This is a genomic window from Olsenella uli, from assembly GCF_901212655.1.
Taxonomy (GTDB): domain Bacteria; phylum Actinomycetota; class Coriobacteriia; order Coriobacteriales; family Atopobiaceae; genus Parolsenella; species Parolsenella uli_A.
This window is the reverse complement of record NZ_CAAKON010000023.1, coordinates 57,672-114,307: the sequence shown is the minus strand read 5'-3', so window position 1 is coordinate 114,307 and position 56,636 is coordinate 57,672. Positions and strand designations below refer to the sequence as shown.

At 65.5% G+C, this 56,636-nt stretch carries 52 protein-coding genes and 1 tRNA gene; 10 read left to right on the top strand and 43 right to left on the bottom strand.

Features of this window, described 5'->3' with window-relative positions; all coding sequences use genetic code 11:
• Nucleotides 1-144 precede the first annotated feature (144 nt).
• Nucleotides 145-2,283: a heavy metal translocating P-type ATPase gene (locus tag EFAMC2_RS05375; protein ID WP_154027825.1), complete on the bottom strand. Its 2,139-nt coding sequence runs from the start codon at nt 2,281-2,283 to the stop codon at nt 145-147.
• Nucleotides 2,284-2,292: 9 nt separating this feature from the next.
• Complete coding sequence (locus tag EFAMC2_RS05370) at nt 2,293-2,535, bottom strand: DUF6110 family protein (RefSeq protein WP_154027824.1); 243 nt, start codon at nt 2,533-2,535, stop codon at nt 2,293-2,295.
• Between the two features lie 534 nt (nt 2,536-3,069).
• Here EFAMC2_RS05370 and EFAMC2_RS05365 point away from each other — a divergent pair.
• The 3 genes from EFAMC2_RS05365 to EFAMC2_RS10540 all read left to right on the top strand — a co-directional run bounded on the left by EFAMC2_RS05365 (nt 3,070) and on the right by EFAMC2_RS10540 (nt 7,065).
• Nucleotides 3,070-5,265: a YgiQ family radical SAM protein gene (locus EFAMC2_RS05365; protein WP_154027823.1), complete on the top strand. Its 2,196-nt coding sequence runs from the start codon at nt 3,070-3,072 to the stop codon at nt 5,263-5,265.
• 325 nt (nt 5,266-5,590) lie between these two features.
• Nucleotides 5,591-6,754 (top strand): lactaldehyde reductase, encoded by a 1,164-nt coding sequence (gene fucO / locus EFAMC2_RS05360; RefSeq protein WP_154027822.1) that lies wholly within the window; start codon nt 5,591-5,593, stop codon nt 6,752-6,754.
• 8 nt (nt 6,755-6,762) lie between these two features.
• Nucleotides 6,763-7,065 carry a DUF4160 domain-containing protein gene (locus EFAMC2_RS10540; RefSeq protein WP_410054797.1) on the top strand — a complete coding sequence of 101 codons (303 nt, stop codon included), beginning with the start codon at nt 6,763-6,765 and terminating at the stop codon, nt 7,063-7,065.
• 268 nt (nt 7,066-7,333) lie between these two features.
• Here EFAMC2_RS10540 and EFAMC2_RS05350 read toward each other — a convergent pair whose 3' ends face one another.
• From EFAMC2_RS05350 to EFAMC2_RS05300, 11 genes are all read right to left on the bottom strand, one after another.
• Nucleotides 7,334-8,482 carry an iron-containing alcohol dehydrogenase gene (locus tag EFAMC2_RS05350; protein ID WP_154027821.1) on the bottom strand — a complete coding sequence of 383 codons (1,149 nt, stop codon included), beginning with the start codon at nt 8,480-8,482 and terminating at the stop codon, nt 7,334-7,336.
• A 95-nt stretch (nt 8,483-8,577) separates the two neighbouring features.
• Entirely contained in the window at nt 8,578-9,534 is a 957-nt protein-coding gene (locus EFAMC2_RS05345) for an aldo/keto reductase (RefSeq protein WP_154027820.1), read from the bottom strand.
• Nucleotides 9,521-10,090: a hypothetical protein gene (locus EFAMC2_RS05340; protein WP_154027819.1), complete on the bottom strand. Its 570-nt coding sequence runs from the start codon at nt 10,088-10,090 to the stop codon at nt 9,521-9,523. Before EFAMC2_RS05340 ends, EFAMC2_RS05345 begins: the two co-directional genes overlap by 14 nt.
• Before the next feature lie 106 nt (nt 10,091-10,196).
• Complete coding sequence (gene iolC / locus EFAMC2_RS05335; RefSeq protein WP_154027818.1) at nt 10,197-11,231, bottom strand: 5-dehydro-2-deoxygluconokinase; 1,035 nt, start codon at nt 11,229-11,231, stop codon at nt 10,197-10,199.
• 69 nt (nt 11,232-11,300) lie between these two features.
• Nucleotides 11,301-11,498, bottom strand: coding sequence for a hypothetical protein (locus EFAMC2_RS05330; protein ID WP_154027817.1), 198 nt, complete (start codon nt 11,496-11,498; stop codon nt 11,301-11,303).
• 186 nt (nt 11,499-11,684) lie between these two features.
• Nucleotides 11,685-12,353, bottom strand: coding sequence for an RpiB/LacA/LacB family sugar-phosphate isomerase (locus EFAMC2_RS05325; RefSeq protein ID WP_154027816.1), 669 nt, complete (start codon nt 12,351-12,353; stop codon nt 11,685-11,687).
• A gap of 177 nt (nt 12,354-12,530) precedes the next feature.
• A complete protein-coding gene (locus EFAMC2_RS05320) occupies nt 12,531-13,415 on the bottom strand; it encodes a ketose-bisphosphate aldolase (RefSeq protein WP_154027815.1) in 885 nt (294 codons plus the stop codon).
• A 169-nt stretch (nt 13,416-13,584) separates the two neighbouring features.
• Nucleotides 13,585-14,703 carry a PTS fructose transporter subunit IIC gene (locus EFAMC2_RS05315; protein ID WP_154027814.1) on the bottom strand — a complete coding sequence of 373 codons (1,119 nt, stop codon included), beginning with the start codon at nt 14,701-14,703 and terminating at the stop codon, nt 13,585-13,587.
• 213 nt (nt 14,704-14,916) lie between these two features.
• Nucleotides 14,917-15,225 (bottom strand): PTS fructose transporter subunit IIB, encoded by a 309-nt coding sequence (locus EFAMC2_RS05310; protein ID WP_154027813.1) that lies wholly within the window; start codon nt 15,223-15,225, stop codon nt 14,917-14,919.
• Nucleotides 15,226-15,288: 63 nt separating this feature from the next.
• Complete coding sequence (locus EFAMC2_RS05305) at nt 15,289-15,741, bottom strand: PTS sugar transporter subunit IIA (protein ID WP_154027812.1); 453 nt, start codon at nt 15,739-15,741, stop codon at nt 15,289-15,291.
• 534 nt (nt 15,742-16,275) lie between these two features.
• Entirely contained in the window at nt 16,276-17,184 is a 909-nt protein-coding gene (locus EFAMC2_RS05300; protein WP_154027811.1) for a DeoR/GlpR family DNA-binding transcription regulator, read from the bottom strand.
• Nucleotides 17,185-17,443: 259 nt separating this feature from the next.
• Between EFAMC2_RS05300 and EFAMC2_RS05295 the strand changes: the two genes are divergently transcribed.
• The gene (locus tag EFAMC2_RS05295) at nt 17,444-18,178 is read left to right on the top strand and encodes a GntR family transcriptional regulator (RefSeq protein ID WP_154027810.1); all 735 of its coding nucleotides are present in this window, start codon (nt 17,444-17,446) and stop codon (nt 18,176-18,178) included.
• Nucleotides 18,179-18,404: 226 nt separating this feature from the next.
• Here EFAMC2_RS05295 and EFAMC2_RS05290 read toward each other — a convergent pair whose 3' ends face one another.
• The 5 genes from EFAMC2_RS05290 to EFAMC2_RS05270 all read right to left on the bottom strand — a co-directional run bounded on the left by EFAMC2_RS05290 (nt 18,405) and on the right by EFAMC2_RS05270 (nt 21,084).
• Nucleotides 18,405-18,848: an HIT family protein gene (locus EFAMC2_RS05290; RefSeq protein WP_154027809.1), complete on the bottom strand. Its 444-nt coding sequence runs from the start codon at nt 18,846-18,848 to the stop codon at nt 18,405-18,407.
• Nucleotides 18,849-18,931: 83 nt separating this feature from the next.
• Nucleotides 18,932-19,192 carry a hypothetical protein gene (locus EFAMC2_RS05285; RefSeq protein WP_154027808.1) on the bottom strand — a complete coding sequence of 87 codons (261 nt, stop codon included), beginning with the start codon at nt 19,190-19,192 and terminating at the stop codon, nt 18,932-18,934.
• Nucleotides 19,193-19,210: 18 nt separating this feature from the next.
• Nucleotides 19,211-19,477, bottom strand: a complete 267-nt coding sequence (locus EFAMC2_RS05280; RefSeq protein ID WP_154027807.1) for an MFS transporter — start codon at nt 19,475-19,477, stop codon at nt 19,211-19,213.
• Complete coding sequence (locus EFAMC2_RS05275) at nt 19,420-20,118, bottom strand: MFS transporter (RefSeq protein WP_154027806.1); 699 nt, start codon at nt 20,116-20,118, stop codon at nt 19,420-19,422. The genes EFAMC2_RS05280 and EFAMC2_RS05275 overlap by 58 nt, the downstream gene beginning before the upstream one ends.
• A 201-nt stretch (nt 20,119-20,319) precedes the next feature.
• A complete protein-coding gene (locus tag EFAMC2_RS05270; protein WP_154027805.1) occupies nt 20,320-21,084 on the bottom strand; it encodes an SDR family NAD(P)-dependent oxidoreductase in 765 nt (254 codons plus the stop codon).
• Nucleotides 21,085-21,474: 390 nt separating this feature from the next.
• On the opposite strand from EFAMC2_RS05270, the gene EFAMC2_RS05265 reads away from it, so the two are divergent.
• The 3 genes from EFAMC2_RS05265 (at nt 21,475) to EFAMC2_RS10535 (ending at nt 24,717) form a co-directional block, all read left to right on the top strand.
• Entirely contained in the window at nt 21,475-22,554 is a 1,080-nt protein-coding gene (locus tag EFAMC2_RS05265) for an iron-containing alcohol dehydrogenase family protein (RefSeq protein ID WP_154027804.1), read from the top strand.
• A gap of 526 nt (nt 22,555-23,080) precedes the next feature.
• Complete coding sequence (locus EFAMC2_RS05260) at nt 23,081-23,830, top strand: IS110 family transposase (protein WP_187325163.1); 750 nt, start codon at nt 23,081-23,083, stop codon at nt 23,828-23,830.
• Complete coding sequence (locus EFAMC2_RS10535; RefSeq protein ID WP_154027802.1) at nt 23,764-24,717, top strand: transposase; 954 nt, start codon at nt 23,764-23,766, stop codon at nt 24,715-24,717. The genes EFAMC2_RS05260 and EFAMC2_RS10535 overlap by 67 nt, the downstream gene beginning before the upstream one ends.
• A 7-nt stretch (nt 24,718-24,724) precedes the next feature.
• Here the strand turns inward: EFAMC2_RS10535 and EFAMC2_RS05250 are convergent, their stop codons facing one another.
• From EFAMC2_RS05250 to EFAMC2_RS05135, 24 genes are all read right to left on the bottom strand, one after another.
• On the bottom strand, nt 24,725-25,819 hold the full coding sequence (locus tag EFAMC2_RS05250) for a glycerol dehydrogenase (RefSeq protein WP_154027801.1): 1,095 nt from the start codon (nt 25,817-25,819) through the stop codon (nt 24,725-24,727).
• Nucleotides 25,820-27,102: 1,283 nt separating this feature from the next.
• Nucleotides 27,103-27,178: transfer RNA gene (locus EFAMC2_RS05245), tRNA-Phe, on the bottom strand.
• 288 nt (nt 27,179-27,466) lie between these two features.
• A complete protein-coding gene (locus EFAMC2_RS05240; RefSeq protein WP_154027800.1) occupies nt 27,467-27,676 on the bottom strand; it encodes a hypothetical protein in 210 nt (69 codons plus the stop codon).
• Between the two features lie 279 nt (nt 27,677-27,955).
• Nucleotides 27,956-28,381, bottom strand: coding sequence for a hypothetical protein (locus EFAMC2_RS05235; protein ID WP_154027798.1), 426 nt, complete (start codon nt 28,379-28,381; stop codon nt 27,956-27,958).
• On the bottom strand, nt 28,378-28,854 hold the full coding sequence (locus EFAMC2_RS05230; RefSeq protein ID WP_154027797.1) for a hypothetical protein: 477 nt from the start codon (nt 28,852-28,854) through the stop codon (nt 28,378-28,380). The genes EFAMC2_RS05235 and EFAMC2_RS05230 overlap by 4 nt, the downstream gene beginning before the upstream one ends.
• Nucleotides 28,851-30,881 (bottom strand): hypothetical protein, encoded by a 2,031-nt coding sequence (locus tag EFAMC2_RS05225; RefSeq protein ID WP_154027796.1) that lies wholly within the window; start codon nt 30,879-30,881, stop codon nt 28,851-28,853. Before EFAMC2_RS05225 ends, EFAMC2_RS05230 begins: the two co-directional genes overlap by 4 nt.
• Before the next feature lie 4 nt (nt 30,882-30,885).
• Nucleotides 30,886-31,383 carry a TadE/TadG family type IV pilus assembly protein gene (locus tag EFAMC2_RS05220; RefSeq protein ID WP_154027795.1) on the bottom strand — a complete coding sequence of 166 codons (498 nt, stop codon included), beginning with the start codon at nt 31,381-31,383 and terminating at the stop codon, nt 30,886-30,888.
• Nucleotides 31,355-31,546 carry a hypothetical protein gene (locus EFAMC2_RS05215; protein ID WP_154027794.1) on the bottom strand — a complete coding sequence of 64 codons (192 nt, stop codon included), beginning with the start codon at nt 31,544-31,546 and terminating at the stop codon, nt 31,355-31,357. Before EFAMC2_RS05215 ends, EFAMC2_RS05220 begins: the two co-directional genes overlap by 29 nt.
• Entirely contained in the window at nt 31,533-32,087 is a 555-nt protein-coding gene (locus EFAMC2_RS05210) for a hypothetical protein (RefSeq protein WP_154027793.1), read from the bottom strand. Before EFAMC2_RS05210 ends, EFAMC2_RS05215 begins: the two co-directional genes overlap by 14 nt.
• Complete coding sequence (locus EFAMC2_RS05205; RefSeq protein ID WP_410054798.1) at nt 32,068-32,226, bottom strand: Flp family type IVb pilin; 159 nt, start codon at nt 32,224-32,226, stop codon at nt 32,068-32,070. Before EFAMC2_RS05205 ends, EFAMC2_RS05210 begins: the two co-directional genes overlap by 20 nt.
• A 200-nt stretch (nt 32,227-32,426) precedes the next feature.
• Complete coding sequence (locus EFAMC2_RS05200) at nt 32,427-33,098, bottom strand: type II secretion system F family protein (RefSeq protein ID WP_154027791.1); 672 nt, start codon at nt 33,096-33,098, stop codon at nt 32,427-32,429.
• Nucleotides 33,098-34,033 (bottom strand): type II secretion system F family protein, encoded by a 936-nt coding sequence (locus EFAMC2_RS05195; protein WP_154027790.1) that lies wholly within the window; start codon nt 34,031-34,033, stop codon nt 33,098-33,100. The genes EFAMC2_RS05200 and EFAMC2_RS05195 overlap by 1 nt, the downstream gene beginning before the upstream one ends.
• A complete protein-coding gene (locus tag EFAMC2_RS05190; protein WP_154027788.1) occupies nt 34,012-35,334 on the bottom strand; it encodes a CpaF family protein in 1,323 nt (440 codons plus the stop codon). The genes EFAMC2_RS05195 and EFAMC2_RS05190 overlap by 22 nt, the downstream gene beginning before the upstream one ends.
• Nucleotides 35,335-36,687, bottom strand: a complete 1,353-nt coding sequence (locus EFAMC2_RS05185) for a hypothetical protein (protein WP_154027786.1) — start codon at nt 36,685-36,687, stop codon at nt 35,335-35,337.
• Nucleotides 36,688-36,689: 2 nt separating this feature from the next.
• Nucleotides 36,690-37,478, bottom strand: coding sequence for an SAF domain-containing protein (locus tag EFAMC2_RS05180; protein WP_187325162.1), 789 nt, complete (start codon nt 37,476-37,478; stop codon nt 36,690-36,692).
• A gap of 474 nt (nt 37,479-37,952) precedes the next feature.
• Nucleotides 37,953-39,155, bottom strand: a complete 1,203-nt coding sequence (gene rsgA / locus EFAMC2_RS05175; RefSeq protein ID WP_154027782.1) for a ribosome small subunit-dependent GTPase A — start codon at nt 39,153-39,155, stop codon at nt 37,953-37,955.
• Nucleotides 39,156-39,271: 116 nt separating this feature from the next.
• A complete protein-coding gene (locus tag EFAMC2_RS05170) occupies nt 39,272-41,998 on the bottom strand; it encodes a cation-translocating P-type ATPase (protein ID WP_154027780.1) in 2,727 nt (908 codons plus the stop codon).
• Between the two features lie 493 nt (nt 41,999-42,491).
• Nucleotides 42,492-42,962, bottom strand: coding sequence for a YhcH/YjgK/YiaL family protein (locus EFAMC2_RS05165; protein ID WP_154027778.1), 471 nt, complete (start codon nt 42,960-42,962; stop codon nt 42,492-42,494).
• 117 nt (nt 42,963-43,079) lie between these two features.
• A complete protein-coding gene (locus EFAMC2_RS05160) occupies nt 43,080-44,240 on the bottom strand; it encodes a sialidase family protein (protein ID WP_154027776.1) in 1,161 nt (386 codons plus the stop codon).
• Nucleotides 44,241-44,332: 92 nt separating this feature from the next.
• Nucleotides 44,333-45,652: an SLC13 family permease gene (locus EFAMC2_RS05155; protein WP_154027775.1), complete on the bottom strand. Its 1,320-nt coding sequence runs from the start codon at nt 45,650-45,652 to the stop codon at nt 44,333-44,335.
• Between the two features lie 182 nt (nt 45,653-45,834).
• The gene (gene pdxA / locus EFAMC2_RS05150; protein WP_154027773.1) at nt 45,835-46,899 is read right to left on the bottom strand and encodes a 4-hydroxythreonine-4-phosphate dehydrogenase PdxA; all 1,065 of its coding nucleotides are present in this window, start codon (nt 46,897-46,899) and stop codon (nt 45,835-45,837) included.
• On the bottom strand, nt 46,900-47,802 hold the full coding sequence (gene dapA, locus EFAMC2_RS05145) for a 4-hydroxy-tetrahydrodipicolinate synthase (RefSeq protein ID WP_154027771.1): 903 nt from the start codon (nt 47,800-47,802) through the stop codon (nt 46,900-46,902).
• 126 nt (nt 47,803-47,928) lie between these two features.
• On the bottom strand, nt 47,929-49,083 hold the full coding sequence (locus EFAMC2_RS05140; protein ID WP_154027769.1) for an iron-containing alcohol dehydrogenase: 1,155 nt from the start codon (nt 49,081-49,083) through the stop codon (nt 47,929-47,931).
• 75 nt (nt 49,084-49,158) lie between these two features.
• Complete coding sequence (locus EFAMC2_RS05135) at nt 49,159-50,394, bottom strand: four-carbon acid sugar kinase family protein (protein WP_154027767.1); 1,236 nt, start codon at nt 50,392-50,394, stop codon at nt 49,159-49,161.
• Nucleotides 50,395-50,591: 197 nt separating this feature from the next.
• On the opposite strand from EFAMC2_RS05135, the gene EFAMC2_RS05130 reads away from it, so the two are divergent.
• From EFAMC2_RS05130 to pyk, 3 genes are all read left to right on the top strand, one after another.
• The gene (locus EFAMC2_RS05130) at nt 50,592-52,361 is read left to right on the top strand and encodes a sigma-54-dependent transcriptional regulator (protein ID WP_187325161.1); all 1,770 of its coding nucleotides are present in this window, start codon (nt 50,592-50,594) and stop codon (nt 52,359-52,361) included.
• A 444-nt stretch (nt 52,362-52,805) separates the two neighbouring features.
• A complete protein-coding gene (locus tag EFAMC2_RS05125; protein WP_154027763.1) occupies nt 52,806-53,810 on the top strand; it encodes a 2-hydroxyacid dehydrogenase in 1,005 nt (334 codons plus the stop codon).
• Between the two features lie 170 nt (nt 53,811-53,980).
• Nucleotides 53,981-55,420, top strand: coding sequence for a pyruvate kinase (gene pyk / locus EFAMC2_RS05120; protein ID WP_154027761.1), 1,440 nt, complete (start codon nt 53,981-53,983; stop codon nt 55,418-55,420).
• Nucleotides 55,421-55,494: 74 nt separating this feature from the next.
• Here pyk and EFAMC2_RS05115 read toward each other — a convergent pair whose 3' ends face one another.
• Nucleotides 55,495-56,229 (bottom strand): GntR family transcriptional regulator, encoded by a 735-nt coding sequence (locus tag EFAMC2_RS05115; protein WP_154027759.1) that lies wholly within the window; start codon nt 56,227-56,229, stop codon nt 55,495-55,497.
• Between the last annotated feature and the right edge of the window lie 407 nt (nt 56,230-56,636).

The following is a 56,636-nucleotide window of genomic DNA, read 5'->3' as shown; positions in this document are numbered from 1 at the left end:
CGTGACGCGGCCCCTCACGTCTGCCCCGGCCCGAGCCCCACCCGAAGCCAACGTCACACTTCCAACGCAAGGCACCCCAAGCCAAAGCTCGGGGCGCCTTCTCGTGAGGTGCCATCAGGCGCCCCTCTGTTGCGGCAACTACCGCTACATGTCGTACTGTCGCGAGTCGCGCACGGAGAACACCACGGTGCTCGTGTTGTGCAGCAGGCTCGAGAGCTGCGGCGTGATGACGCCGGCGATGCCCAGGGCAAGCAGCGACGAGTTGAACACCATGACCTTGCGGAAGGTGCCGTTCATGCGGTCCATGAGCTCGCAGGAGATGCGGCGCAGGCCCACAAGTGCCGCCATGTCGCTCTGCGTGAGGGTGACGTCAGCGACCTCCTTGGCGATGGCCGTGCCGTTGCCCATGGCAACGCCCACGTTCGCGGCGGAGAGGGACGGCGAGTCGTTCACGCCGTCGCCCACCATGACCACACGATGGCCCTCGGCACGCATCTGCTCGATGTAGGCGTGCTTGTTCTCGGGCAGCAGGTTTGCCTTGAACTCGGTGATGCCTGCGGCCTTGGCCACGCGGGCGGCGGCAACCTCGTTGTCGCCCGTGAGCATGACAAGGTGCTTGACGCCCAGGCGACGGAGCTCCGCCATGGCCTCGGGAACGCCCGGCTTGATGGGGTCGGCGATGGCCAGCACGCCCACAAGCTCGCCGTTCACGGCGAGGTAGAGCGAGGACAGGCCCTCGGTCTCCTTGGCAATCATCGCCTGCTGCTCGGCCGTGACCTCAACGTGCTCGTCCTCCACCACGAAGTGGCGGGAGCCGATCACGACGCGCTCGCCATCGAGCGAGGAGGCGACGCCGTGCGCGACGACGTACTCGACCTCGGCATGACGCTCGCGGTGCTTGAGGTTCCTCTCCTCCGCGGCACGCACGACGGCGCGCGCCACGGGATGCGGGAAGTGCTCCTCGAGGCAGGCGGCGAAGCGCAGCACCTGGTCGCGGCGCCAGCCGTTGAACGCCATGACGGACGACAGGCTCGGCGTGGCCTCGGTAAGGGTGCCGGTCTTGTCGAAGACGATGGTGTCCGCGGCCGCGATTTCCTCGAAGTGCCTGGAGCCCTTGACCGTGAAGCCGGCCTTGGCGCTCTGGCTCATCGCGGAGAGCACGGCAATGGAGCTCGTGAGCTTGAGGGCGCACGAGTAGTCCACCATAAGCGCGGCGCTCGTCTTGACGAGGCTGCGCGTAGTGAGCGCCACGACGCCCGCGAGCAGGAAGTTCCAGGGCACGATGGCGTCGGCCAGCCGCTCGCGACGACCCTCGGTCTCGCTCTTGAGATCCTCGGAGGCCTCGACCATCGACACGATGGAGCGGAGCTTCGTACCCCCAGCGCCATGGGTGACGCGGACGAAGATCTCGCCGTCCTCCACCGCGGTGCCGGCGTAGACAGAGTCCCCCACCGTGCGCTCCACGGCGAGCGGCTCGCCGGTGAGCGTGGCCTGATTGACCATGGCCACGCCACGCTCGACGATACCGTCCACGCACACGGGCATGCCGGTACGCACAACCACCAGGTCGCCCTCGGCGAGCTCGCTGGCGGGCACGGAGACCTCCTGGCCGCCCTCGATGCGCTTGGCATGCTCGGGCATGGCGAGCAGCGAGTAGATGAGCTCGTGCTGCGAGCGCGCCTTGGTGTACTCCTCGAGTGCCTCGCCGATGTTCAGGAGGAACATCGTGCTCGCGGCGGTGGCGAAGTCGCCCTTCACGAAGGAGATGCCCACGGCGGCGGCGTCGAGCACCGGCACGTCGAGACGACCGGAGAAGAGGGACTTGAGGCCGGCCCAGAGGAACTTGCGGTAGCTCCAGACCGTCCACGCCACGCGCAGCGGCGCCGGGAGGAACCAGCGGCGCAGGTAGTGGAAGCCCACGAGCTCGGCGATGTCCATGAGCAGGTCGCCGGTCTGCGGGGCAAACGCGCCGACGCAGTCGCGGCGGGCGTCCTCCACGGCGGCGGCATCGAGCATGCCCACCCAGTTCAGGGCGTCGGCGCGGGCGGCGTCGAGCAGGTCCTTCACGCTCGCGGCACTGCCGTCGGTCAGCGCAGGCGCGGCCGTGGCAGCCGGCGCGTAGCAGATGGCCACCGAGCCGATACGCGGGTAGACCGACGCGGCCGTGATGGACGGGCACTTCTCGAGCGCGACCCGCAGGGGCTCGACGTCCGCAGGCGGCACGTGGCCCGCGAGCCGAACGCGGAGGCGCCCGGGGATGTCACTTACGAGTGTGTACTGCATGGCTCGCGGCTACTCGGCCTTCTCGCCGGACTCGTCCTTGCCGTTGAGGTAGCTGGCCTCGTTGACGATGTCATCGACCTGGGCCTTGGCCTGCTCGACGATCTTGTCGTAGGACTCCTTGGCGCGCATGCCGCAGGCGACGGCCTGGACGTAGCCCTTCTTGGCGGTCTCGGAGGTCACAGCGGCGACACCGGCGGTGCCGAGCAGGAATCCGCCGGCAACGAGCAGAGCGTTCTGAGTGGACTTCTTCATGATGGTGCCTTTCTCTTCTCCCCGGTCCTGCCCGGGGGCATGTGGACGACGCCCGCGCCTAACGCGGGCTCACTCGCCAAGTTTACCGCTGCTCACTTGCGAACTTCCAGCCGTCGCAGCCACTCGGCTTGCGTTAAACGGGCGTCAATATGAGCCTTCATTGAACAAGCGTCAATTGTTAACCAGAGGTGATATGGAGGTCCTGCGGATGTGTGCTTCGGTGAACTCGGACACATGGCCGAACCTTGTACTTTCAGGGCCATTGACCTGGTGTTTTCTCTACTTGTTCGCAACCTGGGGACCAGCAGGCGCCCCAAGCCCGCCGCATCGGGGCACCCGGACAAGATGGCCTGCCAGGCGCCCCAAGCAGCCCGCGCCGGCATTGCTCGATGTAGGTTGGCCAGCCGCTTGCCAACAAGACTTCGCGTGAGCGGCGCAGACCCAGCCCGGGACGAAACGGCCTGCCGGGGCCCCACTCGGACGCCGTCTATACTTTTGGGACTGACACGCCCGCGCCCAGCCTCGGGAGACCGCATGGATAGCCGCACCAAGAGCCCAAACCACGCTCACGCCGCCGCCAGGCCCGGGCGCGACCAGTTCCTGCCCGTCTCGCGCGCAGACATGGACGCCCGCGGCTGGGACCAGTGTGACTTCGTCTACGTCAACGGCGACGCCTACGTGGACCATCCCTCCTTTGGCGCGTCCATCATCACCCGCCTGCTCGAGGCCCATGGCTACAAGGTGGGCTTCATCGCCCAGCCAGACTGGAAGGACCCCAAGAGCATCCAGGCGCTCGGCGAGCCGCGCCTGGGCTTTCTCGTCTCGGCGGGCAACATGGATTCGATGGTGAACCACTACAGCGTCACCAAGCACCGGCGCCCCAAGGACTTCTACACGCCCGGCGGCAAGATGGGCGCCCGACCCAACCACGCGGCGGTGGTCTACGCCAACCTCATCCGCAGCGTCTACCGCGACGCCGCCATCATCATGGGCGGCATCGAGGTGTCGCTGCGCCGTCTCGCCCACTACGACTACTGGTCTGACAAGCTCAAGCGCTCCATCCTGCTGGACTCCGGCGCAGACCTGCTCATCTACGGCATGGGCGAGCACCAGATCGTGGAGGTGGCCGACGCCCTGGACGCGGGACTCCCCATCGACCAGGTGACCTACATCGCCGGCACCACCTACAAGGTGGCCGGCGAGGGTGCCCTCGACCAGGTCTTTGACTACGAGCTGCTCCCCAGCTGGGACGACCTCATGGCCGACCGAGTCAACTATGCCAGAAGCTTCAACATCCAGTACCGCAACATGGACGCCATCACGGCCACGCGCCTCGTGGAGCCATACCCCAACGGCGTGTACGTGGTGCAGAACCCACCGTCTTTGCCGCTCACCACCGAGGAGATGGACGAGACCTACGCGCTTCCCTACGCGCGCGCCTGGCACCCGGACTACGATGCCGCCGGCGGCGTGCCGGCCTTCACCGACGACATCAAGTTTTCCATCACGAGCAACCGCGGCTGCTTTGGCGAGTGCAGCTTCTGCGCCCTCACCTACCACCAGGGGCGCGTGCTACAGGTTCGCAGCCGCGAGAGCATCATGGCCGAGGCCCGCCAGATCATCGAAGACCCCGACTTCAAGGGCTACATCTTCGACGTGGGCGGCCCCACGGCCAACTTCTTCCGACGCGCCTGCGACAAGCAGGTCGAGCACGGCGTGTGCCACAACCGCCGCTGCCTGTGGCCCAACGTCTGCAAGAACATGGTGGTGGACGAGACGGGCTACGCGCACCTGCTGCGCGAGCTGCGCGAGCTGCCGGGCGTCAAGAAGGTCTTCGTGCGCAGCGGCATCCGGTTCGACTACACCATGGCCGACACCTCCGACGAGTTCCTCGAGGAGCTCGTGCGTCACCACGTGAGCGGCCAGCTGCGCCTGGCGCCCGAGCACGTGAGCGACAACGTGCTCGCCATCATGGGCAAGCCGAGGCGCCAGGTCTACGACGCCTTCTGCCGCCGCTTCGACGCCATGAACAAGCGCCTGGGGCTCGAGCAGTACGTGGTGCCCTACCTCATCAGCTCTCACCCGGGCTCCACCATGGCAGACGCCGTGGAGCTGGCCGAGGCCGTGCGCGACATGGGCTACATGCCCGAGCAGGTGCAGGACTTCTACCCCACCCCGTCCACGATGTCCACCTGCATGTTCTACACCGGCGTGGACCCGCGCGATCTCAAAGGCGTCTACATCACGCGCGACCCGCACGAGAAGGCCATGCAACGCGCCCTCATCCAGTACCGCAAGCCCGAGAACTGGGCCCTCGTGCGCGAGGCGCTGCGCGCGACCGGCCGCGAGGACCTCGTGGGCTTTGGGCCCACGTGCCTCATCAGGCCCTACCCGCCAAAGGAGGGCCAGGGCAAGCAGACGGGCGGCAAGGGCTCGGGGCGCCACGGCAAGCTCGCGCGCGAGCGGGGCCCCAAGGGCAACGGCGGCGACAGGCCTGCCGGGAACGCCAAGCACGGGACGAAGGGAAACGACGCCGGACACTCTGCCGGAAACGCCAAGCGCGGCCCCAAGGGAGGCGCCTCCGCGCACCCCGCCGGATATCCCAAGCGAGGCCCAAAGGGAAGCGGTGCCGGGCACTTCGCCGGCAATGCCAAGCGGGGCTCGAACCCGCAGGGGCGCAACCGGGCCGGCCAGGACCACGAGGCCAACCGGGGCGGACGCCGGAGGTAGCGTCACCAGAGACAGGGCGCGAGGGGCGCCTGCGCACAGGCCCCGGCCGTTTGCCTGAGGGAGGTGTCTGCGGGATGGACGCCGGACGCAGGCACCCGCAAACGGACGCTCGAGACGGGCAGGCGAAGGCGGCACGCCAAAGATAGTGCCGTCCGCCGACGAGATTGCCCGTTCGCGGATTAGGATTACTGATGGACCATATTTTCGGTAATAATGTTTCGGCGGTTTGGTAACGCGTCCCATCGACGCAACCGCCGCCGAGCCCCATGCCGCCCTTGTGGCGGCTTTGCCATGGGCCGAGGCGGCCTATCCCTTGGAGGGGAACATGGCAGTCAACCGCATCGTCCTCAACACCATCTCCTACCATGGCGCCGGCGCCATCTCCGAGATTCCCGGCGAGCTTTCGCGTCGCGGTTACAAGAAGGTCTTCGTGGCCTCCGACCCCGACCTCGTGAAGTTTGGCGTCACCGCAAAGGTCACCGACCTGCTGGACGAGGCCGGCATAGCCTGGACCCTCTACTCCGAGATCAAGCCTAACCCCACCATCCAGAACGTCGTTGACGGCGTCGAGGCCTTCAAGGCCGCCGAGGCCGACTCCATCGTCGCCATCGGCGGCGGCTCCTCCATGGACACCGCCAAGGCCATCGGCGTGATCATCGCCAACCCCGAGTTCGCCGACGTGCGTTCGCTCGAGGGCGTGGCCCCCACCAAGAACCATGCCGTGTTCACCATCGCCGTGCCCACCACTGCCGGCACCGCGGCCGAGGTCACCATCAACTACGTCATCACGGACGTGGAGAAGGTCCGCAAGTTCGTATGCGTCGACACCAACGACGCCCCCGAGGTCGCCGTCATCGACCCCGACATGATGGCGAGCATGCCCGCCGGCCTCACCGCCGCCACCGGCATGGACGCGCTCACCCACGCCATCGAGGGCTACACCACGAAGGCCGCCTGGGAGCTCACCGACATGTTCCACCTCGAGGCCATTCACCTCATCTCCAAGAACCTGCGCGAGAGCGTAGCCGAGGCCAAGGAGCACAAGGGCGGCTCCGGCCGCGAGGGCATGTCGCTCGCCCAGTACATCGCCGGCATGGGCTTCTCCAACGTGGGCCTGGGCATCGACCACGCCATGGCGCACACGCTCTCCGCGCACTATGACACCCCGCACGGCGTCGCCTGCGCCATGCTGCTGCCGATTGCCATGGAGTTCAACAAGCCCGTCGCGGCCGGCCGCCTCGCCGACGTGGCGCGCGCCATGGGCGTGAACACCGCCGACATGACCACCGACGAGGCCGCCGACGCCGCCATCGAGGCCGTGAAGCAGCTTTCGGCCGATGTGAACATCCCCAAGACCTGCGACGCCATCACCGAGGACGACCTCGACCAGATTACCAAGGACGCCATGGCTGATGCCTGCTTCCCGGGCAACCCGCGCGAGGCAAGCTTCGACGACGTGAAGGCGCTGTTCCGCAAGATCATGAAGTAGCGTGTGAGTTGCATGGGCCGGGGCGTCTTGCCTCGGCCCGCTCTGATGGCCGGCGGTCGCCCTTATTCTGGCGATCGCCGGCTTTTTTGTGGCTTCGATGCCAACCATCAGTTTATTCTTCGGAATCATTATTCGCATGTATTGGGGGGACCGTCTTCGATCTTGAAGGCAACGTGCTCGAAGGCCAGCTGCCCAAGAGGAAAGAACGGAATGTTGCCGCCTGGGCGGGCATTCATCATGACGAGCTGCTTGCAAACTGGGAGCTGGTCTCGAACAACAAGGACTTTTTTAAGGTCGATCCGCTGCGTTAAGAGGTCGCGCCATGCACACTCACGCAACCTACAACTCATTCGTTCCCGTCGTGCAAGCATGAGTCACCGATAACAAGACGATACTTGTCCGCTTGGCTGATGGCAGGACCGGTTAGATTGACCTTTCTCCCCTCATTGGAAAGGGCCCGTGGCGACGTTTGTCGGGCCACGCATTCTTTTCCCTCGCTCGCACAGCGTTCAAAACGATTGGCCGGGCCGACGATGTCGACCTGGCACCGGTATTTGTTTACGACCACATGGTTTTCGATTAGGCGTACACCTCGCGGTACAGCCGCTCCATATCGGCAACCGTCACGGGCTTGATGTTGTTCGCGGGACTGCCACTGGCCTCCGCATCACGCGCCATCTTGGGAATGGCGGCATGGAAGGCCGCTCGGTCGACACCGAACTCCGCGAGCGTCGGAACCTTAAGTTCGGTTAGCATGCGGTGCAGCGCAGACATGAAATCCTCAGCCGCCTCGCGGTCATCTGCGGAGTCACTGAGTCCGCAGAACCGAGCAACCCGCGCGAACCGGTCGTAGGCCCCGTCGAGCGCAAACCCAAAGCAGGCTTCCATAAGCGTTGCGTTCGAAAGGCCATGCGGCACATGGAAGAGCGCGCCAATGGGTCGCGACATCCCATGGATAATCGTAACGGAGGCATTGTTGAACGCGACACCCGCCTCAGTCGCCGCAAGCGACATCTGGGTGCGTGTCTCGACGTTGCTCGGCTCCCGCACGCACACCTCGAGGTTCTCGAAAATGCGCTTCGCCGCAGAGAGCGAGAACATCTCGGAAAGTGGCTGCGCCTTCCGCGAGGTATAAGACTCGACGGCATGACACAGCGCGTCGAGTCCCGTCGCAGTCGTAACACCGGCCGGGGCCGTCATCGTGAACCGCGGATCGACGATGGCAAGCGCGGGAATGAGCGGGGCTCCCGCAATGAGCATCTTCACGTCCCGCTCGGTATCGGTGATGATTGTGAACTGCGTCGCCTCCGAGCCGGTACCCGCCGTGGTGGGAATGGCTGCCATGGGGCACACCGAACCCGCATAGGACTCCCCCATGAACGAGGCAATCTCGCGCCCACTCGCGGCGCACATAGCGATGGCCTTCATCGTATCGATGGGAGAGCCGCCTCCGAGGGCAACCATAAAGTCGCAGCCCGTCTCCCTGTAGCGGCGAACGCCCTCGACGACCATACCGTCCACGGGCTCGGAGTTCACCGCGTCATAGACCTCGAAGCCAGTGCCGGCCGAAGCAAGCGCGTCGGTGAGGAGCCCGAGGTTGCCGAGCTTGCCCATCATGGCATCGGTGACGACAAGCGCCTTCTTGCCCATGCCGGCAAGCACGGGAAGCGCTTCGCCCAACGCATTCGGCCCATAGACGATCTTGTGCGGTGTAACAAACTGCGACATAGAAACCCCCGTGGTTGCAAAAGACAGAATCGGGCACTCGAGCGAAGCCGAGTGCCATGGCGGTAAAGCACTGCAGACTCGATGCGCCGCCTCCGCTACACCCCGCTCTCGGCATGGGCGCGGGCCACCCGCTCCGCCCACTCATCAAGCCGGTCGGGATGGAAGGTGTAGTTATCGGGACCGTCAAGCGCGTCGAGCGCGACCATGTCGGCCTCAGTGAGCTCGAAGTCAAAGACCTCGCTGTTCGACCGCACGCGCTCGGGGTGGAGCGACTTGGGCATCGTGACGAAGCCATGCTGAAGCGACCAGCGCACGCACACCTGGCCCGCATCCTTGCCCAGACGCCCGGCAATATCGGTCACGACCGGATTGCCCAGGAGGTGTCCCCGCCCAAGCGGAGCCCATGCCTCGAGCTGCACGCCCGCGTGCTCGCACCACGCAACGGTCTCGCGCTGCTGATAGCCCGGATTGAGCTCGATCTGGTTCACCTGTGGCATGACATTTGCCCGCTCGAGTAGCGTCTCGAGGTGATGCACGAGGAAGTTCGACACGCCGATGGCGCGCACGCGCCCCTCGGCATAGAGCTTTTCGAACGCCCACCAGGTACCCCAGACGCGCTCTCTCCACTCATCCTCATGGCCGCCAACCTTGGGCCAATGGATAAGGTAGAGGTCGAGATAATCGGTCTGAAGGTCCTCGCAACTCCGCTCGAAGGCGGCAAGCGTCTCTTCGTATCCCTGCTCATCGTTCTTGAGCTTGCCCGTGAGGAAGAGCTCGCCGCGCGGGATGCCGCTCTCGGCAAGCACGCGTCCCTCCATGGCCTCGTTGCCATAGTTGCGCGCGCCATCTATGTGGCGAAAGCCAAGCTCGAGCGCCAAACGCAGCGCCGTCTCCCCTACCTCGTTCGCCGGCATCATGTACATGCCAAAGCCAAGACATGGCATCTCGACGCCGTTCGAGAGCACGTACCGGTCAAGCTTGCCCGCAAGGCGCACGCGTGGAAGCGTCCGCATCTCGGGGCTCGACACCACACGCACCTTACCGTCCCACATGTGACGCCCCTTTCTTGAACGCCTCGAACGCGGGGGGCACGTCACCCTCCGAAATGCCGGTCCCGCTCATGGATGTCAAATATGAAGGAAGCTCGGAAACCTTAATCACCGAGACCCGAGCATCCGGAGAGATGGTGGCAACTTCCTCTGGGACAGCAATGACTATGGGCATCTCACGCCTGTCTGCCACCCTCTTGAGAAAGGCCCGTTGCTCCTTGAGCGCCCTCCCAAGCGCGGGGACGCGATCAGCGGAGGCGACGACCGGGGAGCACAGGCAAACGAACCCGTGCGCCGAGAACACGCTGACGAATTGCGCAACTGGAATACCCTTAGGTTCGAAGCACGTGATATAGCCCAGGCGGTGCGTCCCCACGATTCCCGAGAGCCACCCCGACTGCGAGAGATCTTGGCTGACAGTGCCCTTCCAGAAGTACTCGAGATAGCTCCCGAACAACTGCTGATAGACCGACCCCTTATATGCCGGATAGCCCCGTATGGCCTTCGCACCCATCACGACGAGAAACACGACGCATACCGCCACGAGCAAGACGTCCATACTGCACACCCCCAAACCCAGGATTGGCCCGACGCGCTACCTCGCCCAGGCAAATCGGCGTGCCTCACCGCACTCGGAGCGCAGCGCGACACACCCCAAGGACTCCCTATGCCCTTGCGACCATCTCGCCAAACTCCGCCTTCTCGGCATCAATGAAGGCCTGGACCTCCTCCGGGCCGGGCAGAGCATCGGAGCAGTTGTTCGCGCGCACCATCATCGACGCCTCGGCGGAACCGAACTCTAGGCAACGCTGCAGGTCCCAGCCCTGGAACAGCCCGTAGAGGAAGCCCGACCCATAGCCATCGCCGCCACCGAAGCCCTTGCGGGCCGTCACCGGGAAGGGCTTGATCGAGTAGCTCTCGCCACCCTCGACATAGGCGGTCGAACCCTGCATGCCATGCTTGATGACCACGATCTTGGCGCAGCACCCCTGCCAGTGGGCGGCGCTCTGCTCGTCGGCCATTCCGGGGCGAACAAGTCGCTCGGTGAGGTCGAACTCCTCGCGAGAGCCCATGATTATGTCGGCCTGACGAGCCACGGCCGAGTAGTAGATCGAGATCTCATCGGCATTCTTCCAGTTGTAGGCGCGATAGTCGATGTCTAAGATGACGGGCGTGCCCGCCTGTCGCGCCAGTAGCACAGCCTTGAGCGCCGCCTCCCGGCTCGGGCTTTCGGCAAGCGCCGTGCCGCTCACGAGCAGGGCCTTTGCGCTCGCAATGTACTCAGCGTCAACATCATCAACCGAAAGCTGCAGGTCTGCAATGCAGTTGCGATACATCAGGATGTGGCTCTCGCTCGGAGATAGCATCTCGGTAAAGGTGAGGCCGAGCTTCTCTCCGTTCGTGCAACGCGTCACGTGACTCGTGTCGATGCCCTCGCGCTCGAAGTACTCGCAGACGAAGTCACCGAACTGGTCATCTGACACCTTGCCGATAAACCCCGCCTTGAGACCGTGGTGCGTTACGCCAATAGCGATGTTGGCGGGTGACCCTCCCACGTACTTCTCGAAGTATTGGACATCCTTGAGGGGCTTGAACTCCTCGCGGACGTCATCGGAGTTGGCAGGATTGAAATCAATCGCAATGCGCCCGAGAAGCACGAGGTCGAGCGGTCGCGAGCTATCGAAGGTGACGTGCTGCATGATGCTTCCTCCTCGGAAGGGGTCGGTCGCCAAAAAGTCCAGATGCAACGGGACGTCCGTCGAACGACGTCAGAATGGGAAGAACACGAATACCAGCGCAATGCCAATAAGCGTCCAGGCGACGGCACGCACCGCGTTCTCGCGCTTCGACCATGCGTTCACGCGAGGGTCTGCCTGCTGCCTGCGCGTGAAGGAGACCTTTGTCCAAGTGATAAGCGACAGGCCAACCACCGCAAGCGCAATCTGCAGGTACTCCGACGTCTGCATGGAAGCCTCCTCGGACGAAACGGTTGTCGGACAAGATGGCGGGATTGCCGAGAGAGTTGCAACACTCGCAAGCCCGCAAACCTCCGTATGGTTTCCGTGCGCGGGCGGCCTCGGGGCAAAGGCCGCCCGCGCACGGGAACCATACGGGCGGGACGCCCCTGGGAGCGTCCCGCCCAAGCAGATCTCCTAGGCGAGGAACTCGCGAACGAGCGCCTCGAGCTCAGCGTCCTGGCAGCCGGCGAAGAAGCACTCTTGGAAGGCCGGGGTGAGGGCGGTCTTAACCATCTCGGGGTCAAGGGCACGAATGATCTCGGGCAGTGGCTTGGCAACGCGACGCTTCACGTCGTCGAGCAGGCGAACGTTCTTGTTCTGCGACTCCTTGCGGTCGGCCGGGTAGCCCATGCCCTTCGGAGAACCGAACGCGCGGGTGAAAATGTTCTCGAGGTTCAGCTCGGCACCCCAGCCAAAGCCCTTGGCATACGGGATGGAGAGCGCGTTGCCGTCGTTAATCTGAAGGAACAGGTACGCATCGGTGGGCTCGATGCAATAGCCGCAGACGACGCCCGGATACATGTTGCAGCTCATGAGCGCGCCCTGGCCCGTGCCGCAGCCGGTGACGATGAAGTCAACCGCCTTGGAGTTGAGCAGCAGCGCGGCCTGGATACCAATGTGCAGGTAGGTAAGGCGCGGGTTCTCGGCCGTGTAGTCCTCGGGCAGGTCGTTGGGGTTCGCGACCTGCTGCATGCCCGTGTTGTAGACGGTGTTGCCGAGCGGCTCGGCAACCTTCTTGAGCTGACCGAGGATGATGTCGTTCTTGGAGGCCTGGGAGAACTCCTGGATAAGGGCGATCTTCATATGCGTTCCTTTCTGGCAGGCGCCACGCTTGGCGCCGATGCGGCCTGTTGCGCGCGTCGCTTGTCACGACGCTAACCCGGACCCTAGCGAAGCCTACGCAAGGGACCCGGTAGAGACGTTCGGCGGCGAGACGTCAAAGAGGAAGGGACGGGAGCCACCCCGCCGCCGAAGCCGTCCCTACTCCTTGGAGCCGGAGTCGAAGTCGGCGTAGACATAGCGGTCGTTGGACCCGATGATGTGCATGTAGTCCTTCACGAACGCCTTGACGGAAGCCTCCGCCTTCATCTGAAGGGCGAGGAAGTCGGCATTGGGGTTCTCCTCGAGCAGCTCGAGCATGCCCGCCTTGGCGGCCGCAAACGCATCGGTGCAGACGTTGATCTTGTTGATGCCGCCGGCAACGGCCTTGCGGAGGTTCTCCTCACCCGAGCCGGAACCACCGTGCAGCACCAAGGGAATGCCGAGGGCCTCCTTGAGCTCATGCAGGCGCTCAAAGTCGAGCTTGGGAACGAAGCCCTTGGGATAGTTGCCGTGCGCGGTGCCGATGGCCACGGCAAGCGCGTCACAGCCCGTACGGGCCACGAAGTCCTTGGCCTGCTCGACGTTGGTGTACATGTCATCCGTGCGGCCGTCGCCGTCCGCCGCCTGGCCCACGTGACCAAGCTCAGCCTCGACGGAGACGCCCATCGGGTGCGCAAGCGAGACTATGGTCTTGGTGCGCTGGACGTTCTCCTCATAGGGCAGCGACGAAGCGTCAATCATGACGTTGGTGAAGCCCGCCTGGATGGCACGAATCTCGTCCTCGAGGTTGGAGCCGTGATCGAGGTTGTAGGCAACGGGAACCGTAGCGCGCTCCGCGAGCTCCTTCACCACGGGCACGATCTCGGTGAGGTGGGCGTGCTTGGAGATCTGGCCGCAGCCCATCTGGATGATGATCGGCGAGCGCTCCTCGCAGGCAGCCTCGATACCGGCGCGCACCATCTCGATGTTGATGCAGTTCATGGACATGACGCCGTAGTTGTTCTCGTTCGCGTGATCGAGAATAGCCTTCATGGACACGAGCATGAGAGAGTCCCCTTTCTGTTCCCGCCCCGAGTCGCCGAGCGCGGTTCTTCCTGTATTTCGACAAGAAAGGGCCGGCGGAACGGGTCACGTCCCGTGAAGCGTCCCTGCCGGCCCTTCTCATGGCCTGGGGCTTGTGGCTCAGGCCTTCGTGCATGTGGTTAGGTCGTTCCTAGAGCTCGATATCGAGGTCGTCGGTGATCTCCTCCTCGACAGCCTCCGCCTCCTCGGACGGCTTCTGCTTGATGGCGGCGTAGACAACGCCCGTCACCACGGAGCCGGCGACCAGGGCGATGACGGCCCAGAGGGGATTCGTCATGGCCGGGAAGACGAAAATGCCGCCGTGTGCAGCCACGGACTCGACGCCCATGCCAACTGCGATGGCACCCGCGGTGGCGGAGCCGAGCATGGAGGCCGGAATGAAGCGCAGCGGGTCGGCAGCCGCGAAGGGAAGCACGCCCTCGGTGATAAAGCAGAGGCCCATGGGGAGCGCGGTGATGGCAGTGTCGCGGTCGGTCTGCGTAAACTTGTTCCTGGCGATGAGGCTCGCGATGAACAGGCCGGTCGGAGGCGTCATACCGCCGATAATCTTTGCGGACATCGGGCCGTAGATACCGTCGGCAGCGAGGCCGTTGGCAGCCATGGAAGCGGTCTTGTTGATGGGGCCGCCCATGTCAAAGCCCATGCAGGCACCAATGACGGCGCCGATCACGGCCTTGGAGCCGCCGTTGAGCGAGGCAATCCACTTCTGGAACACATCCATGACGAAAGCCATGGGCTGAGCGAAGACACAGAGGAACAGCATGCCGCAGACGAACGTCGCAAGTACCGGAATGATCAGTACTGGCATGAGGCCCGCGCACCACTTGGGCGTCTTCCAAGTCTTCATCCAAAGGATGAAGTAGCCAATGACGAAGCCCATGAGCAGGCCGCCGAGGAAGCCGGCCTTCGACATCGTGCAGACGTAGCCGATGATGAAGCCAGGCACGATGCCCGGGCGCTCTGCGATGGCGTATGCCATGTACGCGCAGAGAATCGCCACCGCGAAGTTCATCGCGTAGGAGCTGAGCATGTTGACGCCCCACCAGAAGCCGCCCCACGTGAAGGGCTCCATTCCTGTGAACGGGGTTGCCCAGGATCCGGAGACTGCCTTGTAGTAGTCACCGATCTGCCAGCCACCGAGACCCTTTGCGAGAGCTCCGAGAATACCGCCCGCGACGACCATCGGGATCATGTAGGAGATGCCCGTCATGATGGTCTTCATGACGCCCACCTTCTTGATCTTGGACATGGAACTCCCTCCTTCCTTTCCCTCGGACCCGCAGGTCCGCCTATAGGTATGTAAACTATTGGCTTAAATAGGCCCATATGTTCATCTGTGCACTTATTCAGCTATGAGCACGGAGCTAGCCATAGGTATGTCTGAAAACAAGGAGTGCTGAGGCACCGCGGCCCCGAGTAAACGCGCGAATCGAAAATGTCAATCGAAAATAGAACCGAAACCCTACTTGCCGAGCTTCTTCTCAATCGTCGCGATGAGGCTCTTCGGGCTCTTCATTGCCGTGCTGATGGGAATGTCGACAACCTTCTTGTCCTTGAAGCGATCCTTGTTGACGGCGATATCGTGGGCGATGATCACGACATCCGCCTCGGCAATCTCTTCGGGAGTGAGGACGTTGTCGGCACCGATGGTGCCCTGGGTCTCAATCTTGCACTGGTGACCGGCGGCCTCGGCAGCGTCCTGAATCTTCTGGGCCACGATATAGGTGTGGGCGATGCCTGCGGTGCACGCGGTAACTCCAACGATCTTCATGCTCTTCCCTTTCGATGCGACCTTGTATGTCCCACGCGCCAAGAGGCGCGCTTCCTGCCCCTGCTAGGCAGTGAGGATCTTGACGACCTCCGCCGGAGTCTTGGCATTCTGAAGTTCCTCGGCGAGGCTGTCCTTGCCAATCTTGCCCGCAAGCTCGGCAAGCAGGCGCATGTGGTTCTGCGCGAACCCCTCGTCGTCGGAGACGCAGAAGAGGAAGAAGAGGTTGACCGGCTGCTCGTCGTAGCTCTCCCACTCGACCATGTGGTCACTGCGCCCAACGGCAATCGTGATCTTGTTGACCGCGGAGCTCTTGCCGTGGGGGATGGCGATGTGGTTGCCGGCACCCGTGATGCCCATGGACTCACGGACGTAAATGTCCTTCACGAACTGCTCGACATCGGAGATGTAGCCGTTGTCGTACAGGCGCTGGGACAGCTCGCGAAGCACCTCGTCCTTCGTCGTGCCCTTCACGTCAAGGTCGATGATGTTCTCATCAATAACTTCGCTCAGGTCCATCTCGTTCCCCTCTCGAATACGTTGATTGGACGCATGCCGGAAACCATAAGAAGCCGATGACCTCGTACGCATTGACAGACTGAACTCCCCCTGGCGTCTCGTCTTTGATGCGATGCCGCGCTTTGCCATTCCGCTCCAGCACCTCCGACATCTCGTGTGTGCCTTTGCTGACTCTGTAATACAGCAGCCAAAAGCCCGTGGCACCCCCCCCGCCCCCGAACGGTAGAGTTTCGTTCGCAAGCGGTAGTTCTCTATTATTGAGATGGTCTTGTTTGTCTTTCTTCGCTTCTAGAATTCTATGTTTTTGCAGGTAGATGGTTTGTTTGATATGTCCATCTGGGTAAACACGAAGACATTTACGCCTTACGGAATCTTTCGTTTTCAGCATTTGCGAAGATTTGTTTCTATTATTGTGCAGCTTGTAATTTCGTTTTATTCCGTTTTTAGTTCATCTGCGGAAAAATGGGGCGCCTGCCCGCACGCAGCGGGCAAGCGCCCCAGAAAACGATATGGTCACGTGTATCGCGGAGGAAGCTACTGCACGTGTCGTGTCGTCTGTCTGCCGATCGCCTCGCCATCGGTCCTCTCGTCGACGGAGCGCTCGACAGCCCGTGCCTCGTCTTCAGCGATTCGCCCCTCGTTGGCAAGCAACAAGGCACAGCGAGCCCCCGATTTCTCTATGGCCCCCGCTATCGCCCCCTGGGGGTCAGCCTCGGTAATGATTGCCATGAGATCATCGGGCCGAGCGAACTCGATGAAGCTTGGTCGCCGGACCTTCGATGCGTCCATGAGCATGAAATGCTCATGGGACTGCTTGAGCATGAGACGCTTGACCTCAGCGTTGCCCGTGAACTCGGTGGTGAACCCGCAATCCGGATGAAACGAGTCGCACGCGAGGAAGGCCTTGTCCACATGGATTCGCGAGAGAATATCCGCAGTGATGGAGCCAGTGATATAGCGGTGGTTCTTACGAAGTACGCCTCCCAAGAGCAGCACCTCGGCATGGGGCAGGTTCGAATCTGCGAACGTGGCGATAGACAGGTCACTCGTCACGATGGTGATGGAGCGCTTCTCGTAGAGGCTCCTCACGAACTCGAGGGTAGTGGTGCCCGTATCGACCAACAGGGAGTCGCCGTTCGTCACGAGGTCTGCGGCCACCCTCGCAACCGCACGCTTTGCCTCGACGTTGAGGTTCATGCGCTGGTCGGGATAGGAAACCGTGATGGTTCGCGTGATGGAGACGGCGCCACCATGGGTTCGCCGGAGCTTGCCGGCGCGTTCGAGCTTGTCAAGGTCGTTTCGAGCCGTGACCTCCGAGACGACAAAGCGCTCGCAGATATCCGACACCTGGATGGAGGAACGCCGGTTGACCTCCTCGGCTATCATCGCGCGGCGCTCGTCGATGGACACACGCCGCCCATCTTTCTCACTCGTCTCCCACATGGTTTCCACCCCGCTCCGTGCATCCTCTTTTCGCCACCCTACCAGCCCGCATCGGGCGGGCTCCCCACAAATCCGCAGCCGGTCGGGCTTGGAATCTGCAGGCGGCAGGCAACGGCCGGATGGTACAAGCGTACCGCTCCTCACGAGCCTCTTTCTGCCGCCGATACAATCAGCGCAGCATAAGCCCACCGCAACGCTCGCGATTGATACTATGGGAGCGCAGACAGCGGAACGAACGGGCTGAAAAGGGGCTTTACGCATGGCCGATGTGGAGTACACGGGCGTGGACGCGGCGCGCTGCATGCGCGTGCTGGAGCATCGCCCCGGCGAGAAGGCCACGCCCTATGCCTCCCGCGTGCTCGCCACCAACATTCTCATGCTCTACATGCCACCCGGTTCGGTCATCAACGAGCCCGACGTGGCCTCCCGCCTCGGCGTCTCGCGCACGCCCGTCCACGAGGCCGTCAACCTCCTCGTGGCGCGCAACCTCGTCTCGATCGCACCCAAGCGGGCCACCTACGTCTCGCTCATCGACATGAGCATTCACGAGCAGGGACGCTATATCCGCGGAGCCGTGGAGCCGCTGCTCATGAACGAGCTGCAGGGCAACCTCTCGAGTGCCCAATGTGTCATTCTCGAGCGCAACATGGACCGCCAGCGGCAGCTCGTGGGCATGTCCGCGCCTGACCCAGAGGAAGTCATCCTTATCGACGACGAATTCCACAAGTTCATGTACGTCGCGGCGGGCAAGGAACTCGTTTGGCGCTCCCTGCGCCAGATTCTGGGCCAGTTCGACCGCATGCGCTACATCGGCCTGCTCTTTGGCTACGACCGTCTGCGCACCGAGGAGCACGAGCGCATGATGGACATCCTGGAGCACGGCGGTGCCTCTATCGAGGAAATCGCGGCACTCGTATCCTCGCACCTCGATGGCTACAAGCGCTTTTACGACCGGCTGCGCGGTTCGTACCCGGAGTATTTCCGACAAGCGTAGCGCCTGGGATAACTAAGCCGGGAGAGTCCAGCGAGCATGTGAGAGCTTTTAGACGCATCAGACCCTGAGACCTCGCCGGCCCCCTCGTATCGCCCTGTGCCATTGGGAGAGCTCTTTTACGTGCGGTGCCAACTACCTGTAGGGCAATCGCTTGGGCAATGAAAAACGGGGCGCCCGGCACATCCGCCGGACGCCCCGCCCCAAGCATGCAAACCGAAAAGCCCGCCTACTCCTCCACCTTGTCGAGCGCCGCGAGCAGCTCGTCTCCGACCTGCTTGTACTCGGCATCCGTCAGCTCGGTGCGGCCGGGGTTCATCGCGAACACGCCGCCGAACTCGTAGGGGTCGCTCGCGTACTTGGGCACCAGGTGGAAGTGCAGGTGGTGCATCTTGTCGCCGTAGGCGCCGAAGTTGAGCTTGTCGGGATTGAACGCCAGGTGCATCGCCTTGGCCACGCGACGGACGTCGGCCATGAAGGCCGCGGACTCCTCCGGGGTGAGGTCGGAGATGTCGTCGACCGCCTTGTCGGACGACACGATGCAGCGACCGCGGTGGCTCTGCTCGCGGAACAAGATGAGCCAGCCGGAGTCGAGCTTGCGCAGGGCGATTCCGAACGTGCTCACGTCCTCGCCTGGCGCCGTGATGGTGCTGTAGGGATCGGTGCTTGCCATGGTTGATCCTCCTTGTGTGAATGCGCGTCTCTACGAAAGACCCATGCGGGACAGATGCGTCACCGCCCCGTCTCGAGCATAGCTTACGCCGCATGCGGTGCCGCTCCGGCCGTGTCTTGCGCAGCCGCTGCGACATGCCGGTTCATCATCAGCACCACACCGAAGGCGGCGATTGCCATGCAGCCCATGATGGCCAGGACCGGCATGAACGAGCCGAGCGCATCGGCAAGCAGGCCGGCACCCCACGAGCCCACCACGACGGCGAAGGTGCCGTAGCCGTTCACGATGGCGAGGTTCTCGGCGAAGTTCTTCTGACCCCACGCCTTGCGGGTCACAAACGGCATGGTGATGATTGTCCAGCATCAGGAGATGCCACACACCAGGCAGCCAGCGATCTGCACGGGGATGCTGCGCGTCACCACGGAAAGCGCCATGACGCACACGCCCACAGAGAACAGGGCCGCAATGATGAACATCGTCTTTGCGCGACCGAGCTTGTCGAGGATGGCGCCACCCGCCAGATGGCCTATGCCCGAGCCGATGTTCACGAAACCGATGGCGAACGCCGCGGTCACCGCGTCGGCGCCAAGGGAGATCGGGAACTCCTTGCCAATGCCCGTGAGCCCCATGCCAATCCCCCGAGCAGGAACAGGAACAGGTAGAGCATCCAGAAGACGGGGTCGCGCCGCGCCTCGGCAGAGGTGGCCTCACGCGTCTGGATGTCGGGGACGTTCGAGCTACCGCCGGCACTCGCCACGACGGCGGGAAGCTGTTCGGCCTCGGAGGCGCTCGGAACGCGAATCGCGAAGGCGCCGATCGGCACGAGCATCGAGAAGATGATGCCCACACCCACGAAGACCTCCTGCCGGCTACCAAGTTGCGCGTACACGTTCGTGATTACTGGGCCGAGGAGGAAGCCGCCAAATCCGCAGCCCATGAGGCAGACGCCCTGCGCAAGCCCCGTCTTGTCGGGGAACCAGGAGGTAATGGCAGGCACGATGACGTTGTAGACGAGGCCGATGCCCACGCTCGCGACAATGCCGTACGTGAGGTAGATGAGCATCAGGCTCGGGGAGCCACTCGCAAACGAGGAGCCCACGAAGTCCGCAAACAGAAACGCGATTGCCACGAGAAAGACGAACTGCACGTCGTGATTGCGCAGTAGCTTGCCCGCAAGCACGTTGCCACCCGTGAAGGCGATCATAGACAGGGCGGAGATGAGCGTCATGCCCGAGACCGACCAGCCAAACTGCGCCTTGAGCGGGGCCATCACCACCGAGTAGGAATAGATGAGGACGAGAAACAGCAGTAGGACCGTTCCATGGCCAGGATGAGATACTGCACTTCATAAGCGTGGCCTTTCTGAGAAGGGCCGCACCTCCCTTGCGTACGAGGCCCGCACTGCGGGCACCTTCGGCACAGGGCGGTTCGCGCGGCACTCCGCGTGAACCGCCCGAACGTACGGCCCTCCCTACATCACGAGGTAGCCGCCGTCGACGGGGATGACCGCACCGTCGAGGTAGTCGGACGCCCCGGATGCCAGGAAGACCGTGACGCCCTTCATGTCGTCACCGGTGCCCCAGCGATGCGCCGGAATGCGGTCGATGATGGTCTTGAAGCGCGGGTTCTCCGGGTTGGTGAGCGCGACATTCATGTCGGTGTCCATGTAGCCCGGGGCCACGGCGTTGACGTTGATGCCCTTGCCGGCCCACTCGTTGGAGAGTGCCTTGGTGAGCTGGGCAACTCCGCCCTTGGAGGCAGCATAGGCAGGAACCGTGAGGCCGCCGAAGAAGCTCAGCATCGAGGCGACGTTGATGATCTTGCCACCGCCCTGCCTGAGGAAGACGTTGCCGGCAAGCTGACAGAGCTGGAACACCGCGTTGAGGTTCACGTTCAGCACGAAGTCCCAGTCCTCCATCGGGAACTCCTCGCTTGGGTGACGTGCCTGGACGCCGGCGCAGTTCACGAGGACGTCCAGGCCACCCATGATTTCGACGGCCTTGTCGAAGGCCTTCTTGCAGGCCTCGCGGTCACCGATGTCGACCTGGATGCCGAGGGCCTTGTAGCCCCTCTCCGTGAAATCCGCGGCTACCTTGCCGACACTCTCGCTCGTGCCGAAGATGGTGACCTCGACGCCTGCCTCGAGCAGACCCTCCGCCATGCCATGGCCCAGGCCACGCGTGCCGCCAGTGACGATGGCCTTCTTGCCCGAGATGTCGAACAGATCGTGTGCCATGATGCGTGTTCCTTTCGCTTTGGGGCGCCGCCGCCCCACCCTGGAGGCAGCCGTGCCGCCCCACCTCTGACCGAATCCCTTGGAAGGACCACGGAGCCGCGCCGTCCAACCTTGCCCGTGCGTCCGGCGTTGCCGCGCATCCGGCTTCAACCTTGCGCCCGACATGGTCTCGCCTTGCGGACCTTCCGCGTCTTGCGGAGGCAGCCCTCATGGTCTCCTCCACTTGACGGCTTAAAATATATTTCTGTAATTCGTAGAACTGATTGCGTTTTAGGCTGAGTGACCTGTATTTATCCGTGAACACTCTTTGCCGATTATATACTCGCAGTTCAGAAATATATTGCTTATAGTGCGCTGTTGATTTGGCGGAGCCCAGAAAAGGAGCGCCTCGTGAGCATCTTTCACTCTCAGAACCTGCCCAGCTATACCATTGGCCCAGATGCCTATCGGGACATCCCTAACGTGCTCGGGATGGCGACGGTGGCCGTCATCGGCGGCAAGACAGCGCTTGAGAAGTCACGAAAGCGCCTAGACGCGGCACTCGATGGATCGTCGGTGACGCCGCTTACGTACCTGGTCTACGGGCACCAAGCCACCTTCGAGAACGTCGAGCGGCTCAAGGCCGACGAGAACGTGCAAAAGGCCGACGCGATCATCGCCGTAGGCGGTGGCAAGTGCACCGATACCGTTAAGGACCTTGCGTTCGAGCTCAGCAAGCCGGTCTTTGCGCTACCTACCATCGCCTCGAACTGCTCGCCGGTCTCCAAGATCTCGATCATGTACAACGAGGACGACAGCTTTCGCAAGATCGTCCAGCTCCCCTGTCCCCCGGTGCACACCTTCATCGACACGCAGGTCTGTGCCGAGGCCCCTTCCCAGTTCCTGTGGGCGGGCTTGGGCGACACGCCGGCGAAGTACTACGAGTCCAAGTTCTCGATGCGCGGAGATGCGCTCAGCTACGAGGTGACGCTCGGCAAGCACGTGGCCGAGATGTGCAAGGACGAGGCGCTCGCCGTGGGTGTGCAGGCACTCGAGGCCAACAAGGCCGGCAAGGCCACGCCCGAGTTCGAGCGCGCGGCACTGAACGTTGTGGTCACCACGGGCATCGTGAGCGGCCTTGTGGGCGTCGACTACAACAGTGCCCTCGCACACGCCCTGTTCTACGGGCTCACGACGATCCCCAAGGTCGAGCATAACCACCTGCACGGCGAGATCGTCTCCTACGGCGTGCTCGTACAGCTCGTCATGGACGGGCAGCTCGACGAGCTCGAGCTGCTCAAGCCCTTCTATCACAAGATGGGCCTGCCCACGAAGCTCGTCGACCTCGACCTTACGCTCGAGGACGACTTCTCGGATGCGCTCAAGGCAGCCGAGGAAAACCAGGAGCTCAAGCACGTACCGTACCCGGTGACGGCAGGCATGATATTCGCTGCCATGAGGAGGCTCGAGGAGCTGCAGCAACCCGAATAAGGATTCGTTAACCGCCGAGGTGGCGGGACGGCTCTTGCGGCCGGGGCGCCCTAGCACAGCTTGGGTGCCCCGGCCGTTTGTTTGTTGGGCATTGAGGGCTTTGGGGATTACTCGCGCGGGCACAGATCCGCATCGAGGTCACCCGCGGCCCGCACGCCGCCACCGTATGTGGGATTGTCCACGTCTCCGCAAATCTGCGGGCATCGGCTGGGAAGAATCAAGCGAAATGCATCGACCGCCGCTCTGTCATCAGCCCCCCCCCGCATAACCCATTACAGTTCGCATTGCCCCAAACCGGGTCCCCGGTACTATTCCGTTGACCCTGAGGGGTTGTCGGCCAGCCGCCGCCGGATGGCCCTTCGCCCCTGCCTCTTCCTAAGGCCCGGGGAGGGCATTGCCACCGGTGGCGGAGGGCCCGCGGCGGACGGCAGATGGAGACGTGCCGGGCGGGGTTCGCCACGACCCCGTGATGTGGGCGCCGGGATCGCGGGACGGCCTGGCCGGCCGACCGCGGGGAGGATGCCACATGGACGGGAAAGGTCGCGTCCACCTCGGGACAGATGTCGGCAAGGCGTCGCGCCGGGCCCACGCTGCGAGGGCCTCGGGAGAGGTCCTGTCCGACGTCGCCGTCGAGAACAGGGCGGGCGACATCGACCGGGTCCCGGCCAGGGCCGACGCGGGCGCGCTCGTCGTCGTGGGCCAGAGGCGCAACATCGGCGCGCTGGCCGCGGCGAGGGCGCGGGCCGCCGGCATGGAGGTGGCCTACTTCCCGGGCCTCGCGATGAAGGGGGCCGGGGACATGTCCCCCGACGTCGCCAAGACCGACGGGATAGACGCGCAGGTCATAGCACTCACCGCGGCGGAGATGCCGTGGGCGCTCAGGCCCGTCGCGGAGGAGTACGAGGCGACGGCGTCGCTCAGGATGCTGGCCTCACAGCGCGAGTTCGCGCTCAGGCAGCGGACCCAGGCGAAGAACCGCCTGCGCGCCGTGCTGCTCGGGCTCGGCCCGGCCTTCGAGGCCGCGGTGGACCTGTCGCGCGCGTGGCAGCTCGCCGCGCTGGCCGAGCTGGATAGCCCCTTCGGGATGGCCTGCTCCGGGAAAAGGCGCTTCCGCACGCCCGCTCCGCGGCACCCCAGAGGGCGGAGCTGGACGCCAAGCGCCCGCTGGGCAGGATACTCGCGGCCCAGGTCGTCAGGTGCTCGGAGGACATGGCTCTCGCCGAGGCCACGGCCGCCGGGGCGCTGGCCGGCGTCGAGGCGTACCGGTGTCTGCTGACCGTGCCCGGCATCGGCCCCAAGACCGCGGCAGCGCTCATGACCTGCGTGGACATATCGCTGTTCCGCAGCCGCGACGAGCTCGCAAGCTGCTGCGGGGCGGCGCCGGCGAGCAGCCAGCCCGGGACGGGCCTGGACTCGACCAGGCCCGGCCGGGGCGGCAGCAAGTCGTTCAAGAACCTCCTGATGTTCTCCCGCAACAGCCTCGTGGGCACCGGGAACCGCTTCGGGCGCTACTACGAGGACTGCCGCGCCCGCGGCATGAGGCACGACAAGGCGCTCAAGGCCGTGGCCAGGAAGAGGATCAAGGTCATCTACTCGATAATGGGGGACCCGAGGGCCGTACGAGGGGCGGCCCTCGGCATAGGGGCTTGGACAAGGGCCGAGAAGATCGCCCGCCCCTGCGGGAGGGCGAAGCATGCCGATCCCACGCAGCCGCCCAGGCGAGTTCCTCTTGACAAGAACTATGGAGACACCTCCAGCGCTCAAATCAAAGCGTTTCTGGAACCCCAGAAGGTCTGCCATGGCAAATGCGCGCCCCGGCAGCGCGCGTGGTCAATGCACTTCGCGCGATCCTTTCCACGTCCTCCGCTGCATTTTGCGCCAGGCACCGCTCCACAAGCCGATTCGTCCTCGTCGCACGGAGCATCACGCCGCAAGCCAATTCGTCCTCGAAAACCATTCCGCACCAAACCAACAACAAGAGAAGCGGACAAGCAAGACTCCAAGCCGCCCGTTCGGGACAAACATACATGCATCCCCTGGTTCGAGGCGCACCTAGACTCGCAGTCTAGGGCTACGGCAATTGCGCGAACAAAGAAAGGCGGATGCCGAAAGCTCCGACATCCGCCTCATTTCATGACCGCGAGTGTAGGCTTCTCGCGTTGACACCGCGTTAGTCGAGGTAGTAGTGACCCAAGGCGTCAGCACCAAGGATGGCGTCGGCCACCATCTCGGGGGTGACGGCGAAGGGCATGTTGCCCATCGTGTCACCCGGCGCGCACGCGGCCTCGGCCACCTTCATGACCTTCTCACGCGTGACCTCCTCCACGCCAAGCTCGCCCAGCGTCACCGGCAGACCAATCTCGATGCAGAAGCCGAGAACTTCCTCGAGCTTCTCGGTAGTGGCATTGGAGAGCACGAGCTGCGCGAGGGTACCAAAGGCGACCTTCTCGCCATGGTAGTAGGCGTGGCACTCAGGCAGGAGCGTGAGGCCATTGTGGATGGCGTGGGCGGCGGCGAGGCCGGAGCTCTCGAAGCCGATGCCAGAGAGCAAGGTGTTTGCCTCGATCACGTGCTCGACGGCGGGGATGAGGGCGCCCGCCTCGAGGGCAACCTTGGCCTTCACGCCATCGGCCATGAGGGTGTCGTAGCAGAGCTTGGCGAGGGCGAGCGCCGCCAGGCCGCCCTTGCCGCCGGCACAGGTGTCGCCATCGGCGTCGTGGGTTGCCTGGGCCTCGAAGTAGGTGGCGAGGGCGTCGCCCATGCCGGAGACCGTGAGGCGCACCGGGCTAGCGGCGATGACGGTGGTGTCCATGAGCACGACGTTGGGGTTGGCCGGAAGGAAGAGGTAACGATCGAACTGGCCGTCGTCGGTGTAGAGCACGGAGAGCGCGCTGCACGGGGCGTCGCTCGAGGCGATGGTGGGGCAGATCACGACGGGCGAGCCTAGGAAGTAGGCCGTGGCCTTAGCGGTGTCGAGCGTCTTGCCGCCGCCAACGCCGACGATGACATCGCAGCCGTTCTCCTTGGCGAGCGCAACGAGGCGGTTGACCTCGTTTTCCGAGCACTCGCCATTGAAGTCTTCGTAGAGGTGCGTGGCGGCACTGCCCTCGAAGCTCCCGTCAATCTTCGCGGCGACCCGGCGATGGCCCGACGGAGAGACGATAACGAGGGCCTTGGCGCCAAGCGGCTCGACGTAACTGGCGAGCTTCGCAAGCTCATCGGGACCCTGGACGTACTTACTGGGACTGTTGAAGATCTTGGACATGCTGGTTCCTCTCCCCCGCACGATGTCGGAAAGCCGGGGCGCAGGCGCCTAGAGCGCGAGCCCGACGGCGCTCAAACCTCGAGGGCTCGCGACGTCGCAAGGCGCCCGGCTCGATGCCACGCAGGGCCCGGAGCTTGAGACGCCGCGGGATGCCTATCCCGTCGCCGTGCAAGCCCCGAAGCGCGGGGCATCGCAGGATGCCAATCCCGGCACCATGCAAGCCCCGAGGCCTGGGGCGTCGTAGGTCGCCCGTCGCGGCGCTGCGCAAGCCCTGAGCGATTCGCGACATTGCAGATTCATCTGAAGTGACAAAACAGTTGTTCAGTGTAGACTCGCCTGCAAAACGTTTCGCGTCATGTTCGGTGAGCGGTATGGGGAGGCGAGGCCCATTCGGCGAGCGGCATGGGGAGGCGAGGTCCATTCGGCGAGCGGCATGGGGAGGCGAGGCGCTATGAGGCTCTGGCAACGAATCGCCGAGGTTGCGGAGGGGCGCCGCGGACGCCCCCGTTGTCCAGGAATCAGGGCGATTGCGGAGGAGGGGCGTCGTGGGTGCCCCCGCCAGGATTACCTTCGCCGGCCCCTGATCCTCCCGACTGCGGGGCAAGGAGCCGCAGGCGCCCCCGTTGTCCAGGAATCGGGGTGATTGCGGAGGAAGGGCGTCGCAGGCACCCTCTATGTCCGGGAATCGGGGCGCTTGCGAGAATGCGGCGCTATGAAACGGTAGACGGAGATAAGCCTCCCAGAAGCGCAAGTCTCCCTCGGTCGCTGCGCATGAAGAAGACCGAGGTAGAAAGCCTGCGGTCAAAGAAAACCTGGCACCACCTTCTCGCCTGGCTTTCCGCTCCTGCTTCCGAACCCGCCACTGAACAAATTCCAGCCACCCCGAGAACGCAATCACCCGTGTTCGTGGACAAAACCGGGGGTCGCTTTGCCCCGGGAACGCAATCGCCCGCATTCGTGGACAAAACCGGATCCGTCCTGCCCCGTGATTGCAACCGCCTGCGTTCGCGGACAGAACCGGATCCGCGCTGCTCCGGGAACGCAATCGCCTGCGTTCGCGGACGGAGTCGTGCCCTGAATCGCCCCGGGACTGCAACCGCCGCATTTGTGGACGGAGCCGGGCCATGCGTCACCCGGTGCTTTGGGCTGTTGTGGGAATGAGACCCCGAACTCATGTGATGTTGCGGGGATGCGGCTCCGAGCTCATACGATGCTGAGGCCGTGCGATCCCACACTCATACAAAAAAAGTCGGAGGCATACGGCCTCCGACCTGTAAATTCGCTGGTGGCTGGGAAGGGAATCGAACCCCTGACACGGGGATTTTCAGTCCCCTGCTCTACCAACTGAGCTACCCAGCCGTTAGTTGCTTCAAGCGAGCTCGTTAACTATAACAAACGTCGTCGACGAAGCAAGCGAGATTTTTAAAAACTTTTTCTGAGGGCGCCAGAGCCACCGAGATCGAGCCAGAGACTGCCACAAACAGCCGAGCAAATCAGCCATGAATGCCCCGTTGGAACTGGCGCTCTTACTTGGTGGCATCACCACCCACGCCGCCCGCATCGCTCGCACTCCCACTCGACGACCACACTGTCCGCGACGCCCGGGGCTCATCCATTTCTCACGGCTTTCCCGCCCCTATCCACCTCTTAGGCCGCCTCCCCAACGAGCAGCTGGTCGAGAATCTCGGAGAGGGCGACCTCGGGATCAGGGGAGTAGCTCACCGCCAGCTCCTCCCAGTCATCCACCTGACCCCGTTCGTCGCACTCGAACGCCATGCACTCCGGCTGGTTGCCCTCGGGAGCCAGGGAGAGCCACGAGACGTAATAGCAGGTGTCCTCAATGAGCAGGTACCACATGTGATGGCGAATGGGCGCCCCTGTCAGCAGATGGGTCTCCCTTCCTTCCCAAAGTCATACAGACACCCGTAACAGACATTCATATCGGCAAAGAGCTTGGCACCGCACCTCGGGCAGGTCCGCAGGCCATCGCCGCCCGCCCTTTGACCCGGATATGTCCGCGGGCCAGCGCCGTCTGCACCAGGCCCCAAACAGGTCCGCGGGCCAGCGCCGCTCGCCCCTTGGCCCTTACGGGCTTGAGGAACAGCCTCGCCCTCGCCGCGGCCGCGCGACGTCACCTCAGTGCTCATCTCGCTCCTCCCGCCTGCTGCGAACGCAACGAGGCCCGTCCATCTCCACGAGGGAGCCAACCCGAGGCCAAGGGCCTGACTCACTCGGCCGCTCCAGGGCAAACTCCGCCCCGACGGCCCTCACGAGCCTTCCGGGCGGCACGCGCCTGAGCGACCTCAGCACCCGCCCATCGGCGGCGACAAGCGCAACGTCGATGCGGTAGCGCATGCCAAACGTGTGGACCGAGTCGCACGGCACGAGCGCAACGGGAGCCGCCCGTCCGTCACCGCGATGGGTGCCGAGCAGCCCAAAGAGCCGCTCGGCCCATCCGCGAAGCACCCGGAATCGCATGGTGACGCGCCTGCGCCTGTCATACGTCAGGAAGCTGACGAAGGCCCATTCGGCACGCTCTCCCCGCTTTGTCAGCAGACTCATGTGACCACTCCCGCCCTATAGCGATCGACAACGAACGCGCGCTCATGGCGCAACAGCGCCGGTAGCCGATACCCAACACCGGCAACCTCCACCGAGGCCGGCCAGGGCCTGTAGGAGAGCTCGCACACGTAGCGGACGGTCCCCGCCGAGAGGTCGAACGTGAGGCCGCCGCCCTCGCCCGACACCAGCTCGACGCGCACCCCCACCTCGCACTGCGCCCCTCCCATGGCATCCTCGAGCGCATCCCTCACCGTCTCCACGCCGCCAAGCCCCCCGGGCTTCCCCGCAGGCGATACGCCCTGAACCAGCACCGCATCCACGGAGACCCTGTCGAACCGAGCACAGAGCTCGACGAATTTGGCGATGTTGAGTGCGATGAGCGACACCACGACGATGACTGGCACAAGAACCGCGATCTCAACCGCCATCTGGCCAGAGCGCTCGCGCGCCGCCTCGCCAAGCAGGCCCCTCATGAGCCCATCGCCCCCAGCAACGCCCCGGCATCAAGGGTGAGGGGAATCCTCACGCCGGTCCCCGGCACCTCGAGCTCGGCAATCGTGAAGACGCCGCCACCAAGCTCGTTGACGACCTGCCGGCCCAAGGCACGGGCAAGCGCCGCGGGGTCATCCGTGTCTGGCAACCGCGCCACGAGCTCACGAGCGCTCGACACCTCGCCGTAACCAGCGGCGTCGAGCACATTCTGGGTGTTGGTGAGCACGGGCTTGCGCAACCTGAGGTCGGCGGGCTCGAGGCCCACGGCGCGCACCGTCTCCGCGATGCGGTCCCTCAGCCACGCTGCCACTGATCCTCCCGGGACACCCTCCACGGAGGACACGAGGTCGTCGGCGGCAGATGAGAGACCGTCGACAGCGGCGCCGTAGCCCACGAGCAGCTTGCCCCAGAGCTCGCCTACCGTTCCCAACACACCGGCAGACCCGGAGCCGATGTCATCGGCCACCGCCTCAAACAGGCGCGTGAGCATGTCGTTTCCCTCCGCGTTGGCATCTGGCGCCAGGGTTGCGGCAGAGGCCGCAGCCCCCGCTGGCAGCTCGGAGGAATCTATGAGGGAGCCGGCAAGATCGCCCGGGCTTGAGACGCCCGAACCCCTTCCCACAACCGCCACGCACCCGAGCGCACCCGCGGGCTTGAGTCGAGGCCTTGGCACGGCAAGCTGCTCGAGGGCCCGGTCGAAAAGGTCGGAAGCCTGCTCGGAGGTCTCCCTCAGGGCGCGTCTTGCCTCGACGAGCTCGTCGGCTGCCTGCTGGTAGCGCCTCGAGGCCTCGACAACGCGACGCCAGTGGTGCTCGAATCCGTTGTCGATGCTCGTGGATGCCGCCGCCACCTTTCCCAGGTCTGCCGCACCCATCGAGCAAACGGTGCACTCGAGTGCCCCGCCGGCATCCAGCTCGGCCAGAGACGCCTTGCCCGCCGACGCCCCCGTGGCCCCGGGACAGGACAGGCTCGAATGCAGAGTCCTGCCCGCATCCTCCTGGCTGCACGGCCAGCGAACGTCCGTGTAGAGCCTGGTCCCCCGCATCTCCGAGGTGTTCTTGGGCAGCTCTGGGAGCGAGATGCTCACGCTGCCGTCCGCATGTTCCTCGTAGTGGCCAGCACGGACCTCCCCCAGCGCGTATTGATAGAAGGTCGCTCGGCACAGAGAGTCGGTCACGGCGTCGATGCCCTGCCCGGACGGTGCCTCCGTGGAAACGCGCCGCGCGTAATAAGCCCGCGCCCTCAGCAGCGCCACACCAAACGTCCAGTCGTCGGGCGTTGCGTAATGGGGGTTCAGACCAGCCTCGAGCCCGGCAAGGACGCTCGCCCGCTCGCGCATGCTTCTCGGCTCCCCGCCACAGTCCGCCAGCCAGCCCTCGAGCTTGGCGGCGTCCACCTTGTCCTCGGCCTCTTTCACGCGGTCGGATTCTCCTTGGAGCTCGTCGGAGACCTCCACCAGCCCGTCCGCGCTCACGTCCGAGTCTAGGGCGGAGAAATCCGTCTCGGACACGCTGGGAAACGGTATGGCACAACCGTGGTAGGAGACGGACTCCGTGTTGTTTGCCTGGGCCTGGGCGGCCGAGCGGGCCACGATGGCCATGGGCAGGGTTGCCTCGACCGCCTGGAGCCCCTCTGCGGCGGAGGTTGCGAATGTTTGCCGGGCGTCGAGGATCTTGGTTCCGGCATCGATGGTTGAGGCGCCAACCGCAGAGAGGCCCGGTACCGCCGAGGCCACGAGCCCCGCGCCCATCGCGACCATGCCCGCAAGCCCAAGCGTGAGCACACAGGCGTCCAGAACAGTCGCCACCGTCACGTACGAGGACACGACGTTGGAGCCCGCAAGGGCCGTCGCGTCCGACACGGCCTGAACGTCTGCCGAGCGGTTCTGCGTCCAGGCAACGGAGGCAAGCGAAAGCGTGAGCGCCACGCAGACGAGCAGGGATAGGGCGACGGATATCGAGGTGTAGCCGCCCTCATCGTCGACGAACGTGCCAACCCCGAGCTCCACGCCCCTACTCCCACGCCAAGATCCAGTCACCATAGCCTCCTTCCAGCCATTCCGGCCTCGCCCGCTCGCTCACGCCAACCCGCAAGACCACCTCGTCGCCGTCCGCCTCGCCCAGCAGCCGGGCGAGGATCCCCACAAGTGGCAGCGGACGCAACCTGCCCTCAATCTCCACGGACACCTCGTCCGAACCCGCGTCGCCCGAGACGGTGACGTCCCAGCCGTCCGAGCCGCCCACGTGGAAGGCGGCCACGTTCGGTACCGCGGCGAGCCTCCTCAGCACGTACGCCTCGCAGGCCTCGTCGTCTGCTGCACCGCCGGGCTCGCGGGTCACAAGCACCCGGGCGCCCTCGGCCGCAGCCTGCTGCATCACCGACCTCGTGTAGAGCACGAAGACGGGCTGCAGGAGCATTGCCAGCAGGAGCATCAGGACCGGCAGGCACGCCGCCGCCTCGACGCTCGCCTGGCCACACGCCTCAGAACAGCACGATGTCACGCATGCCATCGGCCGAGACCACGTGCGAGGCGGCCTTTTCGCCAAGCCGTTGAAACCCGCCCTCGTGGGCGATGCGCCACATCGCCCCGAGCGCAATGACGGCCGCGAGGAAGGCCGCGAGCACGATGGCGTACTCGACTGTCGACTGCCCAAGCTCCTCATCCGGCCCCATACGCGCGATCCCATTCCCCAGCCTCCATGTGCAGCACTTCAACGGAGCTCGACGACTGACCAGACTCCCCAACGAGGCACACCTCGACCCACCCCGGGCCGGAGACCACGCACCCCCAGGCCCCTCCGAGCAGGTCGAGCCACCCGGCGCGGACCAGCACGGCGCCCTCGCGGCCCCGATAGCTCTCGAGCACCTCCCGTGCCGCGTCCTGGATGCCCGAGGAAACCTCTCGGACCTCCCTCGAGACCGGTGCGTCGGCAAACTCATCCGGCAGCGCCCCACCCTCGAGTAGGATGCCGGCGGAGGTGCTCGGCATCTCGTCGGGCGCCTCGCAGCCTGTTGTCCCCGGCACGTCACCCGAGTCGCCGCCAGCCGCCTCCGATGCCGTTGTGGCGACAGATGCGCCCCCTGCGTCCGAGCTTCCCGGCCAGCGGGCGCCCTCGCTCATGCCACGGCATATCAGAGCCGCCAGAAGCGCAGTCGCGAGCGCCAGGCACGCGAGCGCCACCGCCGCCGGGCGCCTACAGCGAGTTGATGCCATCGCTGATAGCCGTCCATAGCTCTTGGACCTTCCCGCGAAACGCGATGACCGCGATGATGGCGATCACCACGAGCACGCCAACGAGGATCGCGTACTCGGTCGTACCCTGGCCGGACTCCTCGTGACCGAGCGAGGACATCGCCCCGCGAAGACGCCGGCGCACACCGCCGCCCGCCCCGCCAGCTCCACGCCCACTCCGCTTTCTCATGAAGACCTCCCTCCGGGCGGGCAGCGCCCGCCAAGCGTTAGCCGTGCCATATACCAACATCGCCAGCCTCCCTCTGGTCGGGCCGTGCCCGCCGCCTCCTCGCGACCGGACGCACCCGCGCCTGAACGCGCCTACATCGAAAGCGCCCCCGAGAGCAAGGGGCCGAGTATCGCCAGCAGCATCGCCGGCACCACGAGCGTCCCCAGGGGGATGAGCATGCGCACGGGCGTCTCCTCCACCCGCTGCTGGGTTGCCGAGCGCTGTTCCTCCCTGAGCGACGCCGCCTGATGCTCAAGGGCGTCCGCGAGCGGCGAGCCAAAGGCCAGCGCCTCGCAGACCGCACCGGAGAATCGGCTGACCGAGGGCGAACAGACCCGGGCCGCCATCGACTCGAGCGCCTCGCCCCGTCCCTCGAGCCCCATCTGCCACGACCGCATGGCGTCTCGGAGCACACGCCCGAGCTCGGTGTCCCTACGGCCGCAGTACAGCTCCAAGGCGGCATCGAACGAGAGCCCCGCCGAAAGCCCAAGACCGAGGATGTCGAGGAACTCGGGCATCTGGCGCTCGCAGCATTCCGCGAGTTCCGTCCGGGCGGCACGCTCCCGTACGGCACGAAGCGCCACCAGAGGCGGCACGCCCGCGGAAAGCTCTGCCCCGTGGGCGGCCAGGCGCATGCCAAGGGCGCGGCACCGCCCCGCGATCCGCCCCGAGGCCCAAAGCGCGCCCGAGACGCGTGCGACCGCGCCCGTCGCCAGACCGACACATGCCGCCGAGGCCACGCCGACGCCAACCAGCCGCCACATCAGAGCACTCCCTTCATGAGCCTCCTGATCACGAGCAGGGCCAAGGCGTCGAGGACCGCCGCCACGACGACGCTCCCCGTCCCCACCGGTGTGGCGAGGCCAGCGCGAAAGTCCGGTGAGAGCAGGGCCAGCACGCAAACGAGCCCCACGGGCAAGGCACTCACAATTCGGGCCGAGAGTCTCACCTGTGCCGTCTTGCCCATGAGCTCCCGCTCGAGCTCAAACCTCCGCTCGGCGAGACGTGCCGAGCGCAGGAAGAGCCCCTGCAAGGGGGCGCCCGTGCGCAGGGACACCACGAGGGCGCACACCATGAGGTCGACGCCAGGCGCACGCGTCCTTTGCGCGAGCTCCCCCAAAGCCTCCTGGGCCGAGACGCCGCACGACACCATGAGCGAGGCGCGTCCGAACTCGCGCGCAAGCTCCCCCGTACCCCGTGTTGCCACATACGAGATGGCCTGGGCGAGCGTTCGGCCGGAGCCGAGCGCCACCGCCAGGGAGCGGAACATGCCCGGCACCTGTCGCGCGATGCCGTCTGCCCTCGCCTTGGCGCGCGAAGCGCCCCAGGCGGGCGCCGCAACCAGCGCGGCCGCACCAAGCACCACGCCGCCCGCGGGACCCGAGGCAAGCAGGCCAAGCCCAACGAGCCCCAGCCACAGCACGACGAGCACGGCCCTGGCCCCCGGCTCGTCCAACCCCCGGAGCGCGCCCGACCGACGGGCGAGCACAACCGAGACGGCCTCCCGCACCCACCCCACGCCACCCGCGCGCTCGAGAGCGCCAGACGAGCCGAAGCTCGACGCCACCCGCAGCAGCCGGCGCCTCGTGAGCTCCACGCGGGCGCTCGCAAGCGCCTCGGAGCCATGGCCGGACCCCAGGGCAATCCATCCCGCGCATGACGCCGCGAGCGCCGCCCCTAGGAGCACGAACGCCTCCATGCGGCCACCTCCCCCGCGTCCAGCATGCCGTCTCTGACCGCCACGCCAAGGAAGGCGGGCTCTCGCTCCAGGTGCCACGAGCGGGTGCCAACCTCGAACGAGACGAGCTCCGTGAGTCCCACCGAACCGTCCTCGGCCCTGCCCACCCCGCTCAGCGAGGTGATGGCGCGGGAGCCGTCGGGCATACGGCGCGACATCACGATGAGGTCCAATGCCGTGGCCACCTGCTCCTCGATGAGCTGCGCGGGCAGGTCCATCCCAAACCGCGCCATGAGCACGAGCCTCGAGATTGCCTCCTTGGCGGTTCCCGCGTGAAGCGTGGTCAGCGACCCGTCATGTCCCGTGTTCATGGCCTGCAGCATGTCGATGCACTCTTCGCCGCGCACTTCGCCCACGACGATGCGGTCTGGGCGCATGCGCAGCGCATTGGTCACCAGCATGCGGATGGTCACCGCGCCCGTGCCCTCGATGGAGGCGTCACGGGCCTCAAGCCGCACGACGTGCTTGCCTTCGTCGAAGCGGAGCTCGGCAGAGTCCTCGATGGTCACGATGCGCTCGCCGGCGGGAATCTCTCGGGAAAGCGCGTTGAGCAGGGTCGTCTTGCCAGACCCCGTGCCGCCCGCCACCGCGATGTCGCACCTGAGCCGCACGGCCCAGCGCAAAAGCTGCGCATACCACGCGGGCACCGAGCCCAGCCCAACGAGACTCTCGAGCGACCTTACGGCACCCGAGAACTTGCGGATGGTGACCATGGGGCCATCGACCGCAACGGGCGGAATCACCGCGTTCACGCGGTAGCCGTTCTTGAGACGGGCGTTCACGATGGGGCTCGCGTCATCGAGCCTCCTTCCCAAGGGGGCGAGGATCCGGTCCATGGCGAGCATGATCTGCGCTGGCGAGTCAAACACGCGACCCGCGCGGCACACGCGGCCGTCGCGCTCGTAGTAGAGCGAGTCGCACCCATTCACCATGACCTCCGTGATGGAGTCGTCGTCCAGAAGCGACTGCAGGGGGCCGAGGCCAACCACCTCGTCCAGCACCTCACGCACAAGCTCCTCGCGCTCCTGCTCCGCCACGTCCTCGAAGCCCTCGGAGTTGACCTGCGCCCGCAGCGCCACGCCAAGCTCCTCGCGGGCGCGTCTGACATCGCCCTCGGAGACGAGGGACGCCACCTCGGTGAGGCCCACGCGCTCCACCAGCCCACGCTTCAGGCGCGACCTCAGCTCCGCCCTCGACGCATGCGGCTCGGCATCGAGCCCGTCGGATATGCCCGCGTCCTCGACGCGCGCGAGCAGGCCCATTTACGTCACCTCCCTCCGCCTTCCCAGAAAGCCACGCTGGCGCCTCTTGCCCTCAAGCGCCTTGAGCGCGCCCTCGTTGTCAGGCAACCTGCCCAGCTCCTTGAGCAGCTGGGCGAGGCCCGTCGCAAGCGACTCCGCAAACCCGTCCCCCGATGCCGCGAGCTCGGGCGCATGGCCAGACGCCAGCAGCTCGGTTGCCTCGCCACCACCGTCGAGCACCCGTATCTCGCGCGCAAACTCAAAGCCCTGCGCAGCCCTCATGAGCCTCGCCTCGTCACGACCGCGGGCATCGCAGCCGTTGACCAGCCTCACGATGCGGGTGCGTGCCACGCCCAGGCGCACGGCGAGGCTGCCGCACCGCGCGAGGGCCGGCATGCCGCCGGGGCGTCCGTCGGATACCACCACAAGGCGGTCCGCCATCTGGGCGGCGGCCGCCACGGCGTCGCCCCAGTTTGTCGTCGTGTCAATAAGCACGAGGTCATGGGCTTGAGTGAGGTGGCATGCGATGCGCTCGGCAAGCGGCTGCACGAGCTCCGCGCGCTCCGGCGAGGCACACGGGCCCCATACCGTCAGGCGCTCCGAGGCCACCACGCCAAGGGAGTCGATAGCCCCCGCCGCGCAGCCGCCCTCGCCCGCAAGGAGCGAGAGGTCTCCAGGGCGGTCGGCGCCACAGACCGCGTGCAGGTTGCCAAAGGCAAGGTCCAGGTCGAGTGCAGCCACTCTGAGGCCCCAGCCGGATGCAAGGTGTCCCCAGAGCGCGCAGACGGACGTCTTGCCAACGCCACCCCTTCCGGACACGAGGCACAGCACCGGCACGCCCTCACGGCGCCGAATGCCCGGGTCTGCCCCGGCACACTTACGCTGGCACACAACGTCCCGCTCACCAAGGCTTGCCGCCACATCCGCCACACCGTTCGCGTCGGTGCAGTCCGTCGCGGCGCTCGCACCCGCGTGCCTACGAGGCCCTTCCGCCGCCGGGGCCAACGACGAAGCACCGAGGCCACCCTTCGCGCCCGCGACGCCGCCCCGTGCGGCAAGTTCCCCAAACTCCACCACCCTCGAGATGCCCGCGCGCTTGGCGCGCGACCTCAGCGACCCCGAGGCATGCCCCACCGCCAGCACCACCTCTGCGGCATTGCCGTCTGCCACCAGCGCCGCCGCAACGTTCACGGCATCCGGTCCGGCTACGCCCTCGGCCACCACAACGCCGCTGCCCACGAGGCCGCCGGCAAGCAGCTCGCGCGCCCGCCAGGGATTGCCCTCCGAGGTCACGCTGTCTCCCATGCCGGCAACGGCCGCGCCGAGCGCAGGGGCGCGAGATGGCTCGGCAACCACCAGCCAGCCACCGGCCACGGCTACTCGCCTCCACCCGTCTCGGCATCCCCCGCCGGCTGCGCGGCCTCGGAAGGAGCGCCAGGCCCAGACTCGCCGCCTGCCTCTGCCCCAGCCTCCGTTGCCGCCTGGGCTTCTGTCCCCGTCTCCGCCGGCACCTCCGTCACGGAGCCCGAGAGCTCGCCCTCATCGACGTCCTGCGCGGGAACCGCCAGCCTCAGCGTCCCCTCGGAGCTTGCCGCGAGCACCCGCGCCACCACCGAGGGCGCCACCGCGATCGTGAGGGAGGACGAGCCCGCTCCGCCAGACGCAGAGCCCACCACGCTCGCGTCGCCCGAGATGAGCGACGTGCCGCCCTCGCGCACCTCGTAGGCGAGAAGCCTGGAGCCACGTGCCAGTGATGCCGTGACGCCAGTCTTGTCCGTGAGTTTCACCGACACGGCAACGCGGCCCTCGGGCACCTCGAGCGTGCCCTCCGTCCCAGCGAAGTCCACCTCGCACAGAGGGGAGCCGGCGGCAACGGCAGACGTCAGGCGCATGCCCACGATGTCATCAAGGTTTGAGACGGCGCCCTCCGGGGCCAGGTCCACGAGCCACTCGCGCACCTCGACGTCGGACTGCGACAGCACGTCTCCGGCGGTGAGTCCCCTCTTGGCAACGACGAGGCTCGCCACCTCGCCGCCATAGCGCTCCAGCGCCTCCGCACGCGCCGCCTCTGCCTCCTGCTGGGCAGCATCTGCATAGGTTGCCGCCAGCATCATGGCCAGCACGCCGCACGCCACGGAAAGCGCGATCCTCGTCCTTCTCCTCATGGCTCCTCCTGCCATCTCGGTCCTTGGCGGCATCATCGCCCGCAGGGGAAGGGCCTTTGAAAAGAAAGGACGGAAACTCCGTCTGGCGCAAACGCAAATCGAACAAACACCAAACAGGTTTTGCGGTAAAACCTGCAACTCGTGCAGCACTACTTGTTGATAACTCAAGGCGCCGCAGCTAGAGAGCTATGGGAAAAAGTACCGCTCAGCACTATAAAAGCCGCACTCTCACCAAAAGACGCAAGGCGAACAGACCGGTTCGCTGGCGGCAAGCCAATGGCCAACAATCGTGTCATATGCACTCATTCGGTGGCGCGGGCCGCGCCGCGCCTCGTCCAGGCCCGGGCCAACAACCGTGTCATATGCACTCATGTGGTGGCCGGAGAACGGGCACAACACGGGTTACGTCAGGCGAGAAGGGGTCTCTGGGCACGTTGCAGCCAGGGAGTCTTGTCCCAAGGGCACCAAAGGGCCCTACAGCGTCACGTCCGGGTCGAGTGACTGGGCACTTGCGCGCATCTCGTCCGCAAGCGCCAGATAGGCCTGGAGGCGCACCTCGTCCAGCTCGCCGGCGCGCCCCGCCGCACGAACGGCACAGCCCGGCTCGCTGCCATGGGTGCAGTCCCTGAAGCGGCACTCCCCCGCCAGCTCGGCGATTTCGGGAAACGCGAGGGCAAGCCCGCGCTCGTGTCCCACGAGCGGCAGGCTCCTGAGCCCGGGGGCGTCGCAGATGACGCCCGCGCCGGGCACCTTCACCATCATGCGGGCCACCGTGGTGTGGCGCCCCGCGTCGTCTCGCTCGCGCACGGCGCCCGTGGCCAGCGCGTCCTGCCCGAGCAGAGCGTTGAGCAAAGTCGACTTGCCGGCGCCAGACTCGCCCAGGATCATGGCCACGGAACGCTCCGGAACAAGCGCGCGCACCGCGTCGATGCCCACGCCCTCGGCGGACGACGTAACCACCACGCGCGCGTCCTCGCCCGCAAGGCGTCGCACCCGGGCCACGTCCGCCTCCAGGGCGTCATCGCTCTGCTTGCGGTCTGCCTTGGTGAGCACCACTGCCGGAACGGCCCCGCAGTCACGCACGAGCACGAGCGAGCGAGCAATTCTGTCGAGTGGAACCTCGCCCTCGCCAAGCGCCGCCACAACCACTACGGCGTCAAGGTTGGCCGCGAGCGTCTGAAACTCGCCCCTGCGACCCCCGCGCCACCGCACGAAGGCTGAGCGCCTGGGGAGCACCTCCTCGATGACGCCCATATCGTGCTCGGGCGGCAGGGCCACGGCCACCCAATCTCCCACCGTTGGCATGAGGCCTGTCTCGGCGGCGACACCCTTGGCAAACCCAACGGCGTGCTCCGCCCTGAAGGAGCGACCCTCGCAGGCCACCAGCGGAAAGCCGCGGTCGAGGCGCACCACGCATCCCAGGTCGAGCGCATCGGCGTAGTTTCGCCCCATGCGGCTCGCGACCTGCTCACGCGCCGTAAGGAACGCCTCGCGCTGGGCCTCGCTCGGGCGCAAGTCCTCGAAGGCAGGCACGTTGGCAAGCTCGTCCACGGCAGGAAGGTCGCTCAGCACCTCGGCCGAGCCTGCGCCACGGCCTCGCCTGGACGCCCTCGTGCCCACGCCGCCGCCCGAGCGACGCCGCGCCTTGCCAGATGTCTTCGCCGCTCGCTTGCCCACGTGCACCCCACTCGCCGCCGTTGCCGTACGGGCCGATAGCCTAGCAGCTCAGAGGGTCCATTCGCCACAAAAAAGCGCCCCTGCCGGATATTCGGCAGGGGCGCAGGCGGTGCGCGTTATGCGCGGGCAGCCCGTCTGGACGAATACATGCGCTCGGCGTCCTTCTCCACGGCACGCATGATTGCCTTGTAGATCTCGGTCAGCGGGATAATCAAAAACGCGATGCCCAGGGCAGCGAGCATGCCGGAGAACTCGAGCTGGTGCACGCCAAAGAACATCATGGCCAGCGAGTCGACCTCGACCACGATGAGCGTCAGCACGAGGGCCAGGATTGCGGCGCCCCAGAGCCACTTGTTCTGCTTGGGCATCTGGAACAGCGACAGGCGACGGCTGCGCATGTTGAAGCAGTGGAAGATCTCGACCATGTTGAGCGTGATGAACGCCATCATGACGCCCTTCTCGTCAACATCGGAGACCAGGCCGGCGGCAAGCGCCTCAAAGTCGATGGTGCCGGTGAACATGTAGATGCCCGCAAAGAAGCTCGCGAGGACCAGCACGGTGATGATGAGGCCCTGGACGATGCAGTCGAGGCCCATGTGGCCGGCAAACACGCCGTCGGAGGCGTTGCGGGGCTTGCGCTTCATGACGTTGCCCTCGGCCTCCTCCATGCCAAGCGCCAGCGCCGGGAAGCAGTCCGTCACGAGATTGACCCAGAGCAGCTGCACCGGCTGGAACAGGGTGAAGCCGATGAGCGTGGCGATGAACACCGAGAAGACCTCGGCAAGGTTCGCGGAGAGCAAGAACTGGATGACCTTGCGGATGTTGTCGTAGATGCGACGACCCTCTTCGCACGCGCTGATGATGGTGGCGAAGTTGTCATCGGCGAGCACCATGTCGGCAACGCCCTTGGTGACGTCGGTGCCGGTGATGCCCATGCCCACGCCGATGTCGGCGCGCTTGATGGACGGCGCGTCATTCACGCCATCGCCGGTCATGGCAACGATCTGGTCGCGAGACTTCCAAGCCTCGACGATGCGGGTCTTGTGCTCAGGCTGGACGCGAGCGTAGACGCCGTAGTTCTCGATGACGCGGTCGAGCTCCTCGTCGCTCATCTTGTCGAGCTCGGCGCCGGTGATGGCCTGGCTGCGGTCCGTGATGATGCCGAGGTTCTTGGCGATGGCGACGGCTGTGTCGATGTGGTCGCCGGTGATCATGACGGTGCGGATGCCGGCGTCGTGGGCCTCCTTGATGGCCGGAGCCACCTCGGGACGCTCGGGGTCGATCATGCCGGAGAGGCCGCAGAACACGAGGTCGTGCTCGAGGGCCTCGGGCGAGCAGTCGGCCGGGACCTCGTCCAGGTCCTTGCTGGCGAGGGCGAGCACGCGCAGGGCCTCGTCGGCCATGGCCTTGTTGGCGGCCATGATGCGCTCGCGGTGGGCGTCGGTCATCGGGACGACCTTGCCGTCCTCCCAGATGTGCGTGCAGCGGCCGAGGACGACGTCGGGGCCACCCTTGGTGAACTGCTCGATGGAGCCGTCCTTGCGCTTGATGACGACGGACATCATCTTGCGGCCGGAGTCGAACGGGGCCTCGCCAAGGCGCGGCTCCTCCTCCACGAGGCTCGTGAGGCCGGCGTTGGCGGCATCGGTCACGAGGGCGCACTCGGTGGGCTCGCCCACGGCAACGCCCTTCTCGGCATCCCACTTGGCGTCGGAGCACAGGGCCATGCCGGCAAGCAGCGTGTTCTCGTCACAGGAGAGCTCGTGCTTGACCACGGTCATCTTGTTCTGGGTGAGGGTGCCGGTCTTGTCCGAGCAGATGACCTGGGTGCAGCCGAGGGTCTCGACGGCAGACAGGTTGCGGATGATGGCCTGGCGCTTGGCCATCTTGGTAACGCCGAGGGACAGCACGATGGTCACGACGGCCACGAGGCCCTCGGGGATGGCGGCGACTGCCAGCGACACGGCCACCATGAAGGTGTCGAGCAGGTAGGCAGGCTCAGTTGCGACGTTGCTGAGGCCGTGGCGCAGGACGTCGACGGCAAAGACGACGACGCAGATCACGATGACGAGCTTGGTGAGGATGTTCGAGAGCTCGGCGAGCTTGATCTGCAGCGGGGTGAGCTCCTCCTTGGCCTCGGACAGGGCGCCGGCAATCTTGCCCATCTCGGTCTCCATGCCCGTGCCGCACACGACGGCGCGCCCGCGGCCGTAGACGACGGTGGAGCCCATGTAGCACATGTTCTTACGGTCACCGAGGGACACGTCGTCGGCACCGTCGGCAAGTGCGATGACGTCGGCGTGCTTGTCCACCGGCACAGACTCGCCGGTGAGAGCGGCCTCCTCAATCTTCATGGACGCGCTCTCGAGGACGCGGCAGTCCGCGGGCACGGAGTCGCCGGCCTCGAGCAGGATGATGTCACCGGGGACGAGTTCGCTCGAGTGGAGCGAGACCATCTTGCCGTCGCGGATGACCTTGGACTGGGCAGCGCTCATCTCCTGAAGGGCCGCCAGGGCCTCCTCGCTCTTGGCCTCCTGGATGACGCCGAGCGCGGAGTTGATGACGACGACCGCCATGATGATGATCACGTCGGCGAAGTCGGGCTCGCCCTGGATGAAGCCGGTGGCCGCCGAGATGGCCGCGGCCACGATCAGCATGATGACCATGGGATCGGCCATCTGCTGGAAGAAGCGAATCCAGAGCGGGGTCTTCTCCTCTTCCCTCAGCTTGTTGGGACCATGCTTCGCAAGACGCTGCGAAGCCTCGGCAGACGTGAGGCCCCCCGCCTCCGTCGTGCCGAGCTCGTCAAGCACGGCCTGCCTGGTTTCCAGATACTGTTTCAACGCTGTCTCCTCCTGGGTCTCGAGCGCCCAGCAGCTTGATGCCCGATCATAATTCCCCAGGAGGGGCAAGGGCCCATCAAGCCTGCAATGCCAGGCGCGCTTTCAAAACGCCTTTTCATAGTACCCTACGCAAATTGTTCCTCAGCTGTGTCGTCCCACTAAAGCGTTCGACTTTTACGCGAACGGTCTGCGCGGGTATTAGTTTTCATACCATGGGCGCACGGACGCCCCGGTCCATCTTCAGTCGCGGTCCTACGCCGTAACCCCGTCGAGGCTCGCCCGCCTCGCGAGCCACACGGCAACCGCCAAGGCAAGCGCGGGCGCCAGGGCAATAAACGCGAGGTTGGGCCCGATCGCGGCATAGGCAAGGCCGCCGAGCGAGGGCCCCGCATTGCCTTGCCTCGCCAGCCGCAGCCGGCCGAGGTCACCACCCCCGGCCGGCCTCGAGCGACCCCATCCTCGCCCGGACGCCAACGCCCGGATAGGTCCTCCGCTAGTCCCAGAGCACCTTGAAGCAGATCTTCTTGAGCGGGCCAACCTCCTGGCCCGGAATCACGATGTTGCACATGTGGGGCTCGCCCGGAACGTAGACCACGAAGCGCCCATGGTCGAGCGTGCCCGTGAGCACGTCGTCGTTGCCCTCGGAGGCCAGGCCGTAGCCCTTGTCCGAATCCGCGTCGTAGGGCACCGTGATGTCGATGGAGCCCGGCGTGACGCAGAAGCGCTCGGCACCCTCAAGGTCAACCTGGACGTCGGCGTAGTGGTGGTGGAACTCGAAGCGGCCCTCCTCGAGGGGCTTGGTGGAAGACTCCATGGTATTGGCGAATACCTTGTCGCCGTCAATCACGGTCTTGCCCAGGGGAAGCTCCGCGGGATCGTTCTCGGCCAGCCAGTCGATGAGCGTGTCGAGCGTGTCCTTGAGGCCACGGTAGCGGCCGATTTCCTTCAGTCCGTCGTAAATCATGGTGCGTCCCTTCTTGTTGAGGCAGGCGCGCGACCCGCCATTGCCTTCTTGTTGCCTTCCGCCCGCACGCGTCGTCGCGAGCAACCCGGCGGATTCCGCTTGACCCCGGCGGCCGTCCTAGCGGCAGCCCTCGCCGGAGGTGGGGTTGTAGGTACCCTCGCCGCGCACCTTGCCCATGACGTCGTCCTCGGAGAGCGTCACCCACTTCACGCCGCGACGCGTCTGGTAGGCATAGGCCAGGTGCAGCATGCCGTCGGCCGCCTGGATGAGCGTGGGGTACTCGTACTGACGGTTGTTGAACTTGTTCTCGTCTCCCACATAGCCCTCGCCGCGCTCGATGTGGCGGATGAGCGGGAAGGTCTTGCCGCCATCCTCGGAGAGCGCGATGGACACGGGGTTGCGCAGCGCCGGCCAGGCGCCCTTCTTGCCATAGGTGGCAGGCGCGGAGTTGTGGTTGTAGGCGATGGCCACGCGCCCGCTCGCGAGGCGCAGCGCCGCGATGCCCGAGTTGTTGTTGGGCAGCGGCGTGGGCACCGGCACGCTCCAGGTGTCGCCGTAGTCGCTGGACTCGCTGCGGTAGATGAAGTCAGCCTCGCGCGAGCGCATGAACGCGGCCAGGTGGCCGTCGCCCAGGTCGACGACGCTGGGGTGCACGCGGCCGGCAGAGCCCGGCATGTCGACGCGCTTCCAGGTGGCGCCCTGGTCGTCAGAGACCATGAAGGCACTCGGGTCGCCTGCAAGGCCGTTGGCGGAGTCCGTGCAGAGCCACAGGCCGTAGATCCAGCGGCCGTTGGAGAGCACCTGGATGGCCTGGCGGGCAAAGGTGCCCTCGTCGCCAAACATGACCTCCGGCTCGCTCCAGGTACGGCCGTCGTCGCGGCTCACCTGACGCTTGATGACGCTCGTGTACTGCATGTTGTCCTTGCCCGGCTGGCGGCCCAGCTGGGAGGTGTACATGGCCCAGATGTCGCCGTTGGGGGCCAGGAACAGCGACGGGTTCTGGTCAGAGCGGTCGTCGTTCTGGGAGATGTACGTGGGCTCCTCCCACTGGGAGGCACCCTTCTCCAGACGGGACACCACGATGTTGATGTCCGTGTCGCCCTCGAAGGTGCCGGCAAACCAGCAGCACAGCAGCGTGCCGGCGGGCGTCTCGAGCAGGCCGGGGCCATGGGCGGTCTTCCAGGGACCAGGCGGCAGCATGGCCTCGCTGACCTGCATGTCCTCGTCGAAGTAAATCTGGCCGTCGGGCGTGAGGCCGGGCAGCGTCTTGATGGGCATGGAGCTCTCCTTCTCAGATGGTTACGAATCGGGGCCGCCCCGCCGCTTTGGCGAGGCGGCCCCAGTGTTTTCGAGCGAGTCTGTCAGAGGTCCTACATCGGGAAGACGATCAGGGCGCCGGCACAGAGGAACAGCAGGCGCACGACGTACTGCGGGATGGTGAACTTCCAGAACTCGGCCATCGTGTACTTGCCCATGCCGTAGGCCATGGCGGGCAGGCCGTCGATCGGCATGTAGTGGCCGGCCCAGGCGGAGAGCACGACGGCCACGCAGGCGGCCATCGGGTTGTAGCCGAGACCCTGGCACACGGCGATGGCGAGCGGGGCGAAGATCATCGCGATGCCCACCTGGGAGCCGGTGAAGCAGGCGAACGTGGAGCAGAGCACGGTGAAGATGAGCAGCAGGACGAACGGAGGCACGCCGGTGCCGATGACGCTGGCGACCGCGTTGCCCACCATGAGGGACAGGCCAGAGTCGGCAAGGCAGTTGGCCACGGGGATGACGCCGGCGGTCATGAGGATGATCGGGCTGAAGAGGTTGTCGCGGAACTCGGTGAAGTCCAGGACCTTGATGAGCAGCATCACGATGGCAGCAACGCCCGGGATGATGTAGGAGAGCTGGCCGAGGGTGTCGACGAACATCATGGCAACGATGGCGACCACGAAGGAGATGATCGTAATGGCCTCCTTCCAGGGCTCCATGGTGGCGGCGCCGTCACCGGAGAGCGCGGCAGCGTTCTCGACGGTGGGCTCGGCCACGGGGTGGCTCGGGAGGAACCTGTAGCCGATGACCGCCCAGACGAAGAATCCAACGGACAGGAAGAGCGTGACGATGGCGAACTGCATCATCGAGATGGACTCGCCGAGGCCGGCGGAGGCCAGGATGGAGACGGCCACACCGTACTGCAGGGCAACGTTGATGGGGATGAGCGGGTGGTTGGAGGCGATGCCGAGCGGGAGCATCAGCTTGGAGCCCGGAAGCTTGTCGTTATAGGGCATGGTGACGACAAGCGAGAAGATCAGCACGTAGAAGGCCGTTGAGCCCATGCCGAGGATGGAGGCGCCGAGCATGACGACGATGAGCAGCGCCACGTAGCTCTTGAAGCCGCCAATCTCGACGAGCTTGGTCATGGCGTCCTTGACCTTGTTGATCATCTGGGTCTTCTGGATGGCTGCCAGGATGACCATGAAGAACGCGAGCATCCACACCGTGTTGTTGGTGAAGCCCGCGAAGGCGTACGAGATGTCCCAGGGCTTCTCGAGCTCGGGCATGGCACCACCGAAGACGGAGCCAAAGATCACGATAAGAACGCAGCATGCCAGGGGCGGCACGCCGAACGGCAGGACGTCGAACATGATCATGAGGATCATGGCGACGAGCACGACGAGAGCGAGAATCATCGCTGTGGTCATTGCCTTCTCCTTTCTCGCCACCGCGCGTGCGGTGGCCCCCCTTGGTGGCGGCCCGTGCCGTCACCAACCTATAAAGAGTGCTGGCGGAACCTCAGGTGCCGCCGTACTTCCTTGCTGGAAGGCCCCGCGGCCCGGCGCCACCCCTCCTCAAGGGTGCCGGGCCGCCTGAGGCCCTCGCCCACCTACTGCTCCTTGGCCTTCTTGCCGGCCGCCATGCGCAGCGCGTAGTCGATGGCGTTCACGAGGGAGAGCGCATTGCTCGTGCCCTTGCCCGCGAGCGCAAAGCCGGTGCCGTGGTCCACCGAGGTGCGGATGATGGGCAGGCCCAGCGTGACGTTCACGCCCTCGACCGCCTTCCACGCCTGGGCGTCGCGGTCGTAGTTGAAGCCCAGAACCTTCGTGGGGATGTGCCCCTGGTCGTGGTACATGCACACGCAGATGTCGTACCAGCCGCCGTGCATCTCGGAGAACACGGAATCGGGCGGGCAGGGGCCAATCGCGTTGATGCCGCGGGCCTTCGCGATCTCGATGGCAGGCTTGATCTCGTCGATCTCCTCCATGCCAAACAGGCCGTTCTCGCCACAGTGCGGGTTGAGGCCGGCAACGGCCACGCGCGGGTTCTCGATGCCGAGGTTCTTGCAGGCCTCGTTGGCCAGCTCGATGCACTCGAGGACGCGCGGCGTCTTCACGCGGTCGCAGGCCTCGCGCAGGCTCACGTGGGTGGAGACGTGCACCACGCGGAAGTCGTGGTGGGCGAGCATCATCGTGTACTTCTTGGTGTGCGTGTAGGTGGCGTAGATCTCGGTGTGCCCATCGAAGTGCATGCCCTTGGGCGCGAGCGCGAGGTTCATGGCCTCCTTGTTGAGCGCGTTTGTGACCGTGGCGTCAACCTCGCCGGCCATGGCGAGCTCGATGACCTTCTTGACGCTCTGGAAGGCGGCGTTTCCGCCCTCGGCAGACACCTCGCCGAGCTTGAACGCCTTCACGTCGGCGATGAGATCGAGGTGGTAGACGTCGATGGTGCCGGCCTCGAACTTGGCGTCGGCCACGGAGGAGACCGGGTTGATCGCGATCTCGGGGTGCCCGACGAAGCCCTTGGCCTGCTCGAGCATCTTGGCGTCGCCCACCACGATGGGGCGGCACCGGTCATACAGGGTGGCGTCGGCAAGCGCCTTGACGGTGATCTCGGGGCCATTGCCAGCCGGGTCACCCATGGTGATGCCGACGATGGGACGTGTGTCGGCCATCTAGCAGATTCCCTTCTCACGGTCGGACTCGAGGGCGGCCTTCAGGGCCTCGACGCCCTCGGGGCAGAGGTAGTTGAACGGGGCGCGGCACTTGCCAACCGGGTAGCCGAGCAGGTTCACGGCCGTCTTCACCACGGTGTTGGGGTTGCCGTACTTGAAGCAGGCGCGCAGCGCGGCGACGTTGCCCTGGCAGGCCTCGGCGGCCTCGAGGTCGCCGGCGACGAAGTTCTCATAGATGCCCACCATGTTCTTGGGGTAGACGTTGGCGCAGCCGGCGATGGCGCCCTTGGCACCGGCCTGGAGGGCCTTGAGGATGAGGGCGTCGTTGCCGGAGAGCACGCCAAAGTCGAGGCCCTTGGTGAGCTCGATATAGGCGGACAGGTTGTCCCAGTCGCCGGAGGAGTCCTTGGCACCCACGATATTGTCCACGTGGGCGAGCTCGACGACGGTCTCGGGCTCAAGGGCGTTGCCGGTGCGCATCGGGATGTTGTAGAGCACGATCGGCATGTTGGGCACGGCGGCGGCGACGGTCTCGTAGTGGACCTTGAGCTCGTGCTGGCTGGCCTTGGCGAAGCTCGGGGTAATCACGGAGAGGATGTCGGCGCCGGCGGCCTCGGCCATCTTGCACTGCTCGATGGTCTCCTTGGTGGAGACGCAGCCCGTACCGGCGTAGACGGGCACGCGGCCGGCAACCTGGTCGATGACGGTCTCGAGGACGAGCTTCTTCTCCTCGCCGTTGAGGATGTAGCCCTCGCCGTTGGTGCCAAACGGGAAGATGCCGTGGATGCCGGCCTCGATCTGGCGGTCGACCTGGCGGCACAGCTCCTCGGTGTTGATGGTCTCGTCCTCGTTCATCGGGGTGACGATGGGGACAACGATACCCTTGAGCTCGATGTTCTTCATGGCGGTTCCCTTTCTCCGGGGCCTTGGGCCCATAGCTTGTGCGGTGGGACGATTACGGCGCGCCCCTCGCCATGCGCTTGGCACGTCGCAGACGCTCAGGCAACGCCCGCGACGCCCCTCGGTTGTCTAGATGATCTGCTGGTAGATGGCGCGGGCGTCCTCGGGCGTGACCTCGCGCATGTTGTTCACGAGCAGGCGGGTGACCTTCATGCCGGCCTCAACCAGGCCGTCAAGGTCGGGGTTCTCGACGCCCAGCTCGCCAAGGTTCTTGGGGATGTCGAGGTGCCTCACGATCTTGTCGAGCAGCTCGATCATCGCGGCGGACTTCCCCTCGTCGGTGGCGGCGTCGCCGGCAACGCAGCGGTCGTAGGCGGTTGCGAGGCGGCCGCGGATGGCCGGCTCGTTGAAGCGGAAGACCGGCACGAGCAGAATGGCGTTGGAGACGCCGTGGGCGATGTGGTAGCGGCCGCCAAGCGGGTAGCTCAGGGCGTGGACCGCGGTGGTGCCGGCGGCCGTGATGGCGATGCCCGCGTAGAAGCTCGCGAGCTGCATGTTGCGCTTGGCCTCCATGGCCTCGGGATCGTCGCAGGCCGGGATTATGTTCTTGAGGATGAGGTCGAGAGCCTCGAGCGCGAAGGTGTCGGAGAGCGGGTTGGCCTTCGTGGAGGTGTAGCACTCGATGGCGTGGCAGAGGGCATCGATGCCGATGGACGCGGCAATCGGGCGCGGGAGGTTCTTAATCATGCGAGCGTCGAGGATGACGTCGTCAGCCATCATCTCGTTGGAGACGATGCCCACCTTGAGCTCGTCCTCGGGCACGGCCACGATGGCGTTGGGCGTGGCCTCGGCGCCGGTGCCGGCGGTGGTGGGGATCATGAGCGTGCGAATCTGCTTCTTGGCCTTCGTGGGGTCGGCGAGCAGGTCCTTGATGTCGTACTCGTCGGTGGCGAGCACGGCCACGAGCTTGGCGGTGTCCATGACCGAGCCGCCGCCCACGGCCACGATCTGGTCGGCACCCATGGCCTTGAAGCGGTCCACGACGGCCTGGACGTCGGCGTAGGCAGGCTCGGCGGGGATGTCGTCGATGACCTCGACCTCGGCGCCGGCCTCCCTGATGAGGCGGACGGCCTCGTCGGCGAGGCCCAACTTGTGGAGGGCCTTGTCGGTGAACAGGCACACCTTCGTGGCCTTGTTCTCGGCAACGACCTGGGCCACCTTGTCGGTGGCGTCCTCGCCCGAGTAGACGGCCTTCGGAAGCTTGAGGCAATACTGCTTAAGCATGTGTGCAACTCCCCTTCTTGTTGAGGGCCTCCCCTTTGGGGTCTGGCCCATCTTTCGACAAAAGCTCAGGCGCGCCTAGACGGCGCGGGGCGCGGCAAGGCGCTCGGAGACCCACTGGAACAGGTCCCTCTCGCCAAAGCCGCCGGACTTGGAGATGACGTTCACGCGCACGCCGTCAACCAGAAGCTCGTTGGCAACAACGCCGGTCGTGACCTCGCCCAGAATCTTGAGGGTGCGGGCGCGGGCCGCCTCGACGAGGGCGAGCAGCACGTCGCCGCCCATGACGAAGAGGTAGCCGTCCTGCCCGGCGTGGACGCGGGCGACGGCGAGCGCGAGGGCGCCGAGGTTGGCGGCAACCTGGTCGCGCACGGCGGGCGCAGGGGCCGCCCCGTCGGGCGCGGGCGTGTAGGCGCTCGCATCCACCACGGTGAGCGGACGGGCGTCCCAGCTGCCGGCAACAGCGTGGGCGAGCTCGGAGAACTCGGGGGAATCGGCCCAGCGGGCGTCCTTCTTCTGGTCCTCGGTGACCACCCACTGGGGGGCGCCGGCGGCCGTGGCGAAGGCGCACTGGGCGATGGAGGCGGGGTTCACGCTGCCGCAGAGTGCCGCGACGTTGCCAGAGGGCAGCTCGGGCACGGGCAGCTCGGAGACGCCGAGGGCACGGGCCACGCCAGCGGCGAGGCCGGCACAGCCGGCAACGAGCACGGGGGCGTCGGCAAGCAGGCGCCCGGCAATGGCGTCGACCTCATCCTGCGTGGTGGCATCGTAGGCCGCGATGCCCTCGAAGGCGGCGGGGGCCTCCTCGCCGGCCGCCACGGTGCAGGTGGCGGTGGCGGTCTGGCTGGCAATCACGTCGCGCACGGCGGAGTGGCGAACCGGCTCGAATGGGTCGCGCCCAAAGGAGCTCTCGCCCACGGGCACGCCGTCCACGTAGTGGACGCCCCCGCGGGTGACACGGCCGAGCCCGGGGTACGCGGGGACGAAGTGAGCCGTGCCACCCAGGACGTCACGGGCGGCGGCGAGCTCTGCGCCCACGTTGCCGCGCAGCGCCGAGTCCGTCTTCTTGAAGACCACGCGCACGCCGGCCTCACGAGCGGCACAAACGAGCTTTGAGACGGCGGAGGAGGCGTCCTCGGGCGTGAGGTGGCGGGTCGCGGCGTTCACGGCCACGACGCGGGCGCCACACCTGAGCTCGTCTGCGCTGGGGCCCGCACCCGCGAGCGGGTAGACCTCGACCCCCGCGGCGACGAACGCCACGGCGCCATCGAGGGCTCCCGTGAGGTCGTCTGCTATGAGGAGGAGTTCGGTCATCGGCTTCCCATCGGCTCGTGCGCGGGCCTTGTGCCTCGCGCGATCTGCGGAGCGGCCTCTCGCCTCCCCGCGCCATTGATAATCGGGCCGCAACCGTTCGCCCGTAAGGTGCCAGACGCGTGGTATCGTTCAGATTTGAAACACCTGGAGGAATGTTGCCGCCACGCCAGACGGCAGGCACAACAAGGAGGCGGCGCATGGACCGCATAAAGGTGCTCGCGGTGGCGCCCTACCCGGGGCTCGCCACCGTTCTGGAGGGCGTCACGCCGGACTATCCGGACATCGACCTCACCATCCACGTGGGAGACCTCGAGAGCGGCCTCGCCGTGGCGCACACGAGCTTCTCGCAGAACTTCGACGCCGTCATCTCGCGCGGCGGCACGGCCCAGATCCTTGAGGAAGAGCTCTCTGTTCCCGTGGTGGAGATCGAGCTCTCCACCGGCGACGTCCTGCGCCAGACGCGCGGCATCCCCACCGAGGGCCCTCGCCTCGCCGCGGTGGGCTTTGGCAACACGTTCACGAAACTCGTGAGGGCCTCCGACCTCCTCCCCCGCCCCATCGACGTGCGCACGGTGGACTTTGCCGACGAGGTCCCGATCGCCCTCGACGAGCTCGCAGCCTCGGGGCACGAGACGTTCCTGTGCGACAACTTCTCCTACGAGTCCGCACGCGAGCGGGGCCTCGACGCGCGCCTGCTCGTCTCGGGACCCGAGAGCGTGCGGCAGGCGCTCGACCGCGTGCGCTTCTACTTCAGCCAGTGGCGCGAGGGCACGGCGAAAAGTCGCCTGCTCTGGCAGATCATCCAGAGCCAGCCCGGCAACTTCGTGCTGTGCGACGAGGGCGGCAAGCTCGTCTACTCGGACCTCACCGAGGACCAGGGGTGGCTGCTCGAAGAAATCGGCCGCCGCTTCGCCGAAGGTTCGGAGCGCACGGTGCTCCAGCGCGCGCATCGCATCTGGCGCGTGAGGCGCGCCTCCATCGAGGCGAACGGCACACGCTACGTGGAGTTCTTTGTCACCAGCTCGCGCGAGCTGGTGCGCAGGAGCATGGCGGGCATCGAGTACCTCGGCGTGGGCGAGGTGGAGCGCGGGCTTGCGGAGAGCGTGTTCCGCGCGACGGGGGCAGAGGCGCTTGTCGCCGGAAAGGTCTCGGCGGCCATCGCCTCCGGGCGGCCGGTGATGCTCCGAGGCGAGGTGGGAAGCGGCAAGGACCAGATCGTGAGGCTCCTCTACCTTGCGAGCGGCCGCACGCAGCGACCCTACGTCTCCGTGGACTGCTCGCTTCTGAGCGAGCGAAGCCTCGAGTTCCTTACGGAGAGCAACGCGAGCCCGCTCTACGAGAGCGGGCAGACCCTCTGCCTCAAGAGCCTGCACGCCCTCACGTCCGACCACTGGCACGAGCTTCTGACAATCATCAGGCAGACGGGCCTCTGCGAGCGCAACCTCGTGCTGCTCTCCGGCAACGACCGAGAGGACGGCTCCGAGCCAGACGCCCTCGCAGTGTTTGCCGAGCAGCTCCGCTGCCACGTGCTCACCGTGGCCCCGCTGCGCGCCAGACCAGACGGCGTGGCCCCGGCCGTCCTGGGTTACCTCGCCCATGCGGCAACCGAGGCGGGCATGCAGCCACCTGCCGTGGGCGAGGCCGCGATGCACGAGCTTGAGGCATTCCGGTGGCCGAGGAACTACCTACAACTGCGAAAGGTGCTGGACTGGGTGTTCGCCACCTGCCACGGCAGGCGCGTCACGGCCGCGAGCGTGCGCGAGGCCCTCGGCCGCGAGCGCACGGCGCGCTTCTCGTCAACCTCGGCGCCAAGCGAGAGCTCCACGCTGGACCTCCTGCGCCCGCTCGCCGACATCGAGCGCGACGTGGCGAGACTCGTGCTGCAGAGCTGCAACGGCAACAAGACGCGCGCGGCCGAGACCCTCGGCATCAGCCGCACCACCATGTGGCGGCTCCTTAAGGAGTAGCGCGCCTGCCGTGGTCGTCGCGCGTCACGCCGCAGCACGCACATCCGCCCCGTCCCCGCACGCCGTCCCGCCCCACGCGCCAGGCTGCGGGGCGCGCATCGCACCGCGGCACGCGCGCTCCCCCGCACGCCACGCCGCAGAACGCCACCTCGCGCGCACCCACCGCCATAAAACCGACACGCCGCGACGCCGGCGGGCACGTCGAACGCAGACGCCCAAAGTGTCGAACGAAGATGCGTTGCCGGCAGCGGCGTCAAATGTCCCCTGCGCCGTAGACAACCCCTTCCATCTGCAATTATTCTTTGACGGATGCGACCGTTCACGCTTGCAGGCGCGCCCGATGCACTACAATGCGGGGTTGGTAATTGGTAGGCACGGGCACGGCGGCAAGCCCCGCGGCGCCCACCGCTCAGCGGTAGCCACGAGACCAAAGGAGCGACCCGTATGAAGATCCTGTTCTACGATGCCCGCGACTACGACAAGGAGTCGTTCGACGCCGAGCTCAAGGATTATCCCAGCGTCAAGATCGACTACGTGGAGGCCAACCTCACGCCCGTCACCGCTTCCCTCGCTCGTGGCTACGACGCCGTCTGCGCGTTCGTGAACGCCGAGGCCAACGCGATGACGCTCGAGATTCTCCGCGGCTTTGACGTGAAGCTCGTCCTCATGCGTTGCGCCGGCTTCGACGCCGTGAACGTCCCCGTTGCCAAGGACCTTGGCATGACGGTCACCCGCGTCCCGGCCTACTCGCCCGAGGCCATCGCCGAGCACGCCATGGGCCTCGCCCTGTGCGCCAACCGCCGCATCCACAAGGGCTACATCCGCGTTCGCGAGAACGACTTCGACCTCTCCGGCCTCGTGGGCGAGACGCTCCACGGCAAGACCGCCGGCATCATTGGCACCGGCCGCATCGGCGCCGCCCTCTGCCGCATCTGCAAGGGTTTTGGCATGCACGTCCTCGGCTCCGACCTCTACCCCAACCAGAAGCTGGTTGACGAGGAGCATGTCGTTGACGAGTACGTTGACTACGACGAGCTGTACCGCCGCAGCGACCTCATCTCTCTCCACGCGTTCCTGAACGAGGAGAGCCGCCACATGATCAACGACGAGTCCATCGCCAAGATGAAGGACGGCGTGATCTTCGTGAACACCGGCCGTGGCGGCCTCGTTGACACCCAGGCCCTCATCCGCGGCATCCTCTCCGGCAAGATTGGCGCCGCCGGCCTCGACGTGTACGACGAGGAGGGCGCGAACGTCTACCAGAACCACTCCGGCGAGGTCATCGACTCCGTCACCGCGCGCCTGTGCTCCTTCCCCAACGTCGTCATGACGAGCCACCAGGCCTTCTTCACCAAGGAGGCCCTGAGCCAGATCGCCCGTGTGACCCTCGAGAACGCCGTGGCCTTCGACAACAAGACCGATTTCGTGGATCGCTCGGTCGTCTGCTAGACCAACAACGCGCCGCCTGCACACGGAAGGGCGGCGCTTCTCATATGAACGGGTGAATCGTTTGACTCACCAACGAGCGGCACCGAGCCGCTCGACCGGGGCGAGCAATGCCCGCCCACGACCCCGGGAAAGGCTCCCGGAGACCGTTCGCAGCAGAGGAAAGGAAACGAATGCTAGACAAGAAGACCAAGATCGTCTGCACCATGGGTCCGGCCTGCGACGATGACGACAAGCTTCGCGAGATGATGCTCGCGGGCATGAACGTTGCCCGCTTCAACTTCTCCCACGGCAGCCACGACGAGCACCGCGAGCGCGTTGCCCGCGTCCGCCGCATCTCCGAGGAGATTGGCAAGCCCATCGCCATCCTGCTCGACACCAAGGGTCCCGAGGTCCGCACCGGCGTCCTCGAGAACGGCGAGAAGGTTCACTTCGAGACTGGCGACAAGACCATCATCACCACCGACGACGGCGTCGTGGGCAACCACGAGCGCTTCTCGCTCGACTTCAAGAACCTCCCCAACGAGCTCAAGCCCGGCGACCGCGTCCTGATCGACGACGGCCTGCTCGAGTTCGACGTCGACAAGATCGAGGGCACCGACATCTACTGCACCCTCGCCAACTCCGGCGACCTGGGAGAGCGCAAGGGCGTGAACATCCCGGGCGTCGACATCTCCCTGCCGGCCGTCACCGAGCGCGACCGCGAGGACATCATCTTCGGCTGCGAGCTGGGCATTGACGCCATCGCCGCCTCCTTCATCCGCGACGGCAAGGGCGTCGAGGAGATTCGCCAGATCTGCAAGGAGCACGGTCGCGACAAAGTCTCCATCTACCCGAAGATCGAGTGCGCCCTCGGCATCGAGAACTTCGATGACATCCTCGAGCACTCCAGCGGCATCATGGTTGCCCGCGGCGACCTGGGCATCGAGATTCCGCCCGAGAAGGTGCCGCACGCGCAAAAGGAAATGATTCGCAAGTGCAACGAGGCCTACAAGCCCGTCATCACCGCCACGCAGATGCTCGACTCCATGATCCGCAACCCGCGCCCGACGCGAGCCGAGGTCAACGACGTTGCCAACGCCATCATGGACGGAACGGACTGCGTCATGCTCTCCGGCGAGTCTGCCGCCGGTAAGTACCCGGTCGAGGCCGTGAAGATGATGGCCTCCATCTGCCGCGAGACCGAGCAGTACCTCCCCGAGCGTCACCAGTACCACGAGCGCGGCGGCGTCCGCGACGTCAACGGTGCCATCGGCTTCGCTGCCGTGACCACGGCCAACCGTGTGAACGCCAAGTGCATCATCGCCCCCACCGAGTCTGGCCGCACCGCTCGCCTGATCTCGAACTTCCGTCCGAGCCTGCCGGTCTACGCCGTATCCCCGCACGAGACGACCGTGCGTAAGTGCTGCTTCTACTGGGGCGTCACGGTGCTCAAGGGCATTGCCCAGGGCTCCCTTAGCGCCACGGTCGACCACGCGCTCGTCGTTGCCAAGGGCAACAACCTGGTGCAGGAGGGCGACATGGTTGTCCTCACCGCTGGTGACCCCAACACCGCTCCCTCCCAGGGCGACTACATCACCAGCACCAACATGGTCATGGTTGCCCAGATCTAGTTAGGGCAAGACCAGCAGTATGCGCAGGAGGGCCCGCAGCCACCGGCTGCGGGCCCTCTTTTGTCCCGAGATACCTAGCGCGTCGTGGTGCAGTTGATGACGCAACGGTTGGCAGGAAGCCAGACGCTGCCCCACTCGACCGGCGTACCATCCTCCAGGCGAACAAGCTGGTCGAGGTCGAGCACGGGAGAACGCTCGCCGCACTCCAGCCAACGACCGCGTCGCTTGCCGGCGGCACGAGCGCTGTAGGTCATCTCGGCCGTGCCAACCTTCTGCCCACTCGTGCGCTCAACGGCACAGAACAGGCTCTCTTTCTCAAAGTCAGCGCTCTCGAGTCCCGGACACGCCTTAAGGTTAATGCGGCTCTCGATTAGCATGACCGGCTCTTCGGCAACAAAACGGACACGCATGAGATAGAGGTACGGGTCTCCCTCGTTAATCTCAAGAAACTGGGCGCAGACCCGATTGGCCTTGCCCATGCGTCTGTCAACCACCTTGGTAATGAAGTGGACGCCCTGCTCCGTCATGGATTCCGCAAAGGAGTGCAGCTTGTTGCCCGACGGGCGCGCCATGACGGGCTGGATGACAAAGGTGCCGCGACCGCGCTGCTGAACGAGCAGGCCCTCCTCGACGAGCGAGCGAATGCCCTTTTGCACAGTGCCGCGCGAAAGGTGCAGCATGGCCATGAGCTCGTGCTCAGACGGGATGCGCTCGTCAACACCCCATTCCTTGGAGTAAATCTTCTCGCGAACGTAGTCTGCCACCTGCACATAGAGCAGGGAGGTGTCCTTCTTTTCGAAGTCCGACATACGTGTCTCCTGCCGCGCATTCGCTTGGACGATTCCGCCCGAATGGTGTGGCCTCCCGGCGCACCCAACTTGACTAACGGCCGTAGTTTACCGCGCGGTGCTTGCGCGCATCAAGCGCCATGCCGCCATTAATCCAACTGGTCAACCATCGTCTACCTGCGAAAAGGTAGGTTTCAGATGCAAATGACATTGCGGGTTGCACCGCATTACGAGCTTTTCTTACCGGAAACAGCGGTTATTTCGGAATGTCATTCGGGGTCAAATGGCCCTGTTCCCAACGCATCTTGGCTTCGCGTCACGTGAACAAGGTCCTCAGGCGACTGAAGATCCAAGCGATGGGATGTTTGACTAGGACCCATGTCGCTTGGCGTAGGCGGTCAGGCGATCGTAGATGCGGACGGGGGCAT

Excerpts from the sequence above, each read along its gene's own strand:
- EFAMC2_RS05375 (WP_154027825.1), bottom strand. The coding sequence starts at position 2,283 with ATGCAGTACACACTCGTAAGTGACATCCCCGGGCGCCTCCGCGTTCGG.
- EFAMC2_RS05370 (WP_154027824.1), bottom strand. The coding sequence starts at position 2,535 with ATGAAGAAGTCCACTCAGAACGCTCTGCTCGTTGCCGGCGGATTCCTG.
- EFAMC2_RS05365 (WP_154027823.1), top strand. The coding sequence starts at position 3,070 with ATGGATAGCCGCACCAAGAGCCCAAACCACGCTCACGCCGCCGCCAGG.
- fucO (WP_154027822.1), top strand. The coding sequence starts at position 5,591 with ATGGCAGTCAACCGCATCGTCCTCAACACCATCTCCTACCATGGCGCC.
- EFAMC2_RS05350 (WP_154027821.1), bottom strand. The coding sequence starts at position 8,482 with ATGTCGCAGTTTGTTACACCGCACAAGATCGTCTATGGGCCGAATGCG.
- EFAMC2_RS05345 (WP_154027820.1), bottom strand. The coding sequence starts at position 9,534 with ATGTGGGACGGTAAGGTGCGTGTGGTGTCGAGCCCCGAGATGCGGACG.
- EFAMC2_RS05340 (WP_154027819.1), bottom strand. The coding sequence starts at position 10,090 with ATGGACGTCTTGCTCGTGGCGGTATGCGTCGTGTTTCTCGTCGTGATG.
- iolC (WP_154027818.1), bottom strand. The coding sequence starts at position 11,231 with ATGCAGCACGTCACCTTCGATAGCTCGCGACCGCTCGACCTCGTGCTT.
- EFAMC2_RS05330 (WP_154027817.1), bottom strand. The coding sequence starts at position 11,498 with ATGCAGACGTCGGAGTACCTGCAGATTGCGCTTGCGGTGGTTGGCCTG.
- EFAMC2_RS05325 (WP_154027816.1), bottom strand. The coding sequence starts at position 12,353 with ATGAAGATCGCCCTTATCCAGGAGTTCTCCCAGGCCTCCAAGAACGAC.
- EFAMC2_RS05320 (WP_154027815.1), bottom strand. The coding sequence starts at position 13,415 with ATGCTCGTGTCCATGAAGGCTATTCTCGATCACGCGAACGAGAACAAC.
- EFAMC2_RS05315 (WP_154027814.1), bottom strand. The coding sequence starts at position 14,703 with ATGTCCAAGATCAAGAAGGTGGGCGTCATGAAGACCATCATGACGGGC.
- EFAMC2_RS05310 (WP_154027813.1), bottom strand. The coding sequence starts at position 15,225 with ATGAAGATCGTTGGAGTTACCGCGTGCACCGCAGGCATCGCCCACACC.
- EFAMC2_RS05305 (WP_154027812.1), bottom strand. The coding sequence starts at position 15,741 with ATGGACCTGAGCGAAGTTATTGATGAGAACATCATCGACCTTGACGTG.
- EFAMC2_RS05300 (WP_154027811.1), bottom strand. The coding sequence starts at position 17,184 with ATGTGGGAGACGAGTGAGAAAGATGGGCGGCGTGTGTCCATCGACGAG.
- EFAMC2_RS05295 (WP_154027810.1), top strand. The coding sequence starts at position 17,444 with ATGGCCGATGTGGAGTACACGGGCGTGGACGCGGCGCGCTGCATGCGC.
- EFAMC2_RS05290 (WP_154027809.1), bottom strand. The coding sequence starts at position 18,848 with ATGGCAAGCACCGATCCCTACAGCACCATCACGGCGCCAGGCGAGGAC.
- EFAMC2_RS05285 (WP_154027808.1), bottom strand. The coding sequence starts at position 19,192 with ATGCCGTTTGTGACCCGCAAGGCGTGGGGTCAGAAGAACTTCGCCGAG.
- EFAMC2_RS05280 (WP_154027807.1), bottom strand. The coding sequence starts at position 19,477 with ATGGGGCTCACGGGCATTGGCAAGGAGTTCCCGATCTCCCTTGGCGCC.
- EFAMC2_RS05275 (WP_154027806.1), bottom strand. The coding sequence starts at position 20,118 with ATGGCCCCGCTCAAGGCGCAGTTTGGCTGGTCGGTCTCGGGCATGACG.
- EFAMC2_RS05270 (WP_154027805.1), bottom strand. The coding sequence starts at position 21,084 with ATGGCACACGATCTGTTCGACATCTCGGGCAAGAAGGCCATCGTCACT.
- EFAMC2_RS05260 (WP_187325163.1), top strand. The coding sequence starts at position 23,081 with ATGGACGGGAAAGGTCGCGTCCACCTCGGGACAGATGTCGGCAAGGCG.
- EFAMC2_RS10535 (WP_154027802.1), top strand. The coding sequence starts at position 23,764 with ATGGCTCTCGCCGAGGCCACGGCCGCCGGGGCGCTGGCCGGCGTCGAG.
- EFAMC2_RS05250 (WP_154027801.1), bottom strand. The coding sequence starts at position 25,819 with ATGTCCAAGATCTTCAACAGTCCCAGTAAGTACGTCCAGGGTCCCGAT.
- EFAMC2_RS05240 (WP_154027800.1), bottom strand. The coding sequence starts at position 27,676 with ATGTGGTACCTGCTCATTGAGGACACCTGCTATTACGTCTCGTGGCTC.
- EFAMC2_RS05235 (WP_154027798.1), bottom strand. The coding sequence starts at position 28,381 with ATGAGTCTGCTGACAAAGCGGGGAGAGCGTGCCGAATGGGCCTTCGTC.
- EFAMC2_RS05230 (WP_154027797.1), bottom strand. The coding sequence starts at position 28,854 with ATGAGGGGCCTGCTTGGCGAGGCGGCGCGCGAGCGCTCTGGCCAGATG.
- EFAMC2_RS05220 (WP_154027795.1), bottom strand. The coding sequence starts at position 31,383 with ATGGCATGCGTGACATCGTGCTGTTCTGAGGCGTGTGGCCAGGCGAGC.
- EFAMC2_RS05215 (WP_154027794.1), bottom strand. The coding sequence starts at position 31,546 with ATGGGGCCGGATGAGGAGCTTGGGCAGTCGACAGTCGAGTACGCCATC.
- EFAMC2_RS05210 (WP_154027793.1), bottom strand. The coding sequence starts at position 32,087 with ATGGCATCAACTCGCTGTAGGCGCCCGGCGGCGGTGGCGCTCGCGTGC.
- EFAMC2_RS05205 (WP_410054798.1), bottom strand. The coding sequence starts at position 32,226 with ATGTCCTCGCTCGGTCACGAGGAGTCCGGCCAGGGTACGACCGAGTAC.
- EFAMC2_RS05200 (WP_154027791.1), bottom strand. The coding sequence starts at position 33,098 with ATGTGGCGGCTGGTTGGCGTCGGCGTGGCCTCGGCGGCATGTGTCGGT.
- EFAMC2_RS05195 (WP_154027790.1), bottom strand. The coding sequence starts at position 34,033 with ATGGAGGCGTTCGTGCTCCTAGGGGCGGCGCTCGCGGCGTCATGCGCG.
- EFAMC2_RS05190 (WP_154027788.1), bottom strand. The coding sequence starts at position 35,334 with ATGGGCCTGCTCGCGCGCGTCGAGGACGCGGGCATATCCGACGGGCTC.
- EFAMC2_RS05180 (WP_187325162.1), bottom strand. The coding sequence starts at position 37,478 with ATGAGGAGAAGGACGAGGATCGCGCTTTCCGTGGCGTGCGGCGTGCTG.
- EFAMC2_RS05165 (WP_154027778.1), bottom strand. The coding sequence starts at position 42,962 with ATGATTTACGACGGACTGAAGGAAATCGGCCGCTACCGTGGCCTCAAG.
- EFAMC2_RS05160 (WP_154027776.1), bottom strand. The coding sequence starts at position 44,240 with ATGCCCATCAAGACGCTGCCCGGCCTCACGCCCGACGGCCAGATTTAC.
- EFAMC2_RS05155 (WP_154027775.1), bottom strand. The coding sequence starts at position 45,652 with ATGACCACAGCGATGATTCTCGCTCTCGTCGTGCTCGTCGCCATGATC.
- pdxA (WP_154027773.1), bottom strand. The coding sequence starts at position 46,899 with ATGGCCGACACACGTCCCATCGTCGGCATCACCATGGGTGACCCGGCT.
- dapA (WP_154027771.1), bottom strand. The coding sequence starts at position 47,802 with ATGAAGAACATCGAGCTCAAGGGTATCGTTGTCCCCATCGTCACCCCG.
- EFAMC2_RS05140 (WP_154027769.1), bottom strand. The coding sequence starts at position 49,083 with ATGCTTAAGCAGTATTGCCTCAAGCTTCCGAAGGCCGTCTACTCGGGC.
- EFAMC2_RS05135 (WP_154027767.1), bottom strand. The coding sequence starts at position 50,394 with ATGACCGAACTCCTCCTCATAGCAGACGACCTCACGGGAGCCCTCGAT.
- EFAMC2_RS05130 (WP_187325161.1), top strand. The coding sequence starts at position 50,592 with ATGGACCGCATAAAGGTGCTCGCGGTGGCGCCCTACCCGGGGCTCGCC.
- EFAMC2_RS05125 (WP_154027763.1), top strand. The coding sequence starts at position 52,806 with ATGAAGATCCTGTTCTACGATGCCCGCGACTACGACAAGGAGTCGTTC.
- pyk (WP_154027761.1), top strand. The coding sequence starts at position 53,981 with ATGCTAGACAAGAAGACCAAGATCGTCTGCACCATGGGTCCGGCCTGC.
- EFAMC2_RS05115 (WP_154027759.1), bottom strand. The coding sequence starts at position 56,229 with ATGTCGGACTTCGAAAAGAAGGACACCTCCCTGCTCTATGTGCAGGTG.